Genomic DNA, 44,003 nt, shown 5'->3' with positions numbered 1-44,003 from the left:
CACTTTTCTTCTCTCTGTCCGGGTCCTGGACGCCCCTAATCATGAAACCCCGAGGTTAGTGGCCACATTCGACCTCACCTTGAGGCGATGGTTGACCACTACAAGTGGCTAGTAAACACTGCCGTTGCTGAGCAGGTCGACATTATCCAAGAACACGACCAGCTAGTTGAAAGACGCAACCTCATTTTGGCTGGTGGTAGAGATGATGGGCGTGACATGGACGTGAAAATCGCTGACCTTGAACGCCAGCTCGCGGAACACCGGGCCCAGGAAGACAATGGCGAAGCAGGGCAGCAGGCACAGCACGAACCGTAACCGGGCACTGGTCGAGGTTGGGATAACATGCGGTGTCGCGCTAACGCACGAACGTCTTCCACCGTCCTTGTCGTCGTTCGAACGCGAACCGCTCCGCCCGCAACAGCCTGACCCGCTCCACAACGTCTGGCGCGTAACTGTAAGCCGCGTCCGTATCCACCAGCCCCTCGAGCACAACAGCGTACTTCTCGGGCGGCAGATCAATGCGCCGGCACAACGCTTCACGGGCTTCGGCAGATGACGCTGTCTTCTCGAGGTCAAGGATCATCCGATCATGCGCGGACAGCTCGTTCACAGTGCCAGGAACCATAGAGGCCAGCGTGGCAGAAGAGGCTGAACTTCATACTTTCATGGGATGTGCGGCAAGGGCGAAGTCGGGTAGCTTCTCAGGTGCCGCTGAATGGCGGTAAGTTAACTTGGGCAAAGAACGGAAGGTTAGTCTCATGAAACTGATGAAGACACTGGTCGCTAGCGCCGCAGCGGCCACAATGCTCGTCAGCCTCGCTGTGACTCCAGCTGCAGCGACAACCCCCAACCAAATCTCCGATGAAGATCTGAATACCGTACAAGGCTCCTCACCTTACGTCGAAGCAGAGACTGAAGAGGAGGCGATGAAGAAGCTCGACAAGATTGAGCAGGAGAACCCTGGGGGCGTGTCAGCACAGGCTGGGAGTGCCAGATTCGGTCCGTGCAAGCTCTATCCTGAGAGTTTCCACACGCGAGATTCGGGCAACCACGATTACGGAGGAGTCAAACCAGTCACTGTGTGCACGAAGAAGGTGACTGGGATCAAGATGGCCTCCCAACTGCGCTACAAAAACGCTTTGATGTGGGTGAAAACCGGTATTCAGGTACCGCAAACCGCGCAGGCCAAAGATCTCAAAGTTGGTAAGTATAAATACAAGGACAAGAAAGACTGGGCGGTCAAGTTCCAGCAGAAGAACATGAACTACCTATGCAAAGGTAAGAAGAAGCACAATTGGTCAGCCAGTACGATTGGCCGGCTCCGCTATCACGGACACACATACTGGGCTCGCGTCTACGCAAGCCCACGCAGCGCAAACTGCGGACCGCACTGATTCTCCTAGAGAAAGACTAGAGACATGAGCAACCAAACTGTGTATCTGTTATTCGCTGAACAGACCTCCCCCTTCGACGATGAAGAATTGATCGACCCGTTGGTTGGTATTTTTGCTAGCAGAGCCGAGTGTCTTCGCGTCCAGAAGGAGCAGCCAGAATACAAAATCAGCTGGGAGGAACGTGAGGTCGAGGATGCGGACGACCACACGATCGAATCCGGTGACACCGTTTACGCATACCACTACATGGCGACGTACAGACCGACTCCCGATGGTGGAGAAGCGATCGAGCTCTTGAGCGATGCCGCAGTTGAGGACATCTTCTTCCAAGAAGAGAACGCCCGGAAGAAGCTTGAGGTCGGTGACCTCCAGGTGATCAAGGTCGGTGAACTTCGGCTGAAAGGTGATTTTCAGATTATCGAAGGCTAACGCGCCAGAGTAGTTTCAACCTTGAAGAGTGGCCCACGCAAACGCGCTAGGGCCACTCTCTTTTTGTCTCCCGCGTGTCGTCTCTGGCATCTTTCCCGTGTCCGGTCGCATGCTCCGTGCATGATAGTTCGCAACCTCACCGCCGACGCCCTCGGGAAGACAGTCACCCTCCCGACGTTGGCACACCTCGGTCGCTGCGCACGCGGCACACTCCACAACATCACCCTCGAAGCCGCCACCGACACCTCCACCCTCACCATCGGAGACCACCGGCACTCGGCCCCCAATGACGCGACCATCCACGTCACCACCGAAGTCAGTGGGCTCTGATGGTCAAGCGCAAAGACATCGATCGCAGCGGGTGGGACCCGGCCAAGTGCCAAGGATTCAGCAAGTCCACCCAACGGCAGTGCAACTCCTACCCCGTGCACGGACTCACCGTCTGCCGGGTGCATGGGGGATCCAGCAAGCGCGCCAAGACCGCCGCCACCCGCAACCTCGAGCAAGAGAAGCTCACCCGTGTTGCCCGACGCCTCGGCACACCCCACACCGACCTAGACCCCGCACAGGCACTCCTGGACCTCGTCGCGTCCAAAGCCGGCGAGGTCGAATGGCTCAGGCATCAGGTGGAGCTCCTCGAAACGGACGGTGAACTCTGGTGGGGGAAGACGAAGGAGTCCGAGGAAGACAACCCTATGGGCGGAAAGTCTGAGACCGTCCAGGAAGCCCGCCAGCACGTTGTCTACACGCTGTTGCACAAAGCCCAGGACCAGCTCGCCCGGTACGCCAGCGAAACGTTGAAGGCGGGTGTGGATGAGCGACAAGTCCGCATCGCTGAGCGCACTGGTGAACAGTTCGAAGCAGTCATCACCGCCCTGTTGCCCGCGATCGGTGCCACCCCGGAGCAGATGAAACTCGCGGCAGCCGAGATCCCGAAGATCCTCCGCAACGTCGGGGGAGGCGCCAAGTGACGATCCAGCAGGTGCAAGCCCAACGTGAACGCATCCGCCGTGCTGCCGGTCTCCTCGCGGTCGAACACCATGCGGCAGGCTCCACGCCCGCAGGCATGACGATCAAAGCCCACGCCCTGTCAAGCTCCGGGACGGTTCTATAGATTGTCAAGCGATTCCGAGGTCCACTTTGAGATCATTAAATACCTCTCTAGCAATGAATCGCTTCAAGCCCCGCATGGCGTCCTTCTTCGACAGTCCCTCGCTTTGCCGACGCTCCATGTAAGCGATCGTCCTCTCGTCGTATCGCAGCCGGCAGACTGTCACCATGTGCAGTGCTCGATTCGCTTGCCGGTCACCACCACGATGAAGCCGCATTCGATGCGACTTTCCTGACGAAACTGGTATCGGAACTGTGCCACACAGTCGGGCGAACGCTGCCTCCGACGTCAACCGGTCGATATTCTCTCCGGCAGTGATCACGAACTGAGCAGCGTGCCTGGTGCTGATCCCGACTCGTGACAGCAGAGTCGGTGCCACAATCGTGACCAGCTTGTCCAGATGACCATCGAGCGTGGCGATCTCTGTGTCGAGGTCGCGTACTCGGTGGGCTAGTCCATGCAGACACAGTTTGGCGGCCTGTTCGGGGTCGTCAAGACGATCGCCATCTGCTCGAAGCTTGGCGCACTGTCTGGCCAGCCCTTTGCCCGATCGCGCATCCAAGCGCTCACGAAGAGAAGCGGGAGCAGTGATGGCAACGTCTTGGAGCTGAACAAGAGCCACAGTACGCGCTTTAACCGCCGATGCCCGGACCACGGTTAGCTCTCTGATGGACTCGATGATCTCGGTCGACACCTTTGGCACCGCGGTTGCTTCACCGGCCAGTGTCTTGCGCACATCGACCTCATGATCGACCAGGAATCTTGACAGGCCTGCAGCGTACGAGCCCGTTGATTCCAGTCCGATCTTGTCGACGGCCCCGAACCCAACTACCCAGTCCAGCAGTTTGTTGTATCCGCTGGTGGTGGCGTTGAACTGCCGATCAGCGATCTTTTCGCCTGTCCGGGTCAGTATCGTCACATGGTGAGTGTCCTTGTGCGCATCGACTCCCGCGATGATGGTTTCGTGAGTCGAAACAGGTAAGGCCTTCATGATGTGGTCCTCTCCTTCACGAGTAACGTGTTGGATGACTCGAGCCGGGCCGGGAGGACACAACAGTGATGAGACATGTTGAACAGGGTCCTATGAAGTCACATCCCCGCTCAGCCTGGTCTTCCAGACTTTGCTCGAGGCTCCTGGCGGTATCGACGAGTCCTGGGCAGGACAACTCCGAAAGCCGAAGCGTCAGTTTCATAGGAAGTCAGATCCCGCCAGAAGCCTCACTACCATTCTCGCTGTTTCGTAGAGGCTGTTTTCCTTGGTTTCCTAAGCGGCTACCGACTCGATGTCATCCTGGTTGATCCACGCAGCATGCACCTCGAACGGCGGCCGGTACCCGATCGCCGAATGCAAGCGTTCCTGGTTGTACCAAAAAACCCATTTCGACGTCTCTGCCATCACCTCAATCAACCCCGACCACTCTTTCCGATCAATTAACTCAGCCTTATAAACCGAGTTCAGCGCCTCAGCCATGGCATTGTCGTAGGAATCCCCACGGGCCCCCACAGACGCCACGACCTCTGACTCCGCCAGGGTCTCGCCATAGCGAATCGACCGGAATTGCACGCCGCGATCCGAGTGGTGGACAAGCCCGGATACGTCCTCGCCGGCACGGAATTTCGCAGCCAGAGCCATCGTCAACGCATCCCTGGCTAGAAACTCGCGCATATGGTTCGTCACCTGCCAGCCCACGATCTCACGATGGAAGACATCGAGGATGAACGTCGTGTACACCCACCCAGCAGTCGTCGGCACGTACGTGATGTCAGCGACCCAAAGACAGTTCGGTCCCGCTGCTGAGAACTCGCGTTCGACGAGGTCGTTCGGGCACTCCTCGGCCCTGGCCGAGGCCGTCTTCGGACGCTTCCGCTTCCGACGGATCCCGTCGATGCCCAGCCACCTCATCAACCGCTCGACCGTGCACCGGGCGATGTTGCCGAACCGATCTGCGTAGTCACGGTTGATCGCCTTCCACATCTTGCGTACCCCGTAGCACGAATAGTTCGCCTCATAGACGTCCTTGATGACGACTATGAGTTCCCGGTCCCGAAGAGTCCGGGCAGAGGGCTGCCGCTTTCTGAAGGCGTAATACGAGCTCACAGCAATCCGCGCAGCAGTCCCTGACAGGGCGCGCACGATTGGCTCGACTCCAAACTCGTGTTTGTTCTCGTCGATGAAGTCAACGATCACTTTGATGGGCGGTCGAGCTCCGCCGCGAAGAAAGCCGAGGCCTTCTTCAGGATCTCGTTGGCCCGTCTTGACTCGGCTAACTCGGCTCGCAGACGGCGGTTCTCAGCTTCAAGGTCGACTGACTCCGTCGGCGTAGCTTTACCGGAGTCCTTGTGTTTGCGCACCCAGACTCGCAGGGTTTCTTTGCTCAGCCCGAGTTCGTTCGCGACGCGGGTGATGGCCCCGTTCGCAGTATCGGGGTCAGCTTGGGCATGCATGACGAGCTCGACGGCACGAGCCTTGAGTTCGTCGGTGTATTTCACTGGCACGAGAGAATCTCCTTCTTCCAATCTCCCTGCCTCTATTATCCCCGGAGCGATTCACTTTTCGCATACCCGGGACCCGTGAGATTCCTCTTTTAGCTGATCAGGGATCCACAGGTATGGACTTCCGTCGGCGAAGTGACAATACTCGGTCCCAGGTGCCTTCTGCGTGAAGGACCACGAACTGTGACATCACGATTCGACGAAGAGGAGACGTGTTATGAACACCCCAGAGAGCATTGCCTACACCGCGAAGGCCGAAATCACCGGAGGCCGTGACGGTCATGGAACCACGGATGACAAGGCACTCGACGTTGACCTGCGCAGCCCCAAGGAAATGGGCGGACCCGGTGGCGGAACCAACCCGGAGCAGCTCTTCGCTGTCGGCTACGGGGCCTGCTTCCAGGGCGCAATGGGCCTGGCCGGCAAGGAACTCGGGGTCGACACCTCGAAGTCCGTCGTCAACGCCGAAGTCGGAATCGGCAAAGAGGGCGAGAGCTTCGGAATCAGCGTCAAGCTCACCGTGACCATCCCCGGCGCCGACCAGGACACCGCACAGAAGGTCGTCGATCGCACCCACGAGCTGTGCCCCTACTCGAAGGCCACGCGCGGAAACATCCCGGTCGAGCTCGTCGTCCACGGCTCCTGACCAACATCCACCGACCATGCCGGCACCCGAGAAGCTACTCGGGTGCCGGCATGAGTTGTGGGAGTACACATGAGCATTGACCTCGCTCTCACCGTCGTCGGCAGCATCAACGCTGATATCATGGCCACCACCCAGCGCCTGCCCGCAGCCGGTGAGAATCAGATCGCGGTCTGTGAAGGGGCGAATGCGCATGTGAGCCTCGCCGGGCGAGAATTCCACGCCCATGAGTCCGTGCTCACGCAGCTCGAAATCTCCCTTGACCTCATCACAGAACTGTCACATTCCGTGCGCGGGCGATTCGTCATCAACGCCGCACCGGCATTGCCCTTACCCGCCGAGGTGGTCGAACGCGCCGATCTCATCATCGTCAACGAAACCGAATACGACCTGCTCCCGCAGCTGCCTGAGGCGAAGCTGGTTGCAGTCACGTACGGCTCGCAGGGCTCGGCCCTGTACGAACACGGTCGGCAGGTGGCCTTCGCGAAGGCACTGCCCCGCAGCCCGGTCAACACCGTCGGTGCCGAAGCAGTGATGGACCCGTCTGCCCAACCCGAATTCCACCAGCTCGACCACTACCTGCGATCGGTGGCTTCCACTGACACCGAGGCGACTTCCACGGAGGCTATGACATGACAGATCCAGCAGACCATTCGCGCACACTGTTCACCGGTCTGAGTGCCTTCCCGCTGACCCCGATCCGGGACGAGGAGATCGACGAGGCTGCATATGAAGGACTGATCGGCCGCCTCGTCGCAGCCGGAGTCGATTCGATCACCGCCCTGGGCTCGACCGGGTCATACGTCTACCTCACCCCGGACGAACGTGCCCGGGTCGCCCGACTGACCGTTGACCGTGCCGCCGGGATTCCCGTGTTCGTCGGGGTCGGTGCACTGCGCACACGGGAGGTGCTGGCCAACGTAGGCGCCGCTGAGGCCGCTGGCGCCCAAGGCCTCCTGCTCGCTCCCGTCAGCTATCAGCCGTTGACCGAGGACGACGTATTCGAACTCTTCCGGACGGTCACCTCGGCGAGCGATCTTCCTGTCGTCGTCTACGATAACCCCGGCACGACGCACTTCACCTTCACCACCGACCTCTACGCGCGCCTGGCCGCGCTTGAGGGCGTGGCCTCGATCAAGATCCCCGGACTGGCGATGTCACCACCGGACTTCACCGCTCATGTCGAGGCGATCCGTGCCGCCACCGACAACCAGGTGAGTATCGGGGTCTCCGGCGACGCCTTCGGTGCAGCTGGACTCAATGCCGGCTGCGATGCCTGGTACACGGCAGTCGGTGGGACCCTGCCGAGCCCAATGCTCGCCATCACCCGAGCCGCACTCAACGGTGAGGCGGAGAGAGCATCGGAACTCTCCGCGCAGCTCCAGCCCTTGTGGGACCTCCTCGCCGAATTCGGCGGCAGCCTGCGAGTCACCGCCGCCATCGCAGAACATCTCGGACTAGTCGGCGCCTCGTCCCTGCCCCTGCCGATCCTTGGCCTGACCGATACTCAGAAGGAAAAGGTCGCCGAGGTGGTCGAGACCCTCAATCTCAGCTGATCGACCGAAGGTGCTGATGGGCCACAGGATCAGTCGATCTTGCCGATGGGTTCGCGTTTCTCCGCTTGGAACTGGTCCTCGGCACGACCGCTGGCCCAATAGGCAGAGATCGACAGAGACTCTCGTGGCACCTCGTGTTCCTTGAGGACCTTCCGAATCGTTTTGATCGTCTCCCGCTCGCCATGGGCGAAGACCTGCGGTGTTCCCTCGGGCCAGTTGAGACCGCGAACAGCGGCAATGAGCTCATCGTCATTGTCGACCCAGACCACGGTGATGCCAGCCGGTGTCACCGGAAGCACACGGTCTGCTTCCTCGGCTACGGCGGCGATGACGGTTCCCTTCGCCTCGGTGTCCATGGCTTCGAGGGCCGTGCTCACGGCAGGGATCGCGGTGTGGTCGGCGATGAGCAGGTGCCATGGGGCATCCGGATTCGGCTGGTATTTGCCTCCGGCGCCGACCATGACCAGTGTGTCGCCCGGCTGAACCTGTTTGGCCCAGGGCCCGGCGACGCCCTCATCACCGTGGATGACGAAGTCTAGGGACAGCCATTTCTCGTCCTCGTTGAACTCCCGCACGGTGTAGGTGCGGTTGCGGGGAAGCATCTCCGGGGAGTTCTCGCGCAGTTCCGTCAGATCGTAGGGCGGGGTCAGCCCGTGTGCGGGGTCGGCGAACATGAGTTTGACGTATTTGTCTGTCGCCTCGTTCGGCGAGATCGCGTCGAAGCCGTCGCCACCGACCGTGATCCGAATGAGGTTCGGGGTGATGTCTTTGACCTTTTGCACGGTCAGAACGGCCTGTGGGCGAGGCGGGCGCGGGGCACGAGTCTCTGAGACCGGTGGGTTCGTCATGAAGCTCCTTCTCATTGGATAAGTTAGCCTCACCTTAGCAAAGGGGTTTGTCAGACGGCTCTCTGGGACCAATCCTCACGCAGCCGACGCAGACCCTTGAGCGCCTTGGGGGAGTCGATGTATTCGACGTCGGGTAGGGACGAGCTCGGACTCTTGCACAGGAGCATGTCCTCGGGGTCCATCAGCGCGATGCGCTTTCCGTCCTCCTCGAGCCGACCCATCGCCTCGGTGAGCATGCGCCTGGCCACCGCATTGATCTCGTTGACCCGGCGCAGGTCGAGGACGAAGGCCTCTACATTGGATTCGGGTGCGTCCATGGTCCGGATGACGTTTTCGGCACCGCTCCACTGGATCAGACCCTGCAAGCTGCAGATGCGGACCATGACGCCCTGAGAATCCACGAAGCGGCGGTCACGACGAATGATCGAGCGGGCAGGTTCGGGCGCGTCCATGATGTGCAGACTCAACTCGCGTGAGAGAGTCCGGAAGATATTGGCTCCGCGAACACTCGTCCCGTGCTTGTCCAAGCGCGGAGAGAAGGTGGCGATGCCGACCTGCCCGGGCAGGACCCCGAAGACTCCGCCGGAGACGCCGGACTTGGCGGGTATGCCGACCTCTGTCATCCAGTCACCGGCAGCGTCGTACATGCCACACGTCATCATGACGCCCAGGACATGTCGGTTCACACGGGGTGAGAGCACCTGCTTGCCGGTGATGGGATTGACCCCGCCCGCGGCCAGAGTGGCGGCCATGATTCCCAGATCTTTGGTGGTGACGACGACCGAGCACTGGGCGATATAACCTTGTACCACCTCGTCGGGCTGGTCGGTGTAGACACCATAGGACCGGAGCATATTGGCGATCGCGACATTGCGGTAGGCCTCACCCCATTCGCCTTCGGCCACCGAATCATCGATGTGCAGCTCGCGACCGGCGAACTCGGACAGGCCGGCCCGAACGATCTCGATCCGCTCGGCCAGTGAGGTGCCCGGCTCACCCAGGAGCGAATGGATGACCATGGCTCCGGCATTGATCATCGGGTTCAGCGGCTTACCGGACATCTTGTCCAAAGAGATCTCGTTGAAGGCTTCGCCGCTGGGCTCGACACCGACCATCTCGAGGACCGCTGCCAGCCCTTCCTGCTCGATGGCCATGCCGTAGATGAACGGCTTCGACATCGACTGGATGGAGAACTCGTATTCCGAATCACCCGAGGCATATTCGACCCCGTCGAGGGTGGAGATGCAGATGCCCAGTTTCTCCGGATCGGCCGAGGCCAGATCGGGTATGTAGTCCGCGTTCTCACCGGACCGGTCTGATCTGTGACGATCGAGAGTCTCGTCCAAGAAATCAGGGATAGGGGATCGCATTGCACCTCCTGCAGTGTGATGAAATTCAGCTGAGTGTGTTGGGGCCCGCTGTTGCCCGACTGCTATTCTCACATACCCCTGTGCAGGTGGGGAGACTATCCTGAGTGTGCTGTCCCGTCGAGGCGCAGCACGGTCTCGAGCAGTACCTCGATTCCCGGGAGAATGTCATCGAGTTCGGTGAATTCTTCGGGACAGTGGCTGCGGCCATCGTGCGAGGGCACGAAGATCATGCCCACCTGAGTCTTGGCGGCGATGATCCCCGCGTCGTGACCAGCGCCGGAGAACATTGTGGCGCGTGTGTGACCAAGCTCATCGGCCACCTCGGCGATGGTGGAGGTGATCGGTTCGTGCAGCGGCACGGGCGCATCGTCCGTGGTCCACTCCATCTCCACGTGCACACCGCGTGCATCAGCATTCTGACTGGCGGCATCGGTGAGCCTGCGCTGCGCCTCATGCAGCCATGAACCGTCGGGGCCGCGGAATTCGCCTTCGACGCTGGCATTGGCCGAGACGACATTCACAGCCTCGGGAGTGAACTGGATCTGACCACTGGTGCCGCGGGTGTTCGTCCCAGACTCGGCGATCGATTCGACGGCGAGCACGGTGCCCGCGGCCGCACACCCTGCGTCGGAGCGGACATCCATCGGGGTCGTACCGGCATGATCCTGACGGCCGGTGAAGAGTGCCTTGAAGTGGTTGATCCCGGTGATCGTCTCAACCACGCCGATCTGTTTGCCCATCCGCTCCAGCTCCGGCCCCTGCTCGATGTGAAGTTCGAAGAACGCGGTGACCTTCGAGAAGTCGTAGCGTGCATCGAGGAAGGCTTCGGGATCGATGCCGGAATCGGGCAGTGCTTCGGCGAGGCTGCGTCCACCGGTGTCCGTGGCTGCCAGAGTGGTGCGGTCGACGAGTCCGGTCATCGCCCGGGAGCCGACGCAGAAGAAGCCGAAATCATTGGGCTCCTCGTTGAAGAAGACCACGACCACAAGATCATGGTCGAGTCGAACGTTGTTCTCCCGCAGCAGCCGCACGACCTCGATGGCGCCGAGGACGCCGGTGATCCCATCGAAGCGGCCACCGCCGTCAACGGTGTCGGTATGGGACCCGAGCATGATCTCTCGCCCGCCGAGGCGACCGGGCAGCACCCCGATGACGTTGCCGGCCCCGTCGATCCGTGTCGTTAGGCCCGCCTGCTTCATCAGTGTCCGAGCGTAGTCGCGACCGGCGACGTCGAACTCGCTCAGCGCTCGCCTCGTCCAGCCCGGACGGTCCGAGTCGACGAGAGTGGCAAGCTGGGTGAGTTCGGACTCGAAGCGTTGTCCTACCGGGGTGATGGTGCTCATCATTGAGCCTTTCTGGTGGTGCCGTCAGAGGTGGTCCACATCCAGAGTAGCGTTCTCTGTCTTGCGGTACCGGCGGTTCCTGCCGCCCAAGACCACCGATGCCAGAAGCGCCGCGATGACCGAGGCGCTGAGAATCGCGACCTTCGCATAGTCGTGGTCCGGGGAGCCCGGGGTGAAGCTGAGTTCGGCGACGAGCAGGGACACCGTGAACCCGATTCCTGCGAGCAGACCGACCCCTGCCAGATCGGGCCATTTCAGGCTCTGGTCCAGTCCGGCCGAGGTGAATCGGGTGACCAGCCACGTCGAGGTCAGAATCCCCAACGGTTTGCCCACAATTAGGGCTGCCATGATCGCAAAGGTCAGCGGCTGTGTGAACGCCGTGGCCAGCCCCTCGAGGCCGCCCACGGCGACACCCGCGGCGAAGAAGGCGAACACTGGGACCGCGAACCCCGCGGACAGGGGGCGCAGGCGGTGTTCTATCATCTCAGCGAGGTTGGGCCGCTCTTCGTCGCTCTGAGCGTTGAGGCGGGAGCTCTTCGCCTTGCGAGCCTGACGTCCCTTTCGTCGGCTGGCCAGGGCGGGGATGGTGAACCCGAGCAGCACGCCTGCGATTGTGGAGTGGACACCGGAGGAATGCATGAGCGCCCAGGCGATGAGTCCCAACGGCAGCAGGATGACCCAGGCTGCCCAGGCGCGGTCGACGAAGAATGTTCTGAACCGGGAGGCGATGAGTCCGTAGGCGATGATGACCGCAACGGCCGCCAGGAGGGGGACGATGGTAATGGTCTCGGTGTAGAAGACGGCGATGATGCCGATCGCCAGCAGATCATCGACGGCGGCGAGGGTGAGGAGGAAGACGCGCAGCGACTTGGGCAGATGGGAGCCGATGATTGCGAGGATCGCGACGGCGAACGCGATGTCCGTCGCAGTGGGAATCGCCCACCCGCGCAACAGCTCCGGGTGGGAGACCATGAGCACCGTGTAGATGAGGGCAGGGACGATGACCCCGCCGGCAGCAGCAGTGATCGGGACGATGGCCGTGCGGAAGCTGCGCAGATCCCCGTGGGTGAACTCGGTCTTCAGCTCCACTCCGACCAGGAAGAAGAAGATCGCCAGCAGACCGTCGGCGGCCCACGTTCCCAGACTCAGCTGCAGGTGCCACGGGGCGAAACCGACCTCGATGTCTCTGAGCGCGAGGTATGAGTCAGAGAGCGGAGAGTTCGCCCAGATGAGAGCCGTGAGAGCGGCGATGACGAGGAGTCCGCCGCCCACGGTGTCCTTGCGCAGGGACGTGAACAGGCGAAAACCGGTGGCGGGGGATGGTGAAGTCACGATGGGTCCATTTCATTGCCGGAAGGTGTGCTTCTCCGGCCCGAAACTTGTGCGGGTGCTCTGATGAAACAGTCAGTGATCGAACGCCGAGGCGGTCGTGCTCATGACGGCGTGTTCAGAGGGCAGTCTGTTCAGTCAGCAGTCTGCGCAGATAGCGGGCCGGGGTTGGTCACCGGCCAGAAGTGGAGCTGTGCCCGACATCATCAGTCCCCACGAGGTGATGTAACCATTTGTGCCTGAGTGCCCAAGGACCCACACCTGCGGTGTGAATACGGAGTCGGGCTGTGTGGGAATCATCGGGGCCAGTTTACCGGACGCCCCCGCACGTTCACGAGTCCAGCCTGCGGGCTCAGGACCCCAGACCGCCGGAGAGCCGGGCGTGGAGGCGCTCTGTGTACTCATTCATGCCGATGAGTTCTACGCTCTTGCCCAGCTGCTCGTATTTCGTCACGATCGCATCGAGGGCTGCCACGGTCGAGGCATCCCAGACATGGGAGCCGCTCATATCGATGACGATGCGATCGGGATCGTGCGAATAGTGAAACTGTGTTGTCAGATCATTCGACGAGGCGAAGAACAGCTCGCCGGTGACCCTGTAGTGTGCGCTCGCCCCAGCTGCGGCTCCAGCCTCGGTGACCTCTCGGTCGACGGTGACGAAGTGTGCGACGCGTCGGACGAAGAGAACACTGGCGATGAAGACTCCGATGACCACGCCGATCGCAAGGTTTCCGGTGAGAACCACGACGACCACTGTTGCGATCATGACGAAGGTTTCACTCTTGGGCAGCAGCTTCAGAGTCGAGGGGCGGATCGAATGCCACTCGAAGGTGTCGATGGACACGATCATCATGATCGCCACGAGTGCGGCCATGGGGATGATGCTGACGATATCGCCGAGTACGACGACGAGGATGAGAAGGAACGCTCCGGCCATGAACGTCGATATGCGAGTCCGCGCTCCGGAGGCCTTCACATTGATCATCGTCTGACCGATCATGGCGCATCCGCCCATGCCGCCGAAGAGGCCGGAGATCATGTTCGCCACCCCCTGCCCCCAGCTCTCACGGGTCTTGTTCGAATGGGTATCGGTGATCTCATCGACAAGTTTGGCCGTCATCAGCGACTCCATCAGACCGACGAGCGCCATCGCCAGCGCATACGGCGCGATCGTGGTGAAGGTGTCCCACGTCAGAGGAACATCTGGGATGAAGAGTTGGGGCAGGCTGCGGGGCAGTTCACCCTGATCACGCACCGTGGGCACATCGACGGCGAAGAGCACTGTGATGGCGGTGATGAGGACGATGGAGACTAGAGGCGCGGGGACGATCTTCGTGAGTTTCGGCATCAGCACCATGACGAGGATTCCGAGCCCCACCAGTGGGTAGACAAGCCACGGCACTCCGATGACATGGGGCAGCTGGGCGGAGAAGACGAGGATCGACAGTGCATTGACGAAGCCGACCATGACGCTGCGGGGAATGAAGCGCATGAGCTTGGCAACCCCTGAGCCCGCCAGCAAGATCTGGAAGACTCCGGCCAGCATGACGGTGGCGATGAAGAAGTCCATGCCGTAGGTGCGGGCGACGGGGGCGATGACCAGGGCGACGGCCCCCGTCGCGGCCGAAATCATCGCCGGCCGGCCGCCGAGGAAAGCGATCGATACAGCCATGATGAAGGCGGAGAACAGCCCGACCTTCGGATCGACCCCGGCGATGATGGAGAACGCAATCGCCTCCGGGATGAGCGCCAAGCCCACGACGAGTCCGGCGAGAACCTCACGAGTGAGCAGCCGTGGTGAACGCAGTGCAGCGAGCACGGAGGGTTCAGGGCGGTACCGGGCGGGATCGTCGCCTAAGTCAATGATGGGTGATGTCGTCACCAGACGAACATTACCGGCTCGTCTCCGGCGCCGTGTAAGTCAGTTCAGCGAGACGCCGGTGCCGTGGAGGCTGACGACCAGGCCGCTATCGGTGGCCTTGATATCGGTGAGTTCGAGGCCGGCAGGCAGGGAGTCGAGGTCGATGACGATGTCTGAGATCGACGAAGTCAGAAACGAGGGGATCGAATCGATGTCGACCTCAGCTGATCCGAGCCTGATCGTGGTGGCATCGACGACGACCTGTCGGGACTGTGCCTTGGGTTCGATGCCGACGAGCAGATCCTGACCGAGCAGTGAGCCCTTGAGGAAGAGCTTGTCGTCGATCGTGATGAACTTCATGCCGCTGGGCAGCGTGGCGTGTTCGGCGGCCAGCGAGTCGATCGTCTCCAGCGGAATCACCCCGCTTGCCTCCACCGTGCCGATCGGTCGTGAGGTGTCGACGGGAACGTCGAAGAGTTTCGCATCGACGTCGGTGAAGTCGACGTTCTCATAGTGGGCCCGATCGGCAGTGACATGCACTGTATTGAGCTTTCCCCCGGCCATCTGCGTCAGCACCGGGAAGCCCTCGACGTTCACATCTGCATCGCCGTAGGGCTTAAGGCCCTCGGCGATCTTCGACTCGGTGGTGAAGTCGACCACCCGGTCGGCGGCGATGAAGCCGATGAGCAGCGTGGCCACGATGATGACCGCGGTGACGATGAGTTTCGTCCGCCGCTTTCGTCGCCGAGGTGGTTCGTGCGGGTACTCCAGAGTTCGAGCCGTCGTCATGGGCACCATTGTCGCGTACCGCGATTGTCCCTGTCGCAGTGGGACCGATTCACTCCTCGACGATGACCACGTCGAGGGTGCGCGGACCGTGGACGCCCTCGACGCGTTTGAGTTCGATGTCGCTCGTCGCCGAGGGCCCGGAGATGAACGTCAGTGCCGCCTCCGGAGTCAGACGTGCGATCCCCTCGGGCACGATATCGACGATGTCGGCGACGCGGACGACACACACGTGATGATCGGGTACGAGCGTGATCGCCCTTCTGCCGCACTCCGGTGATCCGTCGAGGACGATGCTTCCGGTCTGCGCGATCGCCACCGCCGAGGCGGTCACCACTGCCGCCTGCGTGTCGAGTTCGGGGACGCTGAGCTCCTGGCCCGGAGTGTCGACCGAGATCTCACCGGAGAATTCCTGCAGCCAGGCCTCGTCGAGTCCGCGGGGCACGACGATGTTCGATCCCGTCTCAAGGAGTCCTGCGATGGTCGCAGCAGGGTCGCCGGTGACGCGGTGGACGTTGGCTTTGTAGTCCTCAAGTCGGTCGACGAGGAGTTCGATGAGGTCCTCGCCGGAATGTGTGCCGGTGCGCAGATAGTCCGCGCTCTGATTGACCATGCCCCCGCCGGCTGCGGGAGTCGTCGAACCGGCGTCATCGGAGGTGTCCTCGGCGCTGTGGCCCGGACCGGTCCTGGACCCCGCAGCTTCAGCGGGTGAACCGGTGGGGACGATCCCGGAGGCGGAGGAGACGTACTCGCCCCCGCCTCGGCGACCGAGGGCCTGATTGATGCGGCCGAGGATTTCTTCTCGTGCGGTGTCCGTCATGTCTCGTCGTCCTCTTCCTCTGCATGGGCCTCGTCCTGGGTGCGGGCTTCGTCCTCGGCCCACAACGCCCTGAAGCTCTTCTCCGGCAGCCCGGGGATGTCACGGCTCGAGGTCCATGCGCCGGCGATGCCCGGCAGCGAGTTGATCGGATTGCCTCCGGTGGCCTTGTGGGCGAGGGGCAGACCGGATTCGGCCGCGGCCATCCTTTTGCCCTCGCTCATCATCCACGACGCTCCGGTCAGCGCTGTGTCGAGCTGGGAGGAGACAGGGGAGTGGTTGGCTTCGACGTCCTCGTTGCGCAGGTGGACGAGGATCTCGGGAATGTTGATCTTGACCGGGCACACGTCGTAGCAGGCTCCGCACAGGCTCGAGGCATAAGGCAGCGACCCGTTCTCCTCGGTCTTCACGCCGGTCATCAGCGGTGAGAGGATAGCGCCGATCGGACCAGGGTAGGTCGATCCGTAGGCGTGGCCGCCGGTGCGTTCGTAGACGGGGCAGACGTTCATGCACGCCGAGCAGCGGATGCAGTTGAGCGCCGTGCGTCCGTGCTCATCGGCCAGGGCGCGGGTGCGTCCGTTGTCGAGGATGACGAGGTGCACGTTCTGCGGACCGTCACCGGGAGTCTTGCCCGTCCAGAAGGAGGTGTACGGGTTCATCCGCTCCCCGGTCGAGGACCGGGGCAGCAGCTGCAGGAAGACCTCGAGATCGTCGAAGCTGGGCAGCAGCTTCTCGATGCCCATCACCGTGATCAGGGTCTCCGGCAGGGTCAGGCACATGCGGCCATTGCCCTCTGATTCGACGACGCCGAGCGTCCCGGTGTCGGCGATGCCGAAGTTCGCTCCGGAGATCGCGACCTTCGTCGTCAGGAACTTGGAGCGCAGATATCGTCGGGCTGCCTCGGCGAGGACTGCCGGTTCGTTCGTCAGCTCATCGGCGTCGGGCATCTTGTCCATGAAGATGTCGCGGATCTCATCGCGGTTGCGGTGGATGGCGGGGACGAGGATGTGGCTGGGCTTGTCGTCGCCGAGTTGGACGATGAGTTCGGCGAGGTCGGTTTCGAACGCATCGATGTCCTGAGTCTCGAGGTGCTCGTTGAGCCCGATCTCCTCGGTCGCCATCGATTTGACCTTGATCACCTCACGACGCCCCGAGTCGAGGACAGGAGCGTTGGCCTCGACGAGTTCGGTGACGATGGCGTTGGCCTCATCGGCATCGCGTGCCCAGTGGATGATTCCGCCGGCAGCGGTGAACTTCTCTTCGAACTGCGCCAGATACTCGGGCAGGTTCTCCATCACATGATTCTTGGCTCGTGATCCCGCCTCGCGCAGGGCCTCCCAGTCATCAAGTTCGGCCACGACCTCGGCGCGTTTATCGCGGATCGAGGCGGTGGCATGTCCGATGTTGTCGCGCAGCTGTTGGTTCGACAGATGTCGGTGCGAGACCTTCGCGAAGGACTCGTCTTCGATGATGTTGCCCTGCCCACCGGGGATCTCATGGTCGTCGTGGTGTGTGGACCGCAGCAGCGGCATTCCCAGAAAGGTCATCGCAGGCTCCCTCCACTCACGGTTGCTCCTTCACTTTGGACACGCAATGGGTCCTCCTTGGTCGAAGCGAGGATCCGAGCCAGGTGGACCGTGGACTGCCCGACTCGCAGACCCGACTGGACTTTGCTCGGCTCCGTCGGGCGCGTGCTGTCTCCGCTCGAGCCCAGGTGGTCATCGCCACCAGCGCCCACGACAGCCGTGAGGTGGTCCGTATTGTCATCGCTATTGTCATCGCACGGATCGTTTGAGCTTGTGTGCTTCACATGCACGGCCGTGACGTCTGGGGTGCCCTCGAAATTCCCGGTGCGTTGGAAGCGGGACATTCCGCCGCCCATGTGCAGGAGACAGGACGCGTCTCCGCCGGTGCAGACCTCGGCGCCGGTCGACTGGACGGTGCGGATCTTATCGGCGAGCATCGCCGAAGAGACCTCCGGGTTCTTCACCGAAAACGTCCCTCCGAAGCCACAGCACGAGTCCGCGAGCGGAAGTTCGACGTAGTCGATCCCCTCGACGGAGCGCAGCAGATCGGACTGCCGATCACCGAGACGCAGCAGGCGCATCCCGTGGCATGAGGGGTGGTAGGTCACGCGGTGGGGGAAATACGATCCGAGGTCCGCTGTGGCATCCGTGACGCCTTGGACATCGGTGAGGAACTGGGAGAGTTCATAGGTGCGTCCGGCCACTTCGGCGGCTTCCGAGGCCAGGGCATCGTTGCCCATCCGGCTGGCGACCATGGGCTGTTGGTGTCCCAGCGAGGCCACACAGGAGGCGGAAGGGGCGACGGCGACGTCCCATTCGGTGTCGGTGAAGGCCCGAACGTGGTTGGCGATGACCGGTTCGGCCTGCGCGAACTTGCCGGAGTTGATGTGCATCTGACCGCAACAGGACTGGCCTTCGGGGAAGATCACCTGATGTCCGAGTCTGCGCAGAATCGTCACGGTCGCCTGAGCGACCTCCGGGTACATGGCATCGACGATGCACGTGGCGAACAGTGCAATCTTCATCTGACCTCCAAGCCGAGTTGCCTGCAGCGCCAAGAATCGGATCCGGGGCATGGCCTCTGGGCGGAGGTCGATCGAATGCGACGGAAGTGGTTCTTGTCACAAATGTGGTCAGACCATACCATAGAGGAAAGTTCCAGCAAAGACCTCGGTGCTGGTGACATCGGCACCGCGCAGATGCCGGGCCTTCTGACTGACTCACGGACGGCGAAAAGACAATTACGATGAATAAGGCTTATGAAATAGTGCTTGCCGGAATCGAGCGTGCGTTCCTCGACGGCAGCCTCACCCTGGGCGACCGGCTGCCGGGGGAGCGGAGCCTGGCCGAGCGCTTCGGCGTTTCGCGCTCCAGTGTGCGCGAAGCCATCCGCATCCTCGACGCCGTCGGCCTCATCCGCTCCGGCGTCGGATCGGGGCCAGGAGCCGGATCGGTCATCGTCTCCGAGCCCTCGGTCGGCCTGTCACGGGCCCTGAAGCTGCACGTCTCGGCCCGACATATCGCCCCTGCGGATGTGCTGACGACACGAGTCGTTCTCGAATCCGATGCGGTCGCCACCGCCGCAGAAGCTGTCGCCGCCGGTCACGATGAGGCCGGGGCAATCGTCCCAAATGGGGGACTGGGTGAGGCCCACCTCAAGCGAGCGGATGAGCTCCTGGCTAAGATGCGCGAACCCGGCATCGTCAAGGAATCCTTCCACGATCTCGACGCCCGATTCCACCGTGAACTGTGCGCTGCCGCAGGCAACCCGGTCACCGACATCATCCTCGCCTCACTCTCGAGCAGCATCATCGACTATGTCTCGTCGGCGGCCGCCGCGACCCAAGACTGGGCCTGGGTGCAAGCCGAACTTACGAAACAACACGCCGGTCTCCTCGACGCCATTCTGACCGGCGATGCTGACCGGGCGCGGCGCGAATGCGCGGCCCATATCCATTGGTTCGCCAGCACCACCGACATCGGTGCGGCACGAACATGACCAGCACAACAGGAACCTGACCCTAGGATTGGCACCATGAACCCTTCACGCACACAGAACATCAGGACCGTCTCTTCGCGTCTCAACTCATTCCACTCGGCCATGTACTTCTCCGAGACCGTGGGGCAGGAATATGCCAAACACGGACTCGAAACCGGAGTCGAAGGGACCCTGGCGGCACGGTCGGCGCCCTTGGGTCGCGTGAACGCCGGGGTCGTCAGCGCCGCCTACTACAACTACTCACACGCCTTCCTCTCAGACCAGTTCCCGAAGCTGTGGGAGAAGGTCTCACCGGAAACCATGGTCCAAGCTCGCTTCGATGCGGTGGCCGTCTTCATGGCCGAACTCTTCGAATCCCGCGAGGACATAGCCCTGCTCACCGAGGCGGCCACGGAGCTGGCCACAGCCATGACGCCGGTGCTGGCGAATATGGACTTCTCGGGTCGGGTGTTGGCCCAGGCCACAGCGGACGCAGTCTCCGCGCACACGGCCAACACCGCGTTCGAGCAGCTATGGGACGTGGCGACGATTGCCCGAGAATTTCGGGGAGACGGCCATGTGGCCTCGCTCGTGACGGCAGGTGTTCCAGGCATCGACGCACTCATGCTCGATGTCGCCACGGGCGCCTCGTTCAAGCCGCGTGCGGCGCAGAAGACCCGTGGATTCACCGATGAGGAATGGAAGAGCGCGCAGACGCGCCTGGCCGAAGCCGGACTCATCACCGTCGATGCCGACGAGCGCGGCTTCGACCTGCCGGCCATCACCGATGCCGGCCGCGATCTCAAGGAACAGGTCGAGCAGCTCACCGACGGCACGGTCGCCGCCGCCTGGTCAGCACTCAGTGATGAGGAGATCGAGGCACTCGTGTCTCCGAGCCGCAGCCTGATCAAAGTCCTGGCCCAGTCGGGTGCCTTCCCGGCCACGATCTTTGCCCAGCCGGCCAAGAAGGCCAGCTGAGCGTCGGACCAGCGTTGGGTCTGACTCGAGACAGCGTCGAATCAGCATCGAGGCAACTTCGAGCCAGCCTCGTATCAGCGTCGAGTTGAGGCCCTCTCCACGTGGGAGCGGGCATGCTCGATCGCACAGGGCAGGTCATCGAAGAGGTGCCTTTTGTCCCTGAGCGCACCGAGGACACCGACGTGCCGAAACAGATCGACGTGGGCGTCCTTGACGCCCTTGATGAGCACCGTGATTCCGCGGCGTTCGAAGGTGTGGACCACCTCGGCGAGGATGCGTGCACCGGAGGCATCGACGAGTTCGAGCTGAGACATCCGCAGGATCACGACGAGGATCCCGTCGAGTTCCATGACCTCGTCGAAGACCCGATCGGAGGAGGCGAAGAACAGCGGCCCATCGAAGCGCACGATCGAGATCGAGTCGTCGCCGGGCTGCGTGTCCTCTCCAGCGGAGACCTCTTCGATCGTCACTCCTGTCGTCCGGGACAGATTGCGCAGCGCGAAGGCAGCGGCCACCACCATGCCGATTCCGACGGCGATGATGAGATCGAAGGAGATCGTGATCAGCGCGGTGATGACGAAGCCTGCGGCATCGGAACGCGTGGAGCGCATGATGGCACGCACCGTGGTCAGATGAACCATCCGCACCGCGGTGACGAAGAGGACTCCGCCCAGTGCCGCGAGGGGAATCTGGCCTACCGGCGCGGCCGCGGCGAGGACGATGGCCAGCAGAACGAGGGCGTGGACGATCGATGCCAGCCTGGTGCGACCACCGGCCCGGATATTGACCGAGGTGCGAGCGATCGCACCCGTGGCGGGCATGCCGCCGAAGAGTGAGGAGCCGATGGACGCGATGCCCTGTCCGACCAACTCCCGATCTGGACGGTAGGCGCCCGCATCCGACATCGAGGAGGCCACCCGTGCCGAGAGCAGCGATTCGATCGCGGCCAGCGCCGCGATCGTCCCCGCCGCCGGCAGCAGCCCACCGATGGCACCGAGGTCGATGGCCGGGACAGAGGGCAGGGGCAGCGAGCGTGGAATCGCTCCGATGGTCGCCAGAGGATTGGGCACGAGAGCGGCGAGGACCGTGGCGATGACGATGCCGACGAGCGAACCCGGGATCGAGGAGTGGATCTTCGGTGCCAGGACCATGCACACGACGACGATCGCGACCGCCGTCAGAGAATAGGGCAGATAGGACCAGTCAGCCTCGCCGATGAGCTGAGCGGCCGCGACGAGCGCATTCGTACTGTGCTCACCGGGCCGCGAATCTGCCGGCGTGGTGACGAACGGGACCTGCTGCAAGAAGATGATGGAGGCTATGCCCAGGGTGAACCCCTCGATCACCGGCCAGGGAATGAATGAGACCGCGCGCCCCAGACGCAGCAGCCCGGCCGCCACGACGATGATCCCGGCGATGAGCGTCACCACCACCACAGCCTCGGCGCCCTGAGAGGCGACGATGGGCACGAGCACGACCGCCATGGCACCGGTGGGTCCCGAGATCTGGACATGCGAGCCACCGAAGACCGCAGCGAGCAGCCCCGCCACGATCGCAGTGATCAGGCCCTGCTCCGCCGTGAGGCCCGAACTCACACCGAAGCCGAGCGCCAGCGGAAGGGCGACGATGCCGACGGTGACACCGGCAACGAGGTCCTTGGGCCAGGAACGGCGGGTCTCGCTGTAGTCGGAGACGCCCGGCAGCAGAGAACGCACCCGCTGGAAAGCGGCCCGCAGGGTCGCCGAGGTGGTGGTAGGCGAAGTCATGACGTGGGCTCGCCCGTGGCCGCGGTGCTGCCCGCAGTCGCGGCGCTGTCCACAGCTGCAGGGCCACCTGGAATCTGCGGCAGCGTCTGGGCCTGGGCTAAGCGGCCCCCATCGTCTTCGAGCATCGACAGCAGCAGCGACCTGGCCACGGAGAGCAGTTCGGCGGTGCGCCGGTCGGCAAGGCGGTAGTAGACATGGCTGGCCCGACGCTCCGATTCGACCAGGCGGTGTCGGCGCAGAACGGCAAGATGCTGGGACAGATGGGAGGCTTCGAGCTCGGTCTCGGCCTGCAGATCGGTGACACTGACCTCCGGAGCACCGGCGAGGAGCTCGAGGATCCGGATTCGATACGGGTGGGCCAGGCCCTTGAACAGGTTCGCTTTGACCTCATACAGAGGCCGCTGCATGTGATTTAGTGGCATGATGAAGTCATCATTTCACAAGTACGAAGAAAACGGCGCATTGCGCGGTTTTCTTAAATCGGTGCGGGAGCGCTGCGATGCCGGCTCAGCGCGAGATATGTGACCCCACCTCGGCGGCAATGGACTTCGCCTCTTCTGACGTCGGCCCCTCAGCTGAGAAGACGGCCTTCCGGTAGTACTGGAGCTCCATGACCGAGTCGAGGATGTCGCCGAGGGCACGGTGGCCGCCGTGCTTCTCCGGGGACTGGAAGTAGGCCCGGGGGAACCACTGCTTGCTCAGTTCCTTGATCGAGGACACATCGATGATCCGGTAGTGGAGGTGATCGACGAGCTCAGGCATCTGCTTCGTGAGGAACACTTTGTCCGTGCCCACGGAATTGCCACCCAATGGTGCCTTGCCGGCCTCCGGGACATGCTGCTTGATGTACTCGAGCACCCGAGCCTGCGCATCGGCGACCGTCGTTCCCGCATCGAGTTCGGTGATGAGTCCCGAACTCGTATGCATCTGGGTGACGAAGTCGTTCATGTTCTCCAACGCCGCAGCGGAGGGCTTGATGACGATGTCGATGCCCTCGTCAAGGGGATTGAGGTCGAAGTCGGTGATCACAGCCGCCACTTCGATGAGCTCGTCCCTGACTTCGTCGAGGCCGGTCATTTCACAGTCGATCCACACAATTTTGTCGTTGCTCACCAGCCCAGCTTAAAGCAGAGCGTGGGCCGTGGGCATCTCGCTTCGCTGTGCGCACCGACACACGCTGAGTACACGCACAAAAACAATACGCGCGCAGTGACTTAAACTTGGACTGTCCCACGGGTCAACGTGGGACCAGAAGAGACTTTGTTGAGGGAAGGGTTCGTACGTGCGCTACACACTTGCTGTGATTCTCATGGTGGTGGGTGTCGTTGTCGGAGGCCTCGGAATTCTGCAGAAGACCCTGTGGGCGCCGGACGACCAGATCACCGCGACCACAGAGATCGATGCAGACACACCGGCTGTCGTCGTCGACCCCGGAATGCTCAATCTCTACGAAACCCCCGCGACCCTCGAGGCCAAGGGCTCCGGTGATCTGACGATCGCTCAGGCCCCGATCGAAAACGTCGACGCCTGGACCGGAAACTCCCCAGTCGCACACGTGACGGGACTGGCACCCGATGGCGGACTGACCGTGAAGCCCGAAAACGGCGATGCCAAGATGCCCAGCCCGGCCGGAGCCGACCTCTGGACCGCCGAAGTCACCGGAGCAGACTCGGTCAAGCTCGACTGGACCGATGATGCGAACCGGACAGGCTTCCTCATCGCCGGCAGCGGTGAACCAGGCGACGTCAAGACCGTCACCATCTCCTGGCCCAACCACGCGGAGACCCCTTGGGCCATCCCCCTGATGATCATCGGCGGGGCACTGTTCGTCGGCGGCATCGTCGTTCTCTTCTTCAACCGCAAGAGCGCGAAGAAGGAGAAGAATCGGCGCACGGCCCGCCAGGAACGCCGCCGCAAACTGGCGGAATACGGAACCGCATTCGCGATCGTGCCGGTGCTCGCTCTGAGCGCCTGCGGACCTGAAGAGCTGCCCAAGCCTGAGCCCTCGGAGGCCCCGAGCACTGCAGCAGCCGGCGTCAACGACGACCAGGCCAAACGAATCCTCGACTCCGTGGCCGACGACATCAAGGCTGCGGATAAGAAGACTGACAGCGCCAAGCTGAAGAAGCGTGCAACCGGGCCTGCCCTGCAGCAGCGCGAAGACGCCTACAAGGTGCAGGAGAAGGTCGAGAAGCAGAAGCTGCCGCCGGCAGTGGCCAAAGAGAAGGTCGTCGTCAACTACACCGCGGCCACCGATTCTTGGCCGCGCATGACCAGCCTCATCACCTCGGCGGGCAATGACACCCAGCTCCTCGTCCTGACCCAGGAAGATCCGCGCTCCGACTACAAACTGTGGTCACAGACCCAGTTGGTCCCGGGCACCAAACTTCCCGACATTCCCGACTCCCGACAGGGATCGGCACTCCTTGATCCGAAGACCAAGGACTTCGTGACGACCCCGGAGAAGGCAGTCTCCGACTACGCCAAGGCGCTGGGTTCGGGGAAGGACTCGAAGGAAGCCAAGAAGTTCGAGACCGATGACTTCTCGAAGTCGATCTGGAAGAACCAGGCAGCACAGAAGAAGAGTGCCGAAGACGGCAAGGCCGAGGTCGACTACAAGTACACCCCGGGCAAGGAGATCGTCGCGCAGGGGACTGCCGGAGACGCCGCCGTCGTCACCGGAGTCGTCGAGGCCGAGTCCACGATCTCTCCGGAATCCGTTGACGGACGCACCGGAACCCTGACTCTGTCCACCCCGCAGAAGGAGCTGACCGGATCCGACAGCACCCAGAAGCCGGTGACGACGAAGACAACCCAGGTCCTGACGTTCCTCGTGCCCAAGGATGGCAAGGTCCGCCTCATCGGCGGCCTGGAGACTCTCAGCGGCGTCGAACTGAAATAGCCCGGGCTTAGAATAGTCGGCTGGTCCCGAGGCTGAATAGTCGCAGGGCCGCAGTTTGAAATAGTCGCGGGCCCGGCGGTGTTGATACGTTCTATGCTGGATGTCATCAGCACCGTCGGAGCTTAAGAATTCCCGACGGACCTCAGCACTGTAGGATTCCCGACGGATACGCACCACGCACCGTACGAATTCGCACTTCCCGCAACAAAGGAGACCACGTGTCAATGGATCCCTCGCAGGACAACGCACAGCCGAACCAGGGACTCGACCTGTCCGCGGTGCGCAGCAAGAATCTGCCGCACGAGGAGCAGCGCGGTGGACCGGGGCAGGTTGCCAACGCAGCGGCGGACCCGAGTGCGGTTCCAGTACCGGCCTTGGTATTCGACGTCGACGAGGCCAGCTTCAACGACGTCATCGCGATCTCTGACCGGGTTCCCATTGTCATTGACCTGTGGGCTGATCGCAGCGAGGAGAGCAAACAGCTCTCTCCGGTCATCGCACGCCTCGTCGAGTCCTTCGGCGGTCGGCTGGTCCTGGCACGCGTCGATGTCGACGCCAATCCGCGCCTGCAGCAGGCCTTCGGCGTCGAGTCGATCCCGAACGTCATCGCCATCGTCAAGGGCCAGCCCGTACCTCTGTTCCAAAGTGTGCTGCCCGAGCCGCAGGTGAAGGCCTACTTCGATGAGCTGCTGAAGCTGGCCGGCGAGAACGGTGTCACCGGTCATGCTGTGGTTGCCGGAGCCGAGCAGGAACCAGCGGGCCCCGCCCACCCCGAGGCAGAAGAGGCCCTGAGCCAGGGAGACTTCGACACAGCCGAATCCCTGTTCAAAGCTGCCCTGGCCACATCGCCGGCAGATGAGGAAGCGAAATTCGGTCTGGCCAGAGCCGGACTGGGGCGTCGCCTCATCGATGCCGATCCTCAGCAGCTCATTGCCACCGCCGATGCGAATCCGAAGGACGCCGAAGCGGCCAAGGCGGCTGCCGATGCAGAGATCGTGGGAGGCAACCCGAGCAGTGCCTTCAATCGACTGATCTCTCTGATCCGCGTCAGCGCAGGCGATGAGAAGGAAGCGCTGCGTCTGCGGGTTCTCGAACTCTTCGAAGTCCTGGGCGCGGATGATCCGGCCGTGACCAAGGCACGCACAGCATTGATGAGGGCCTTGTTCTGAACCAGAGAATCCGTCTCACCACAGCCATTCTGTTCGCGGTCGCAGCGGTGATCGTGGCAGTACTGGTGATCTCAGCGCTGTCCGTCGTCGGCACCGACGAGGTCACCGAGACCGACGCCTTCAAGGTCAAGGACGGCGCCTATGCCGTCGTCCTCGACGAGGCGATCGTTCCCTATTCGGGCACCAGCGTCACCGTTGAGGCCGCGAATGCCGACGGTAAGAAGCTGTTCGTCGGCACCGCCAACGGCGTCGACACTGACAGCATCCTCGATGGTGTGGCACAGGAGCAGATCAGCAACGTCGAGTTCCCGAACACTCTCGAGCACCGATTCATCCCCGGCGACGCCGCTCCCGAAGCGACGCTGACAGACAGGGACTGGTGGACCAGCAAGGACACAGGGGAGAAGGTCGCGAAGACCTTCGACCTCGACGCCGACCCGCAGGTGCTCGTCATCTCCGCCGCAGACAAGGGCGAGAATCTCGATGGAACCACGGTCTCGCTGAAGATGCGTGTGGAGGGAGTCCTGGCATTGAGCCTGCTCGGCATCGCATTGGGCATCATCTTCGCCGGATTCGCGGCCTACTTCTTCCTGCGCTGGTTCAATTGCCGGATCCGACCGGAGAAGAAGCCGGTCGCGCGAAAGACTGACCGCGGGTCGGGTCCAGGGGCCGGCCTCGGCGCTGGGGCGAACGCACAGGATTACACGACGGGCACCGGTCGGGTGCGAAGCTCCCGCCTCGTGAAGAACCCTGATGAGGCGAAGGCAGAGCCACCTCGGCGGAGGAACACACGAGGCAGGCGCTCACTGCGCTCGGTCACAGCGTTGAGCCTGACGACGGGAATGGCCTTGAGCGGATGCAGTGCGCTGCCCGTGGCGCAGCCGCACAGCCCTGAGATCACGCCCTACGAGCGCACGGCGATGCGCCCGGGTGAGGCCGGGAAATTCATGACCGACTACACCGAGTCGCTCGATAAGATCCTCGACGACGGAGGTACCGACCTCGAGAAGATTCAGGGCGAACCCCTGATCGATCGGACCCGCGCCCAGATGCAGATCGCGAAGAAGGCTAAGCAGAAGCTGCGGGCACCGAATTTCAGCGAGGTCGTCGCCGGTAGCCCGAGCTTCACCGAGTACCCGATGTGGTTCTACGCCTTCGGCACCTCCGACGGTGATAAGAAGCTCACACAGGTCCAGCTCGCGACCCGGGAATCGGCGGCGACGGATCCGATCGTGCGCACCGCCTCCTACATCCCGACCGATCAGACGCCGACGCTGATGGCCGACGGGCACGGCGCAGTCAAGCCCGGGCCCAAGGGATTCGACGATGAGATGACGAAGACCGCGGACCAGGTCTCGAAATTCCTCGCCGACGGCAAGGCCGATAAGGCCGATGCCAAGGGGCTGAAAGAAGGCGGGTTCAAGGATTTCAGGGGCTACCTGGGCGACCTGCGGGGTAAGGACTCCGGATTCGACAAGGTCGATATCTCCTGCAAACCCTACGAGAAGCTCGACTTCACCTCGATGACCCTGAGCACCGAGCACGGCGCCATCGGGATGGGCGAGGTCCGCTGCACCCTGACGATCAAGGTCCCCGACGACTATTCGGTCGACCTGGGTGACACCATCGAGGCGGTGAAGACCAACGACAAGGACGGCAACACCGTCAAGGTCGACACCGCCCATCCGTATGTGCTGATGAAGACCAAGGATGAGCTGAGCGCCGTGTCCACCGACTGGAACGTGCTGTCCTCACACATCGAGTGACGGTCTCGTACATCGAGTGAGACTCACGCATCAATTGACAGTCAGGCCCCGCCGAGGTTGGGCCTGACTTTTCAATTTGGGTGGTCTTCGCTGGTGCGGCCTCGGTCGGTGTGACCTCAGCTGGCGCGGATTCTGCGGCCCACGAGGGAGAGCCACCAGAGTCCGACGAGCGGCAGGATGAGTGGGATGAACCCGTAGCCGCTGCCGAAGGACGACCACACGGAGGGCTTCGCGAAGTCTTCCGGATGGGTGAAGCTGAGGATGCCGACGACGATGACGCCCACGAACTCGATCACGCAGGCGCCGATCGCAATCCGGTGCGAGATGCGGTTGCCGATGACCAGGCAGATTGTGGCCAGGATGTAGATGATCGCGGCGATCACGGACAGCGAATACGCGACCGGTGCCACGTCGAACTCGCGGATGACCTGATAGCCCGCGCGAGCTGTGGCCGATAGAGCGAAGACTCCGTAGACGGCAGTCAGTGCCCGGCCCGGGCCGGTGTGCATCGCCGAATACGGTGAGCGATTGCGTTTCGCGGCGCGGTCCTTCTTCGCCGAGGCGGCCGCTGAGCGGACACCGCCACCGTCGTGTCGCTTCTTCAGTGCCAAATCTGGTCCAATCTCTCGATCATGACGATCACCGTCAGCCCTGCTGCTGCGAGCACGCCCGGCCCCCACCTGCTCAGTTCCGCGAACGCCCAGAAACCAGCCAAGGCGATGACGAGGATCGCGGTGATGACGTAGCCGAAGTACAAGAGCGGATCGACGCCGTGGGTCGACCCGAACGTGGCGATCGAGAGCACCAGCTGCACGATGAGCAGCAGCAGAAGCAGTGCAGTCGCGCCGAGCAGCAGTTTGCCGGCGGGTCTGTTGCGGATGGTTTCGACGATCGACCAGATGGCCAGAACGGCGGAGACGGCATAGAGCACGATGGTGAAAACGGTGAACACCCGACCCAGTTTAGTCGGCACCGGACTAAGAACTGTCATCGGAGCACTCGCCTCAGCACTCAACGGTGCGCAACAGAGCACTCAACGGTGCGCGAAGAGAGTCCGCGCCCAGATTCCACAGACCTGCAGAACAATAGATGTTGTTGATACTGTCGGAGCATATGCCTGACACCTTCGATGACTTCTTCCCATCCACCTCGACAGTAATGGACCGTGGGGACCGCCTGCGCAGAGTTCCCTGGGCCGCGTTGGTCACCTTCGTCGCCGTCTCCTTCGGACTTGCCTGGCTGGTGAGCCTGCCTCTCTGGATGGCCTCCGATGACCGCCCGGCGCCGGCTTTGGTCAGCCGTATGGTGCCGATGGTCATGATGTTCACGCCGCTCATCGCAACAGTGGTCGTGGTGTTCGTCATGAAGGTGCCCCGACACGAGTGGGCGCGGTTCCTCGGCCTGTGGCCGCTGCGGCCCGCCAAACGAGTCGTCTGGTTCGCGGTCATCATGACGGTGGCTCCCTTGGTGCTGGTGTGTGCATGCATCGCGATCTCGGCGCTCTTCGGCTGGATCCACCTCGATCTCGTTCACTTCTCCGGCTTCCAGGAGACGCTTGATGCTCCTCTCGAACCGTCCATGCTCTGGCCGGTCGTCCTGATTCAGGTGGCGATTGTTCCCTTGGCGTCGGTCTTCAACGCGCTGCCGGCCTTCGCTGAGGAAGCAGGCTGGCGGGGCTGGCTGCTGCCCGCATTGCGGCCATTGGGAACCTGGCCGGCGCTGCTGCTCAGCGGGGCCATCTGGGGGTTGTGGCATTCGCCGATCATCCTTCTGGGCCAGAACTTCGATGAGCCGAACATCTGGGGCGTGCTGCTGATGACCGGCGGTTGCATCGCCTGGGGAGTGCTCTTCGGCTGGCTTCGTCTGCGCACCGGGTCCATCTGGCCAGCCGTCATTGGTCACGGCTCACTCAATGCTTCGGGCAACCTCGTCTTCCTCGTAGGTACGGCGGGCGACTCCGCGAATCTTCCTCTGGTCAATCCGCTCGGTGTCTCCGGCTGGATCGTCATCGGCATCGTCGTCATCGTTCTTGCCCTGACCGGACAGTTCAAACGCGAGCCGCAGCTCCGCCGACAGTCGGTCCGGCAGTGACTATGAGATGCGGCACTGATCCTGGCCGAAGTGCCGATCACGACCTAAAATAGGGAGAGTGCCGATTTACCTTGATCACGCAGCCACCTCGCCGATGCCGGCAGAGGTGCTCGACGTCTACACCGACGAACTGAGCCGACGGGCCAATCCCTCGGCTCTGCACACCGTGGGTCAGGCCGCGCGGATGCGTATCGAGACCGCCCGCGAGGACATCGCCCGTGGTGTCGGCGCAGCCACATCATCCGAGGTCATCTTCACTTCCGGCGGCACAGAAGCCGATAACTTCGCACTCAAGGGCCTCTACCTGGCCCGCAACGACTCCACCTTCGAAGCACCGGTTCGCCCGCGCGTGCTCACAACGACGATCGAGCATCATGCGATCCTCGACTCGGTGGAGTGGCTGGGCACTCAGGGTGCCGAAATCGTCTACCTCGACGTTGACGAAGAAGGCCACCTCGATCTCGATGCCGCCCTGACCGAACTGCGCCACGCCCCCGAGCGCACCGCTCTCATCTCCATCATGGCCGCGAACAATGAGATCGGCACCCTCCAGCCGATCGCCGAAATCGGCTCGTGTGCCAAAGATCTTGGTGTTCCCTTCCACATCGACGCCGTGCAGGCACTGGGCCAGATCCCGCTGAACTTCGCCGAGCTCGGCGCGACCGCCATGTCGATCACCGCCCACAAGATCGGCGGGCCCGTGGGCATCGGCGCACTGCTGCTCGACCGCGCCGCCGTTCCTGCGCCCATCCTCCACGGTGGGGGACAGGAACGTGGAGTCCGTTCCGGCACACTCGACGTGGCCGGTGCCGTGGCCTTCGCGAAGGCCGTGGACCTCGCCACTGCCGATATCGACGCCCGAGCCGCCCGCTTCTCATTCCTGCGCGACCGGCTCATCTCCGGCATAGAGGACACGATTCAGGGCGCCACCCTCTCCGGTCGCCGAGGTGGAGGCAGGCTCCCCGCGAACGCGCACTTCACATTCTCCGGGTGTGAAGGCGATTCCCTGCTCTTCGGCCTCGATGCGAGAGGACTGGCGACCTCAACGGGCTCAGCCTGCTCGGCCGGGGTCTCCCGTCCCTCCCACGTGCTGCTGGCCTGCGGCATGAATGAGGACGTCGCCAGATCAGCACAACGATTCAGCCTCGGCCACGACTCGACCGAAGACGAAGTCGATCGCCTTCTCGAGGTTCTGCCCGAAGTCGTCGAACAAGCACACCAGGCTGGAATGGTCTCGGCCACTCCACGCTGGATGCAAGGAGCATCATGAAAATTCTCGTCGCCATGTCCGGCGGAGTCGACTCATCAGTCGCCGCAGCACGCGCCGTCGACGCAGGCCACGAAGTCGTCGGAGTCCACCTCGCCCTGTCCCGCATGCCCGGAACCTTGCGCACTGGTTCACGCGGCTGCTGCACCATCGAAGACTCCCGGGACGCCCACCGTGTGGCCGGAATGCTCGACATCCCGTTCTACGTGTGGGACTTCTCCGAGAGGTTCAAAGAGGACATCGTCGATGACTTCATCGCCGAATACGCGGCCGGGCGCACACCCAACCCGTGCATGCGCTGCAATGAGCGCATCAAGTTCGCGGCCCTCCTCGATCGTGCCCTGGCACTGGGCTTCGACGCCATCGCCACAGGCCATTACGCCGAGGTGCTGCGCGACGAGAACGGACTCCCCGAACTTCACCGCGGAGAGGACCTCGCGAAGGACCAGTCCTATGTCCTCGGCGTACTCTCCGGCGATCAGCTCGAACACTGCTATTTCCCGATCGGCGCCACCGCATCGAAGGCGGAAGTCCGCGCCGAGGCGGCCGAGCGTGGGTTCTCCGTAGCCAACAAGCCTGACTCCTACGACATCTGCTTCATCCCCGACGGCGATACGAAGGCGTGGCTGGCGGACAAGATCCCCATGCGTCCGGGCCTCATCAAGGACGCCGAAGGTGAAACCCTGGGCGAACACGATGGTGCGATGACCTACACCATCGGCCAGAGAAAGGGCCTGGGCATCCAGAAGCCCGCCGCCGATGGTCAGCCGCGCTTCGTCACCGGCCTCGACCCGGCCTCGAACACGGTCACGGTCGGCTCCCGCAGTGATCTCGGAGTCGCTCACCTGACCGGCATCCGAACCACCTGGGCCGGTCCGGCACCGGCCGATATCGGCACCGAACCTGCAACCGCCATCGACTGCGAGGTCCAGATCCGGGCGCACAGTGACCCGGTTCCGGCCAGGGCGTGGCTCGGCGACTACATCTCCGAGGCGCCCGAACATGAAGTCAACCCGATCGTCGATGAGGTCGAGGTTCCGGCCGCACGACCTGCCGGGCAGCTCATGCACATCGACGTCGACGAGGAACTCTCCGGCGTTGCTCCCGGGCAGACCATGGTCATCTACCGCGGAACCCGGGTTCTCGGGCAGGCCACCATCGACGTGACAGCCAAGGACCGCCTCGGCGTCTGAGGACGATTCGTCCGGCTCGGCGTCTGCGGGCAAAGACTGCTGCAGCGTCTGAGCTGTGGTCTTCGCCCCTGCGTTAACCTGGGGGTATGAAGGAATTTCCCCAAGATGTCGTCACGGCACCTTTCGGAACCTGGTCGTCTCCGCTGAGCGCGGCGGAGGTGGCTGCGGGCTCCGCACCGATCTTCGATGCCGCATTCCGTGGTGAGCACATCTACTTCTCGACGAAGGTCCCAACGGAGAATTCGCGCACAGGCCTGATCCGGACGTCACTGTCACATCCGGGGCTGAAGGAGCAGGTGCTGCCCGCAGACTTCAACATCAGGTCCTCGGTCCACGAATACGGGGGAGGCGCATGGGCACTGGATCCCAACAGCGATGTCATCTACTTCGTCAACGCCTCAGACCAGCGGATCTGGCAGATCATTCCAGGCCGATCTCCGCACGCCCTGACCCCTGATACTTCCGGCCGCATCCGGTACGGCGACCTGACGATGACCCGCTGGGGTCTGCTGTGTGTGCGCGAGGACTGCCGGTCCACCCGCAGAGAACGAGCCATCGTCCTGATCACCAGGCACGGGACGACGAATGTGCTCTCACGCCATTCCTACTTCATGGCGTGGCCCCGCCTGTCACCAGATGGTTCGACACTGGCGTTCATCGGCTGGGAACATCCCAACATGCCCTGGGACCAGACGAACCTGTGGCTCATCGACGTTCGCACCCAAGACACTCCCGTCGCCGGCGTCATGCGCGGACACGATATATCGCTCCTGCAACCCGAATTCACCTCGGACTCCTCGCTCATTGTGAGCTCGGACCACAACGGTCACTGGGCCCTGTACTCATTGGACTTCGAACCGATCGACTGTCTGGTGCGCGACCGCCGGGCTGCCAAAGAGTCCAGGCAGACGAGCACAGACTCCACGGATAAGTTCAAGGACTCCACGCGGACAAGCGAATTCGCTGATGAGCTCGACGTCACCGCTCTGCGACCGCTCCTCGACACCGGCAGCGAGATCGGCGGCCCACTCTGGCAGCTGGGAGCGATCTGGCATCTGAATGATGACGAGGAGATCTGGGCCCACTCCCAGTCAGCGACCTCTTCCCTCGTCAGAACACGACTCCCACGGTCGGGCAACGACGTCCTCAGCAGTGACTTCGAAGAGATCACCGCACCGGGAGAGCCGTTCGGCAGCCTCGAACTCCACGACTTGAGCCACAGCCATATTCTCCTGACCGCGAAGTCCGCGGACTCGACCGGTGCCCTCTACGCCGTGGACCGGGCCACCGGCACCTTCATCGAGATCGCCCAGGAACGCCTCGACGCACACCAGGATTACTGCTCGCGGCCTCGAACGCGAGAGCTCGGCGGCGTCCCTGTCGTCATCCACCCGCCGCACAACCCACGATTCACCGCCCTTGAGAGCGAACGCCCGCCCTACGTGATCTCCATCCACGGAGGACCGACAGGTCAAGCGACCCCCGACATGTCCGCCCGGTTCAGCTACTTCACATCCCGAGGCATCGGGGTGATGGAGGTCAACTACGGCGGTTCGACCGGCTACGGCAGGGCCTGGCGCAACCGTCTGCGCGGCCAATGGGGCATCGTCGACGTCTCCGACACCCTGGCCGCGGTCGACGCATTGGTGGCTGAAGGGCTGGCCGACCCCCACCGGATTGCGATCTCCGGAGCCTCCTCAGGCGGGTGGACGGTGCTGACCGCGTTGGCCTCCTCAGAGACCTTCGCCTGCGGCACCTCCTACTTCGGGGTCACCGACCTGATGCGCTTCGTCGTGGACACCCACGACTTCGAGAAGCACTACATCGACGGACTGGTCGGCCCCTGGCCGGAGGCCCAGGACGCCTACATCACCCGGTCACCGATTCGACGTACAACGCACATCACTGTCCCCGTGGCCATCATGCAAGGCGATCGCGACCCGATCGTCCCACCCAGTCAGGCCCAGGAATTCGTCGATACCTTGGAATTGACCGGAGTGGAGTACATTTACCGTCTGTACAAGGGCGAATCCCACGGGTTCGTCCGAGCTGAAACCATCATCGATTCCCTGGAAAGCGAGTTCGGGTTCTATGCCGACGTCTTCGGAATCCCACACAGCCGCAACCATGGCTGAACCGACCGAAACCCCTGCCGCCCTCGCACCCGCGGGAACGACCACCGGCATCTGGATCCCCGGCCCCCGGCCCGAGGCCGAAGCTGGTTCCCTGTCCGGGGCCGCCGGCTACATCGCGAACAGCCCCGTCCGTGAGGCGGCCGCAGCGGCGTTTGATCACCTCGGCGAGCAGCTGCCGCCCGTACCGCTGAATGCTCACCGGGCCGAGGACCGGTGGGGCGCAGACGCGATCGGGCGAGCTGTCGGTCTGCTCACCGACCTTCACGTCGACCGAGCGTCCTTCGGTTGGCGCCTGACGAGCGCAGCGGGTCGCGACGAACGACTCGAATTCTCTGCACTCAGCGAGGCCTTCGACGCCATCGCCGAGTACGGTGACGGCTACACCGGTCAGGTCCAGGTCTCCCTGCCCGGACCGTGGACCGTGGTCACCGCCCTGAGCCTGGCCTCCGGGGCCCCTGTCCTCGGTGATCTCGGTGCCCGCCGCGATGTCATCCAGGCCTATGCGTTCGGACTGGCAGCCTTCGCCGACAAGCTCTCCACACTGGGCATGGCGCCTGTGATCCGCCTCGTCGAGACCCGCCTGCACCCGGTCCTCACCGGCACCTGGCCCACGGTCTCCGGCTGGGCCACCCTGCCCGCGGTGTCCGAGAATCAGGTCTACGCCGCTCTGCAGTCGACGCTGCGGCATCTGCCCCCGGTGCTGCTCAGCCTCCCCGATTTCGATTCCCTTGCGCTGCAGGGCAAGGAGATCACCGCCGCCGAGGTGGTCCGCAATTCCGGTGCCACCGCTGTGTCAGTGCCGTTGGCTAGCCTGAAGGCACACGGGTGGGAGCAGCTGGCCATGATCTCCGAAGCGGGAGTCGGGACATGGATGGGTCTGCCGCCGGCCGCAGGAGCGCGTCCGAAGGAGGTCAAGCACTGGTTGAACAGGATCATGACGCCGTGGAACCGCATCGGCATGAGCACTAGAAGTCTGCGTGATTTCGGAGTCCTCGCGGGCGAAGAGCTTCCGATGACCTATCCGCCGCTGCTGACCTCGGTCGACGGAGACGGTGCCGAGAACATCAGCACGGGAACGATGATGATCGCCGCAGGTCTGCGGCGTGCCTTTGAGGAGATCGAATGACAGACACGCCCGATAACTCAGACCTGTCGGATGCCAGCTCCCGGGCTCAGGCGCATGCGGAACTCGTGGAGAAGATCGAAGAATATCGTGGGGCGTACTACCAGGACTCCCTGCTCGTCTCCGACACCGAATACGACGATCTCGTCCACCGCCTCCAAGACCTCGAGGAGAAGTTCCCCGAGCTCATCACCGACTCCTCACCGACCCAGACCGTCGGCGGCGTCATCGACACATCGACCTTCGACCCGGTCGAGCACATCGGCCGGATGTACAGCCTCGACAATGTCTTCGACGTCGAAGAACTCAGAGGATGGTACGACCGGGTCCGCGCGGCCACCTCGGCGAAGTCGAAGTTCCTCTGCGAACTCAAGATCGACGGACTCGCCGTCAACCTCCTCTACCGCAACGGTGAACTCGTGCGCGCCGCCACCCGCGGTGACGGACGTATCGGTGAGGACATCACCGCGAATGTCCGCACCATCTCCGACATCCCGGACAAACTCGACACCGACTACCCACCCGCCGAGGTCGAGATCCGCGGGGAAGTGTTCTTCCCTCTGGAGAAATTCACCGAACTCAATGCCGCTCTCGTCGCAGAGGGCAAGGCCCCATTCGCGAACCCCCGCAACTCCGCCGCGGGATCCCTGCGCCAGAAGGACCCCGCCGTCACCGCTGTACGTCCGCTGCACATGCTCGTCCACGGCATCGCAGTTTGGACACCGGCCGATGATTCGCATCCCGAACCCGCACATCAGTCCGAGGTCTACGAGGCGTTCAGAAGCTGGGGACTGCCCATCAGCGAATACTTCAAGGTGCTGGACACGGTAGACGAGATCGAAGACTTCATCACCTACTACGGTGAACACCGCCACGATGTCACCCACGAGATCGACGGCATCGTAATCAAGATCGACGATATCGCCGTCCAGGAGACCCTGGGCTACACCTCACGTGCACCGCGCTGGGCGACAGCCTTCAAATACCCGCCCGAAGAGGTCACCACGAAGCTCCTCGATATCCAGGTTCAGGTGGGCAGGACCGGTCGAGTAACCCCGTTCGCGGTGATGGATCCGGTCACCGTGGCCGGATCCACGGTGGAACGTGCGACCCTGCACAACGGCTACGAGGTGGCCCGCAAGGGCGTGCTCATCGGGGACATTGTGACCCTGCGCAAGGCCGGCGACGTCATTCCCGAAGTCCTCGGTCCGGTCGTCGCCCAACGCAACGGCAACGAGTACGAGTTCGTCATGCCCACTCACTGCCCCTCGTGCGGCACGAAGCTGGGGGAGCAGAAGGCAGGCGATAAGGACAAACGCTGTCCTAATGCCCGGTCATGCCCGGCCCAGCTGGCTAATCGCATCTTCTACCTGGCATCCCGTGCGGCCTTCGACATCGAGGCCCTGGGTGAAGAGGCGGCTCTGGCTCTGACCGCTCCAGCCGAGCCCGAGGCGCCGCCGCTGACCTCCGAAGCGTTCCTCTTCGACCTCACGGCTGAAGATCTGGCCGAGGTGAAGATCTGGCGCAACAAGAAGGTCAAAGGTGTGGAGACGGGGGAGCGCGAACTCGTGCCCTATTTCTACACCCGCGCAACTGCGAAGAAGCCGAGTGCTCCGAGCGCGAACACGAAGAAGCTCTTCGATGAACTCGACAAGGCCAAGGACCAGGACCTGTGGAAGGTCCTCGTCGCACTCTCGATCCGTCACGTGGGTCCAACTGCAGCACGCACCCTAGCCGGACATTTTCGAACCCTCGAAGCCATCCGGGCTGCTGAACTCGAAGAGCTCTCAGCCGTCGACGGAATCGGATCGACGATCGCGGCGAGCATCCGTGATTGGTTCGCCGTGGATTGGCATATCGAGATCGTTGAGGCCTGGGCAGCCGCCGGAGTCCGGATGGAGGACGAGCCTCAGGAAGCCGGAGCCCAGACTCTGGAAGGTCTCACGATTGTGGCCACCGGTTCACTGTCCACGTTCACCCGTGACGGAATCAAAGAGGCGATCCTCGGCGCCGGCGGCAAGGCGGCGAGTTCCGTGTCGAAGAAGACCGACTATGTGGTGGCTGGGGAAAACGCCGGGTCGAAGTTGGAAAAGGCCGAATCGTTGGGCGTCAGGGTCCTCGACGAGGACACGTTCCGCACGCTCCTGGAGACTGGCAGCTTCGACTGACGATCTGTGACGAGCCGTGATCTGGCGCACTCCTGCCACGGATTCGTCACCGAACATCAAGGATCATCTCAGCAGCAGTGAAGTGGGGAAACAGTTTGATCTGGAAGAGTGATGGTATGAAAGCAATTCCCCGATTGATTGCCGGCACTGCCGTCGTTCTCGCCGCAGTACTCACCACGGCACCGGTGACGGCAGGCATTGCCGACTACATCCTCAACCCCGGACAGCAGCCGACCAAACGTGCGGCTCCCGCACTGACCGGTTCCTCAGCTTCACCGCTCGCCCCCGCCCGAACCCGCGATGACGACAAGTCTCGCAACGGTGACACCACCGGCGACGACAATCGCGACGGTGATCAGAATCGTGAGAGTAACCACGCCGCCAATGCGCAGCCCCACACGGAGACGACGCCCGACGGCGGGCTCGACTTCGTCAGCGCCACGGCACCGAGTGAGAGTGCCGGTCTGGTGGCACACACCGTTGCCGACGCTCAATCACGAGTCAATGACCTCGCCGGCGATCTGCAGGCAGGAGTCGCGTCCGGAGAGTTCTCCCAAGCTGACGCCGACAGGGTGCTCGGGGACATCTCGAGCTACATCAGAGGCGAACGCACCTGGCCCGAACAGTCCGCCACCTGAGTGACCCGCCTCGGCGAAGCCACGCACTGATGCCCCGGCGAACCTCACATCGTTCCCTTCAGAACCGGTCCGGCAAAGAGACTAGACTTGCTGACGAGTAAACAGACCGATGAAAGGCAGGGAATGACGGAGTCCTCCGCAATCACCCCCGAGCAAGTCGAGCATTTGGCTTCGCTGTCTCGGATCGCCATGGGCGAAGACGAGCTGAAATCGCTCGCCGGTGACCTGAGCACCATTTTGAGCAATGTTGCCAGGGTCAATGAAGTGGCCGGCGATGATGTGCCGGCAACCAGCCACCCGATCGCACTGTCGAACGTGCTGCGCCCCGACGTCGTGGGTGAGACCCTGACCAACGAGCAGGCTCTGGCCTCGGCCCCAGCATCTGCTGACGAGAAGTTCCTGGTCCCACAGATCCTTGGGGAGGAATGATGAGCGAACTGATCAATAAGAGCGCCCTCGAACTCGCCGCAGGATTGAAAGCCGGCGAGTTCTCCTCCGTCGCGGTGACCCAGGCTCACCTGGATCGCATCCACGCTACCGAAGCAGACTTCGGTTCGTTCATCACCGTCACCGACGAACTTGCGCTGGAGACGGCGAAGTCGGTCGACGCCAAGCGCAGCGCCGGCGAAGAGGTTCACGCCCTGGCCGGAGTGCCCGTGGCGCTCAAGGACCTCATCGTCACCGAAGGTGTGGCCACGACCGCGGCGTCGAAGATGCTCGAGAACTGGGTGCCACCCTACGAATCGACCGTGCACAACAAGGTCAAGGCCGCCGGACTCCCTGTCCTGGGCAAGACCAACCTCGACGAGTTCGCCATGGGTTCGACGACCGAGCACTCGGCATTCGGCACCACCCGCAACCCGTGGAACCTCGAGCACGTGCCCGGTGGGTCCTCCGGCGGCGCCGCGGCAGCCCTCGCTGGCTTCCAGGCTCCGCTGTCGGTCGGCACGGACACCGGCGGTTCGGTGCGACAGCCCGCGGCGTTCACCGGCACAGTCGGTGTGAAGCCTACCTACGGTTCGATCTCCCGCTTCGGCATCATCGCCATGGCCTCAAGCCTCGACCAGGTCGGCCCGATGGGTCGCAACGTTGCCGACGCCGCAGCTCTGCACGAGCTGCTCGCCGGTCACGACCCGCTCGACTCGACCTCGCTGCCGGACCCGGTGGCAGGGTTCGTCTCGGCGGCACAGACATCGAACCTGGGGGGCAAGAAGCTCGGCGTCATCAAGCAGCTGCGTGGTGAGGGCTACCAGGACGGCGTCCGCGATGTGTTCTCGACCGCCCTCGACGTGGCGGCTGCGGCCGGTGCTGAAATCGTTGAGGTCGACTGCCCCTCGATCTCCTACGCACTCGACGCCTACTACCTCCTCATGCCCTCCGAAGTGTCGTCGAACCTGGCCCGCTACGACGGTATGCGCTACGGACTGCGGGTCGAGCCCGAGTCCGGTCCGGTCACCGCTGAGACGGTCATGGCAGCGACCCGTGCTGCCGGTTTCGGTGATGAGGTCAAACGCCGCATCATCCTCGGCACCTATGCACTCTCCGCCGGTTATTACGACGCCTACTACGGGTCTGCCCAGAAGATCCGCACCCTGGTGCAGAATGACTTCACCAAGGCGTTCGAGTCCTGCGACGTCCTCGTCTCACCGACGGCACCGACGACGGCTCTGAAGTTCGGCGCGGAGGCGGCATCCGACCCGATGGCCCTCTACCTCGGCGACGTGGCGACGATCCCAGCCAACCTGGCCGGAATCCCCGGACTCTCCCTGCCAGCAGGACTGGCCGACGGTCTTCCCGTCGGATTCCAGATCCTCGCCCCGGCACGACAGGACGTGAAGATGTACGAGGTGGCCGGCCCACTCGAAGCCGCCTTGGAAGCCTCCGGGACTCGAGTGCTCGATACTCTTGCGGAAGGACTGACCACCAAGTGAAATACGAAGACGCGATCAAGAAATACGATCCGGTCATCGGCATCGAGGTCCACGTCGAACTGGGCACCGCGACGAAGATGTTCGACGCCGCACCCAACACCTTCGGCGGGGGACCGAACACCAACATCACCCCCACCTCCTTGGGGCTGCCCGGCTCACTTCCCGTCGTCAACGAGAAGGGCGTCGAGTACGCGATCAAGATCGGCCTGGCACTGGGCTGCGAGATCGCAGAGACCTGTCGTTTCGCCCGGAAGAACTACTTCTACCCGGACGTGCCCAAGGACTTCCAGACAAGCCAGTCCGATGAGCCCATTGCGGCCGAGGGACAGGTCGAGATCGAACTCGAAGACGGAACGATGTTCACCATCCCTGTCGAGCGCGCTCACATGGAGGAAGACGCCGGCAAGAACACCCACATCGGCGGCGCCACCGGTCGCATCCACGGAGCCGACCATTCCCTGGTCGACTACAACCGTGCCGGTGTGCCCCTGGTTGAGATCGTGACCCACCCGATCACCGGGACAGGGGATCGGGCCGCCGAGGTGGCTTCCACCTACGTACGGACCCTGCGCGACATCTTCCGTGCCCTCGACGTCTCCGAAGCACGCATGGAACAGGGCAACGTCCGTGCCGACGTCAACGTGTCCCTGCGCGAGAGCCCCGATGCTCCACTGGGCACCCGCACAGAGACGAAGAACGTCAACTCCTTCCGCTCGATCGAACGTGCGGTCCGCTACGAGATCGCCCGCCAGGCGACCCGTCTGGAAGCCGGCGAGAAGATCGTGCAGGAGACCCGTCACTTCCACGAAGGCACGGGGGAGACGTCATCGGGGCGTCCGAAGTCAGATGCCGATGACTACCGGTACTTCCCGGAGCCGGACCTCGTTCCGCTTGTGCCCAGCCGTGATTGGGTCGAAGAGCTGCGGGCGACTCTGCCCGAGCTGCCGGCCCAGAAACGCCGTCGCCTTGCAGGCGTGTGGGGCTTCTCCGATCTGGAGATGCGCGACGTCGTCAACGCAGGTCTGCTCGAAGCCATTGAGGACACTGTGAGCGCGGGCGCCAAGCCCGCCGCAGCACGCAAATGGTGGACCGGTGAGGTGGCCAGGTTGGCCAACCAGAAGGAACAGCATCCCACTGAGCTTGTCACACCGGACCAGGTCGCAGCCCTGATCGGGCTGATCAACGACGGCAAGCTCAACGACAAGCTCGCGAAGGACGTCCTCACAGCTGTGGCCGACGGAGAAGGCGAACCCGCCGAGGTGATGAGCGCCCGTGGTCTCGAGATCGTCGAAGACACCGGTGCACTCGAAGCCGCAGTCGAGGAGGCCATCGCTGCCAACCCCGACGTGGTCGAGAAGATCAAGGGCGGAAAGATGCAGGCCATCGGTGCCCTGATGGGACCGATTATGAAGGCCACCCGCGGTCAGGCCGATGCCGGAAAGGCCAAGGATCTGATCCTTGCCAAGATCAACGGCTGAGTTCGCAGTCGTCTGACAAGGATCGGTCGACTGAACAGGATCAGGCGACTGAACAGAACTCAGGATTGATCCAGCCACACCCTCTAGACTTGAACATCAAAGAAGTCCAGAGGGTGTGGCTGTTCTCATTCTCACGGGCCAGGTGCTGACTTCGCCGGGCATAGAACCGGTGGATTCGGCGTGCGGGTGCCATCCGTATGTGGAGGTGAATGCGGTGTCCCAGTCGTGGAAGTCGTTGTGGAAGAGCGAATGCGGGAAGTCTCTCCCGGTCTATCGCGTCCTCGTGCCCGAAAGCGTCAACAAGGGCATCATGAAGGCCTGGAATGCTCGCGGGTACCGCTACACCGCGGGGTCCCCGAGCGCGATCATGCTCACCGGGGGAATGCGCCGAAACTTCTTCCGCTCCAGCATGCTCTTCAAAGGCGGAACCGGAACCGGAGCCGCTGTCACAGCCGGCTTTGCCGCCCCCGGTGGACTGGCACTGCTGTCGGGCTTCGCCGATGCTGCACTGGCTTTCGGGGCGCTCGGGGGAGTGACTGCAGTGGGAACAGGTGTGTTCGCGGCAGTCACCGGACCGAAGTACTTCCGTGACCCCAAACGGTTGAGCCGGAAGAACCGCGCTCAGGTAGGACAAGCGCAGTGGATCACTCCGGCGTCGCTGGGATTCCAACCTGGCCGCAAGGAAGGCCGCGACACCGACGAACAACGACTGTTCCACCTCGCAGTGACCATCGCGCGCAAGATTGTTCGCACACGAGCCTGGACCCACCCGATCCTGCGTGACCATGTCTCACGTGTCGATCTTGACCATGCTGTCGCCTCAATCGGTGTGCGGTTGGCCGAACTGGTTCGGCTGCGTGAAGAGATTGAGAGCATCAGGGACGAAGGAACCGCGAAGTCGGTGGAGACGTACCTGTCGAAACTTGCTGTGGCCTTCACCTCGATGGCCAACCGGGTGCTGTCCATGCATGAGTACTACGAGCGTCTGACCGAACTCGACCAGCAGCTGATGCTGCTTCACAATTCCGAACGCTCACGTGAACTCGGCGACCGGGTCCTCGATGTTCTGTCCCGGACAGCGGCCGATGACTCCGCGGACTGGCAATTCAGAGAGCTGCGGATCGACGCCGAGTCGCAGTCATCGATCATCTCCGGTCTTGTCGCCGAGCTAGACCAGACCGCAGACGACTTCGACGATTTCGACGCACGTCTGGCCGCTGCCCAGGAGTCGATCGACGCACTGGAATCCGCACCGTCCTCCTCATTCTCACCGGAAGACGACCGCCGGCCGGAGTGATCCGTCTGCAGTCAGCCGGGCGAACTCAGTGCCGACTCAGTGACCGAACGGATCGGGGTCGACGCCGGGCATCCATGAATGCCCGGGAACGGTGTATCCGTTGGCGGCCTGCTCCTTCTTCCACCTCTTCGACCAGCGCTTGTCGAGACGATCGACATAGAGCATGCCCTGCAGATGATCGTATTCGTGCTGCATGATGCGCGCGAACCACCCTTCGGCGGTCAGAGACACCGACTGGCCGGTCTCATCGAGACCATTGACCGTGACCCGCTCCGCACGTTTGAGCGGAAAGTCGAGGCTGGGCACCGAGAGACATCCCTCGGTCTCCTCGTCGGGATCCGGGCGGGTATCGGGAACCTTCGAGGCGATGAGCAGCGGGTTGATGAAGGTACCGCGTCTGCGGACTCCGTCATCATCCTCGGCGTTGAAGACGAAGATGCGTTTGCCCACGCCGATCTGCGGAGCGGCCAGACCGACACCATTGCTGGCGTCGAGGGTCTCGTGCATATCAGCGATGAGGGTTGCGAGTTCGTCGTCGAAGTCAGTGACCTTCTCCGCACGCTGATGCAGAACGGGTTCTCCGTAGATGACGATGGGATGAATAGCCATGAGGACAA

The 44,003-nt window shown here is 62.8% G+C and carries 43 protein-coding genes, 1 pseudogene and 1 other annotated feature; of the genes and pseudogenes, 25 read left to right on the top strand and 19 right to left on the bottom strand.

From position 1 onward, the window contains the following. Positions 1-87: 87 nt before the first annotated feature. Entirely contained in the window at positions 88-315 is a 228-nt protein-coding gene (locus INT29_RS12400; protein ID WP_180959057.1) for a hypothetical protein, read from the top strand. Positions 316-355: 40 nt separating this feature from the next. Here the strand turns inward: INT29_RS12400 and INT29_RS12395 are convergent, their stop codons facing one another. Further along, on the bottom strand, positions 356-610 hold the full coding sequence (locus tag INT29_RS12395) for a DUF3263 domain-containing protein (protein ID WP_319020896.1): 255 nt from the start codon (positions 608-610) through the stop codon (positions 356-358). A 148-nt stretch (positions 611-758) separates the two neighbouring features. Here INT29_RS12395 and INT29_RS12390 point away from each other — a divergent pair, with 148 nt between their 5' ends. The 5 genes from INT29_RS12390 to INT29_RS12370 all read left to right on the top strand — a co-directional run bounded on the left by INT29_RS12390 (position 759) and on the right by INT29_RS12370 (position 2,937). Next, positions 759-1,394 carry a hypothetical protein gene (locus INT29_RS12390; RefSeq protein WP_101574203.1) on the top strand — a complete coding sequence of 212 codons (636 nt, stop codon included), beginning with the start codon at positions 759-761 and terminating at the stop codon, positions 1,392-1,394. Positions 1,395-1,418: 24 nt separating this feature from the next. After that, a complete protein-coding gene (locus INT29_RS12385) occupies positions 1,419-1,823 on the top strand; it encodes a hypothetical protein (protein WP_101574204.1) in 405 nt (134 codons plus the stop codon). A 120-nt stretch (positions 1,824-1,943) separates the two neighbouring features. After that, complete coding sequence (locus INT29_RS12380) at positions 1,944-2,153, top strand: hypothetical protein (RefSeq protein WP_101574205.1); 210 nt, start codon at positions 1,944-1,946, stop codon at positions 2,151-2,153. Continuing rightward, positions 2,153-2,794, top strand: coding sequence for a hypothetical protein (locus tag INT29_RS12375; RefSeq protein WP_193071801.1), 642 nt, complete (start codon positions 2,153-2,155; stop codon positions 2,792-2,794). The genes INT29_RS12380 and INT29_RS12375 overlap by 1 nt, the downstream gene beginning before the upstream one ends. Next, positions 2,791-2,937 carry a hypothetical protein gene (locus tag INT29_RS12370; protein WP_180959058.1) on the top strand — a complete coding sequence of 49 codons (147 nt, stop codon included), beginning with the start codon at positions 2,791-2,793 and terminating at the stop codon, positions 2,935-2,937. The genes INT29_RS12375 and INT29_RS12370 overlap by 4 nt, the downstream gene beginning before the upstream one ends. Before the next feature lie 4 nt (positions 2,938-2,941). On the opposite strand, the gene INT29_RS12365 is transcribed toward INT29_RS12370, so the two are convergent. From INT29_RS12365 to INT29_RS12355, 3 genes are all read right to left on the bottom strand, one after another. Continuing rightward, positions 2,942-3,925, bottom strand: a complete 984-nt coding sequence (locus INT29_RS12365; RefSeq protein ID WP_193071800.1) for an IS110 family transposase — start codon at positions 3,923-3,925, stop codon at positions 2,942-2,944. 273 nt (positions 3,926-4,198) lie between these two features. Further along, on the bottom strand, positions 4,199-5,122 hold the full coding sequence (locus tag INT29_RS12360; RefSeq protein WP_193071799.1) for an IS3 family transposase: 924 nt from the start codon (positions 5,120-5,122) through the stop codon (positions 4,199-4,201). Then, positions 5,042-5,158 (bottom strand) — a sequence feature (AL1L pseudoknot). It overlaps the preceding gene by 81 nt. After that, on the bottom strand, positions 5,119-5,430 hold the full coding sequence (locus INT29_RS12355; protein WP_193071798.1) for a transposase: 312 nt from the start codon (positions 5,428-5,430) through the stop codon (positions 5,119-5,121). Its footprint overlaps the feature before it by 40 nt. Before INT29_RS12355 ends, INT29_RS12360 begins: the two co-directional genes overlap by 4 nt. A 214-nt stretch (positions 5,431-5,644) precedes the next feature. Here INT29_RS12355 and INT29_RS12350 point away from each other — a divergent pair, with 214 nt between their 5' ends. The 3 genes from INT29_RS12350 to INT29_RS12340 all read left to right on the top strand — a co-directional run bounded on the left by INT29_RS12350 (position 5,645) and on the right by INT29_RS12340 (position 7,626). Continuing rightward, a complete protein-coding gene (locus INT29_RS12350) occupies positions 5,645-6,073 on the top strand; it encodes an organic hydroperoxide resistance protein (RefSeq protein WP_193071797.1) in 429 nt (142 codons plus the stop codon). 69 nt (positions 6,074-6,142) lie between these two features. Beyond that, positions 6,143-6,706, top strand: a complete 564-nt coding sequence (locus INT29_RS12345; protein ID WP_193071796.1) for a hypothetical protein — start codon at positions 6,143-6,145, stop codon at positions 6,704-6,706. Then, the gene (locus INT29_RS12340; protein WP_193071795.1) at positions 6,703-7,626 is read left to right on the top strand and encodes a dihydrodipicolinate synthase family protein; all 924 of its coding nucleotides are present in this window, start codon (positions 6,703-6,705) and stop codon (positions 7,624-7,626) included. The genes INT29_RS12345 and INT29_RS12340 overlap by 4 nt, the downstream gene beginning before the upstream one ends. A 29-nt stretch (positions 7,627-7,655) precedes the next feature. Here the strand turns inward: INT29_RS12340 and INT29_RS12335 are convergent, their stop codons facing one another. The 9 genes and pseudogenes from INT29_RS12335 to INT29_RS12295 form a co-directional block, all read right to left on the bottom strand. Then, positions 7,656-8,474, bottom strand: a complete 819-nt coding sequence (locus INT29_RS12335) for a siderophore-interacting protein (RefSeq protein WP_193071794.1) — start codon at positions 8,472-8,474, stop codon at positions 7,656-7,658. Between the two features lie 50 nt (positions 8,475-8,524). Further along, positions 8,525-9,844 (bottom strand): glutaminase, encoded by a 1,320-nt coding sequence (locus tag INT29_RS12330; RefSeq protein WP_193071793.1) that lies wholly within the window; start codon positions 9,842-9,844, stop codon positions 8,525-8,527. Positions 9,845-9,939: 95 nt separating this feature from the next. Beyond that, entirely contained in the window at positions 9,940-11,190 is a 1,251-nt protein-coding gene (locus INT29_RS12325; protein WP_193071792.1) for a Zn-dependent hydrolase, read from the bottom strand. Positions 11,191-11,211: 21 nt separating this feature from the next. Further along, entirely contained in the window at positions 11,212-12,519 is a 1,308-nt protein-coding gene (gene nhaA, locus INT29_RS12320) for a Na+/H+ antiporter NhaA (protein WP_193071791.1), read from the bottom strand. 349 nt (positions 12,520-12,868) lie between these two features. Beyond that, positions 12,869-14,398, bottom strand: a complete 1,530-nt coding sequence (locus INT29_RS12315; protein WP_257930240.1) for a SulP family inorganic anion transporter — start codon at positions 14,396-14,398, stop codon at positions 12,869-12,871. A 39-nt stretch (positions 14,399-14,437) separates the two neighbouring features. Further along, positions 14,438-15,166: a DUF2993 domain-containing protein gene (locus tag INT29_RS12310; protein WP_193071790.1), complete on the bottom strand. Its 729-nt coding sequence runs from the start codon at positions 15,164-15,166 to the stop codon at positions 14,438-14,440. Between the two features lie 49 nt (positions 15,167-15,215). Further along, the gene (locus INT29_RS12305; protein WP_226841917.1) at positions 15,216-15,983 is read right to left on the bottom strand and encodes a LutC/YkgG family protein; all 768 of its coding nucleotides are present in this window, start codon (positions 15,981-15,983) and stop codon (positions 15,216-15,218) included. Further along, entirely contained in the window at positions 15,980-17,527 is a 1,548-nt protein-coding gene (locus INT29_RS12300) for a lactate utilization protein B (protein ID WP_413463161.1), read from the bottom strand. The genes INT29_RS12305 and INT29_RS12300 overlap by 4 nt, the downstream gene beginning before the upstream one ends. 314 nt (positions 17,528-17,841) lie before the next feature. Next, positions 17,842-18,531 (bottom strand): annotated as a pseudogene (locus INT29_RS12295) ((Fe-S)-binding protein); the annotation flags it as partial. Between the two features lie 221 nt (positions 18,532-18,752). Between INT29_RS12295 and INT29_RS12290 the strand changes: the two are divergent. Together INT29_RS12290 and INT29_RS12285 are read left to right on the top strand one after the other, a co-directional pair. Then, a complete protein-coding gene (locus INT29_RS12290; RefSeq protein ID WP_101574218.1) occupies positions 18,753-19,505 on the top strand; it encodes a FadR/GntR family transcriptional regulator in 753 nt (250 codons plus the stop codon). 36 nt (positions 19,506-19,541) lie between these two features. Continuing rightward, positions 19,542-20,462 carry an SCO6745 family protein gene (locus INT29_RS12285; RefSeq protein WP_101574219.1) on the top strand — a complete coding sequence of 307 codons (921 nt, stop codon included), beginning with the start codon at positions 19,542-19,544 and terminating at the stop codon, positions 20,460-20,462. Between the two features lie 74 nt (positions 20,463-20,536). Here the strand turns inward: INT29_RS12285 and INT29_RS12280 are convergent, their stop codons facing one another. From INT29_RS12280 to orn, 3 genes are all read right to left on the bottom strand, one after another. After that, a complete protein-coding gene (locus INT29_RS12280) occupies positions 20,537-22,228 on the bottom strand; it encodes a SulP family inorganic anion transporter (RefSeq protein WP_101574220.1) in 1,692 nt (563 codons plus the stop codon). Beyond that, complete coding sequence (locus INT29_RS12275; protein ID WP_193071788.1) at positions 22,225-22,650, bottom strand: ArsR/SmtB family transcription factor; 426 nt, start codon at positions 22,648-22,650, stop codon at positions 22,225-22,227. The genes INT29_RS12280 and INT29_RS12275 overlap by 4 nt, the downstream gene beginning before the upstream one ends. A gap of 85 nt (positions 22,651-22,735) precedes the next feature. Further along, on the bottom strand, positions 22,736-23,341 hold the full coding sequence (orn, locus tag INT29_RS12270; protein ID WP_319020895.1) for an oligoribonuclease: 606 nt from the start codon (positions 23,339-23,341) through the stop codon (positions 22,736-22,738). A 169-nt stretch (positions 23,342-23,510) separates the two neighbouring features. Between orn and INT29_RS12265 the strand changes: the two genes are divergently transcribed. The 3 genes from INT29_RS12265 (at position 23,511) to INT29_RS12255 (ending at position 28,065) form a co-directional block, all read left to right on the top strand. Next, positions 23,511-25,130, top strand: coding sequence for a hypothetical protein (locus INT29_RS12265; RefSeq protein ID WP_193071787.1), 1,620 nt, complete (start codon positions 23,511-23,513; stop codon positions 25,128-25,130). Positions 25,131-25,354: 224 nt separating this feature from the next. After that, positions 25,355-26,299 carry a tetratricopeptide repeat protein gene (locus tag INT29_RS12260; protein ID WP_193071809.1) on the top strand — a complete coding sequence of 315 codons (945 nt, stop codon included), beginning with the start codon at positions 25,355-25,357 and terminating at the stop codon, positions 26,297-26,299. 53 nt (positions 26,300-26,352) lie between these two features. Then, on the top strand, positions 26,353-28,065 hold the full coding sequence (locus tag INT29_RS12255; RefSeq protein ID WP_193071786.1) for a hypothetical protein: 1,713 nt from the start codon (positions 26,353-26,355) through the stop codon (positions 28,063-28,065). Between the two features lie 116 nt (positions 28,066-28,181). On the opposite strand, the gene INT29_RS12250 is transcribed toward INT29_RS12255, so the two are convergent. Next, the gene (locus INT29_RS12250) at positions 28,182-28,676 is read right to left on the bottom strand and encodes a hypothetical protein (RefSeq protein ID WP_413463160.1); all 495 of its coding nucleotides are present in this window, start codon (positions 28,674-28,676) and stop codon (positions 28,182-28,184) included. Then, on the bottom strand, positions 28,667-29,017 hold the full coding sequence (locus tag INT29_RS12245) for a hypothetical protein (RefSeq protein ID WP_101574284.1): 351 nt from the start codon (positions 29,015-29,017) through the stop codon (positions 28,667-28,669). Before INT29_RS12245 ends, INT29_RS12250 begins: the two co-directional genes overlap by 10 nt. Before the next feature lie 161 nt (positions 29,018-29,178). On the opposite strand from INT29_RS12245, the gene INT29_RS12240 reads away from it, so the two are divergent. The 11 genes from INT29_RS12240 to INT29_RS12190 all read left to right on the top strand — a co-directional run bounded on the left by INT29_RS12240 (position 29,179) and on the right by INT29_RS12190 (position 43,386). Further along, entirely contained in the window at positions 29,179-30,156 is a 978-nt protein-coding gene (locus INT29_RS12240; protein ID WP_226841914.1) for a CPBP family intramembrane glutamic endopeptidase, read from the top strand. A 58-nt stretch (positions 30,157-30,214) separates the two neighbouring features. Beyond that, complete coding sequence (locus INT29_RS12235) at positions 30,215-31,426, top strand: cysteine desulfurase family protein (RefSeq protein ID WP_101574225.1); 1,212 nt, start codon at positions 30,215-30,217, stop codon at positions 31,424-31,426. Further along, complete coding sequence (gene mnmA, locus INT29_RS12230; RefSeq protein WP_193071785.1) at positions 31,423-32,616, top strand: tRNA 2-thiouridine(34) synthase MnmA; 1,194 nt, start codon at positions 31,423-31,425, stop codon at positions 32,614-32,616. The genes INT29_RS12235 and mnmA overlap by 4 nt, the downstream gene beginning before the upstream one ends. Before the next feature lie 86 nt (positions 32,617-32,702). Beyond that, positions 32,703-34,751: a S9 family peptidase gene (locus INT29_RS12225; RefSeq protein ID WP_193071784.1), complete on the top strand. Its 2,049-nt coding sequence runs from the start codon at positions 32,703-32,705 to the stop codon at positions 34,749-34,751. Beyond that, complete coding sequence (locus INT29_RS12220) at positions 34,744-35,877, top strand: hypothetical protein (protein WP_226841911.1); 1,134 nt, start codon at positions 34,744-34,746, stop codon at positions 35,875-35,877. Before INT29_RS12225 ends, INT29_RS12220 begins: the two co-directional genes overlap by 8 nt. Continuing rightward, complete coding sequence (ligA, locus tag INT29_RS12215) at positions 35,874-38,042, top strand: NAD-dependent DNA ligase LigA (protein ID WP_193071782.1); 2,169 nt, start codon at positions 35,874-35,876, stop codon at positions 38,040-38,042. Before INT29_RS12220 ends, ligA begins: the two co-directional genes overlap by 4 nt. Positions 38,043-38,158: 116 nt before the next feature. Next, positions 38,159-38,680 (top strand): hypothetical protein, encoded by a 522-nt coding sequence (locus INT29_RS12210; RefSeq protein WP_193071781.1) that lies wholly within the window; start codon positions 38,159-38,161, stop codon positions 38,678-38,680. Positions 38,681-38,803: 123 nt separating this feature from the next. Then, positions 38,804-39,109, top strand: a complete 306-nt coding sequence (gene gatC, locus INT29_RS12205; protein WP_101574231.1) for an Asp-tRNA(Asn)/Glu-tRNA(Gln) amidotransferase subunit GatC — start codon at positions 38,804-38,806, stop codon at positions 39,107-39,109. Beyond that, a complete protein-coding gene (gene gatA / locus INT29_RS12200; RefSeq protein WP_193071780.1) occupies positions 39,109-40,611 on the top strand; it encodes an Asp-tRNA(Asn)/Glu-tRNA(Gln) amidotransferase subunit GatA in 1,503 nt (500 codons plus the stop codon). The genes gatC and gatA overlap by 1 nt, the downstream gene beginning before the upstream one ends. Further along, positions 40,608-42,089 (top strand): Asp-tRNA(Asn)/Glu-tRNA(Gln) amidotransferase subunit GatB, encoded by a 1,482-nt coding sequence (gene gatB, locus INT29_RS12195; protein ID WP_101574233.1) that lies wholly within the window; start codon positions 40,608-40,610, stop codon positions 42,087-42,089. The genes gatA and gatB overlap by 4 nt, the downstream gene beginning before the upstream one ends. Before the next feature lie 115 nt (positions 42,090-42,204). Beyond that, positions 42,205-43,386, top strand: coding sequence for a hypothetical protein (locus INT29_RS12190; RefSeq protein ID WP_319020894.1), 1,182 nt, complete (start codon positions 42,205-42,207; stop codon positions 43,384-43,386). 36 nt (positions 43,387-43,422) lie between these two features. Here the strand turns inward: INT29_RS12190 and def are convergent, their stop codons facing one another. Then, positions 43,423-43,995 carry a peptide deformylase gene (def, locus tag INT29_RS12185; RefSeq protein ID WP_193071779.1) on the bottom strand — a complete coding sequence of 191 codons (573 nt, stop codon included), beginning with the start codon at positions 43,993-43,995 and terminating at the stop codon, positions 43,423-43,425. Between the last annotated feature and the right edge of the window lie 8 nt (positions 43,996-44,003).

This window comes from Brevibacterium sp. FME37, assembly GCF_014897485.1.
Lineage (GTDB): Bacteria > Actinomycetota > Actinomycetes > Actinomycetales > Brevibacteriaceae > Brevibacterium.
Note: the sequence above shows the minus strand (reverse complement) of the source record. Positions and strands in the feature narration are given on the sequence as shown.

What these genes read in the sequence shown, in the direction of transcription:
- INT29_RS12365 (WP_193071800.1), bottom strand. Translation starts at nt 3,925, where the DNA reads ATGAAGGCCTTACCTGTTTCGACTCACGAAACCATCATCGCGGGAGTC.
- mnmA (WP_193071785.1), top strand. Translation starts at nt 31,423, where the DNA reads ATGAAAATTCTCGTCGCCATGTCCGGCGGAGTCGACTCATCAGTCGCC.
- INT29_RS12330 (WP_193071793.1), bottom strand. Translation starts at nt 9,844, where the DNA reads ATGCGATCCCCTATCCCTGATTTCTTGGACGAGACTCTCGATCGTCAC.
- INT29_RS12220 (WP_226841911.1), top strand. Translation starts at nt 34,744, where the DNA reads ATGGCTGAACCGACCGAAACCCCTGCCGCCCTCGCACCCGCGGGAACG.
- INT29_RS12225 (WP_193071784.1), top strand. Translation starts at nt 32,703, where the DNA reads ATGAAGGAATTTCCCCAAGATGTCGTCACGGCACCTTTCGGAACCTGG.
- INT29_RS12325 (WP_193071792.1), bottom strand. Translation starts at nt 11,190, where the DNA reads ATGATGAGCACCATCACCCCGGTAGGACAACGCTTCGAGTCCGAACTC.
- INT29_RS12390 (WP_101574203.1), top strand. Translation starts at nt 759, where the DNA reads ATGAAACTGATGAAGACACTGGTCGCTAGCGCCGCAGCGGCCACAATG.
- INT29_RS12210 (WP_193071781.1), top strand. Translation starts at nt 38,159, where the DNA reads ATGAAAGCAATTCCCCGATTGATTGCCGGCACTGCCGTCGTTCTCGCC.
- INT29_RS12350 (WP_193071797.1), top strand. Translation starts at nt 5,645, where the DNA reads ATGAACACCCCAGAGAGCATTGCCTACACCGCGAAGGCCGAAATCACC.
- INT29_RS12380 (WP_101574205.1), top strand. Translation starts at nt 1,944, where the DNA reads ATGATAGTTCGCAACCTCACCGCCGACGCCCTCGGGAAGACAGTCACC.
- INT29_RS12285 (WP_101574219.1), top strand. Translation starts at nt 19,542, where the DNA reads ATGAACCCTTCACGCACACAGAACATCAGGACCGTCTCTTCGCGTCTC.
- INT29_RS12280 (WP_101574220.1), bottom strand. Translation starts at nt 22,228, where the DNA reads ATGACTTCGCCTACCACCACCTCGGCGACCCTGCGGGCCGCTTTCCAG.
- INT29_RS12345 (WP_193071796.1), top strand. Translation starts at nt 6,143, where the DNA reads ATGAGCATTGACCTCGCTCTCACCGTCGTCGGCAGCATCAACGCTGAT.
- def (WP_193071779.1), bottom strand. Translation starts at nt 43,995, where the DNA reads ATGGCTATTCATCCCATCGTCATCTACGGAGAACCCGTTCTGCATCAG.
- INT29_RS12385 (WP_101574204.1), top strand. Translation starts at nt 1,419, where the DNA reads ATGAGCAACCAAACTGTGTATCTGTTATTCGCTGAACAGACCTCCCCC.
- INT29_RS12260 (WP_193071809.1), top strand. Translation starts at nt 25,355, where the DNA reads ATGGATCCCTCGCAGGACAACGCACAGCCGAACCAGGGACTCGACCTG.
- INT29_RS12310 (WP_193071790.1), bottom strand. Translation starts at nt 15,166, where the DNA reads ATGACGACGGCTCGAACTCTGGAGTACCCGCACGAACCACCTCGGCGA.
- INT29_RS12290 (WP_101574218.1), top strand. Translation starts at nt 18,753, where the DNA reads ATGAATAAGGCTTATGAAATAGTGCTTGCCGGAATCGAGCGTGCGTTC.
- INT29_RS12375 (WP_193071801.1), top strand. Translation starts at nt 2,153, where the DNA reads ATGGTCAAGCGCAAAGACATCGATCGCAGCGGGTGGGACCCGGCCAAG.
- INT29_RS12300 (WP_413463161.1), bottom strand. Translation starts at nt 17,527, where the DNA reads ATGACCTTTCTGGGAATGCCGCTGCTGCGGTCCACACACCACGACGAC.
- INT29_RS12305 (WP_226841917.1), bottom strand. Translation starts at nt 15,983, where the DNA reads ATGACGGACACCGCACGAGAAGAAATCCTCGGCCGCATCAATCAGGCC.
- INT29_RS12240 (WP_226841914.1), top strand. Translation starts at nt 29,179, where the DNA reads ATGCCTGACACCTTCGATGACTTCTTCCCATCCACCTCGACAGTAATG.
- gatC (WP_101574231.1), top strand. Translation starts at nt 38,804, where the DNA reads ATGACGGAGTCCTCCGCAATCACCCCCGAGCAAGTCGAGCATTTGGCT.
- gatA (WP_193071780.1), top strand. Translation starts at nt 39,109, where the DNA reads ATGAGCGAACTGATCAATAAGAGCGCCCTCGAACTCGCCGCAGGATTG.
- ligA (WP_193071782.1), top strand. Translation starts at nt 35,874, where the DNA reads ATGACAGACACGCCCGATAACTCAGACCTGTCGGATGCCAGCTCCCGG.
- INT29_RS12275 (WP_193071788.1), bottom strand. Translation starts at nt 22,650, where the DNA reads ATGCCACTAAATCACATGCAGCGGCCTCTGTATGAGGTCAAAGCGAAC.
- INT29_RS12340 (WP_193071795.1), top strand. Translation starts at nt 6,703, where the DNA reads ATGACAGATCCAGCAGACCATTCGCGCACACTGTTCACCGGTCTGAGT.
- INT29_RS12335 (WP_193071794.1), bottom strand. Translation starts at nt 8,474, where the DNA reads ATGACGAACCCACCGGTCTCAGAGACTCGTGCCCCGCGCCCGCCTCGC.
- INT29_RS12400 (WP_180959057.1), top strand. Translation starts at nt 88, where the DNA reads ATGGTTGACCACTACAAGTGGCTAGTAAACACTGCCGTTGCTGAGCAG.